General features: G+C 54.7%; 59 protein-coding genes, 1 rRNA gene, 1 other RNA gene, 1 pseudogene and 1 other annotated feature (1 of these 63 running past the window's edge). Of the genes and pseudogenes, 29 read left to right on the forward strand and 33 right to left on the reverse strand.

Features of this window, described 5'->3' with window-relative positions; translation table 11 throughout:
* From M8013_RS07855 to rluD, 4 genes are all read right to left on the reverse strand, one after another.
* Positions 1-603, reverse strand: a 16S ribosomal RNA gene (locus M8013_RS07855); the annotation flags it as partial.
* Between the two features lie 457 nt (positions 604-1,060).
* A complete protein-coding gene (gene clpB / locus M8013_RS07860) occupies positions 1,061-3,634 on the reverse strand; it encodes an ATP-dependent chaperone ClpB (RefSeq protein ID WP_271267241.1) in 2,574 nt (857 codons plus the stop codon).
* Between the two features lie 129 nt (positions 3,635-3,763).
* Positions 3,764-4,495 carry a purine nucleoside phosphorylase YfiH gene (yfiH, locus tag M8013_RS07865; protein WP_271267242.1) on the reverse strand — a complete coding sequence of 244 codons (732 nt, stop codon included), beginning with the start codon at positions 4,493-4,495 and terminating at the stop codon, positions 3,764-3,766.
* Positions 4,492-5,472, reverse strand: a complete 981-nt coding sequence (rluD, locus tag M8013_RS07870) for a 23S rRNA pseudouridine(1911/1915/1917) synthase RluD (RefSeq protein WP_271267243.1) — start codon at positions 5,470-5,472, stop codon at positions 4,492-4,494. The genes yfiH and rluD overlap by 4 nt, the downstream gene beginning before the upstream one ends.
* 130 nt (positions 5,473-5,602) lie before the next feature.
* Between rluD and bamD the strand changes: the two genes are divergently transcribed.
* From bamD to pheA, 4 genes are all read left to right on the forward strand, one after another.
* Entirely contained in the window at positions 5,603-6,340 is a 738-nt protein-coding gene (gene bamD / locus M8013_RS07875) for an outer membrane protein assembly factor BamD (RefSeq protein WP_271267244.1), read from the forward strand.
* A gap of 271 nt (positions 6,341-6,611) precedes the next feature.
* Entirely contained in the window at positions 6,612-6,953 is a 342-nt protein-coding gene (gene raiA / locus M8013_RS07880) for a ribosome-associated translation inhibitor RaiA (protein WP_271267245.1), read from the forward strand.
* Between the two features lie 103 nt (positions 6,954-7,056).
* Positions 7,057-7,182 (forward strand) — a sequence feature (Phe leader region).
* Entirely contained in the window at positions 7,058-7,105 is a 48-nt protein-coding gene (locus M8013_RS07885) for a hypothetical protein (RefSeq protein WP_193312005.1), read from the forward strand. (Overlaps the previous feature by 48 nt.)
* A 29-nt stretch (positions 7,183-7,211) precedes the next feature.
* Positions 7,212-8,372, forward strand: a complete 1,161-nt coding sequence (gene pheA / locus M8013_RS07890) for a bifunctional chorismate mutase/prephenate dehydratase (protein WP_271267246.1) — start codon at positions 7,212-7,214, stop codon at positions 8,370-8,372.
* On the opposite strand, the gene M8013_RS07895 is transcribed toward pheA, so the two are convergent.
* From M8013_RS07895 to aroF, 3 genes are read right to left on the reverse strand one after another with little or no spacing between them, the layout of a single operon-like run.
* A complete protein-coding gene (locus tag M8013_RS07895; protein ID WP_271267247.1) occupies positions 8,369-9,238 on the reverse strand; it encodes an SMP-30/gluconolactonase/LRE family protein in 870 nt (289 codons plus the stop codon). The two genes, pheA and M8013_RS07895, sit on opposite strands and share 4 nt — an antisense overlap.
* A gap of 60 nt (positions 9,239-9,298) precedes the next feature.
* Positions 9,299-10,420, reverse strand: coding sequence for a bifunctional chorismate mutase/prephenate dehydrogenase (gene tyrA, locus M8013_RS07900; protein ID WP_271267248.1), 1,122 nt, complete (start codon positions 10,418-10,420; stop codon positions 9,299-9,301).
* A 10-nt stretch (positions 10,421-10,430) separates the two neighbouring features.
* On the reverse strand, positions 10,431-11,501 hold the full coding sequence (gene aroF, locus M8013_RS07905) for a 3-deoxy-7-phosphoheptulonate synthase AroF (RefSeq protein WP_271267249.1): 1,071 nt from the start codon (positions 11,499-11,501) through the stop codon (positions 10,431-10,433).
* A gap of 216 nt (positions 11,502-11,717) precedes the next feature.
* Here aroF and M8013_RS07910 point away from each other — a divergent pair, with 216 nt between their 5' ends.
* Positions 11,718-12,092 carry a DUF2799 domain-containing protein gene (locus M8013_RS07910; protein WP_271267250.1) on the forward strand — a complete coding sequence of 125 codons (375 nt, stop codon included), beginning with the start codon at positions 11,718-11,720 and terminating at the stop codon, positions 12,090-12,092.
* Positions 12,093-12,154: 62 nt separating this feature from the next.
* Here the strand turns inward: M8013_RS07910 and M8013_RS07915 are convergent, their stop codons facing one another.
* The 7 genes from M8013_RS07915 to ffh all read right to left on the reverse strand — a co-directional run bounded on the left by M8013_RS07915 (position 12,155) and on the right by ffh (position 17,766).
* Entirely contained in the window at positions 12,155-13,522 is a 1,368-nt protein-coding gene (locus M8013_RS07915; protein WP_271267251.1) for a PepSY-associated TM helix domain-containing protein, read from the reverse strand.
* A gap of 51 nt (positions 13,523-13,573) precedes the next feature.
* Entirely contained in the window at positions 13,574-13,969 is a 396-nt protein-coding gene (locus M8013_RS07920) for a DUF2946 domain-containing protein (protein WP_271267252.1), read from the reverse strand.
* Positions 13,970-14,100: 131 nt separating this feature from the next.
* Positions 14,101-14,448, reverse strand: a complete 348-nt coding sequence (gene rplS / locus M8013_RS07925) for a 50S ribosomal protein L19 (protein ID WP_271267253.1) — start codon at positions 14,446-14,448, stop codon at positions 14,101-14,103.
* 41 nt (positions 14,449-14,489) lie between these two features.
* Positions 14,490-15,254: a tRNA (guanosine(37)-N1)-methyltransferase TrmD gene (trmD, locus tag M8013_RS07930; RefSeq protein WP_271267254.1), complete on the reverse strand. Its 765-nt coding sequence runs from the start codon at positions 15,252-15,254 to the stop codon at positions 14,490-14,492.
* A 30-nt stretch (positions 15,255-15,284) separates the two neighbouring features.
* Positions 15,285-15,821 (reverse strand): ribosome maturation factor RimM, encoded by a 537-nt coding sequence (gene rimM / locus M8013_RS07935; protein WP_418939528.1) that lies wholly within the window; start codon positions 15,819-15,821, stop codon positions 15,285-15,287.
* A 15-nt stretch (positions 15,822-15,836) separates the two neighbouring features.
* Positions 15,837-16,085, reverse strand: a complete 249-nt coding sequence (gene rpsP / locus M8013_RS07940; protein ID WP_059177789.1) for a 30S ribosomal protein S16 — start codon at positions 16,083-16,085, stop codon at positions 15,837-15,839.
* Between the two features lie 319 nt (positions 16,086-16,404).
* A complete protein-coding gene (gene ffh / locus M8013_RS07945) occupies positions 16,405-17,766 on the reverse strand; it encodes a signal recognition particle protein (RefSeq protein WP_271267255.1) in 1,362 nt (453 codons plus the stop codon).
* Between the two features lie 165 nt (positions 17,767-17,931).
* On the opposite strand from ffh, the gene M8013_RS07950 reads away from it, so the two are divergent.
* Both M8013_RS07950 and M8013_RS07955 read left to right on the forward strand, forming a co-directional pair.
* Entirely contained in the window at positions 17,932-18,723 is a 792-nt protein-coding gene (locus tag M8013_RS07950; protein ID WP_271267256.1) for a cytochrome C assembly family protein, read from the forward strand.
* An 18-nt stretch (positions 18,724-18,741) separates the two neighbouring features.
* A complete protein-coding gene (locus M8013_RS07955) occupies positions 18,742-20,028 on the forward strand; it encodes an HlyC/CorC family transporter (RefSeq protein ID WP_271267421.1) in 1,287 nt (428 codons plus the stop codon).
* A gap of 52 nt (positions 20,029-20,080) precedes the next feature.
* On the opposite strand, the gene grpE is transcribed toward M8013_RS07955, so the two are convergent.
* Positions 20,081-20,674: a nucleotide exchange factor GrpE gene (grpE, locus tag M8013_RS07960; protein WP_271267257.1), complete on the reverse strand. Its 594-nt coding sequence runs from the start codon at positions 20,672-20,674 to the stop codon at positions 20,081-20,083.
* Positions 20,675-20,795: 121 nt separating this feature from the next.
* Here grpE and nadK point away from each other — a divergent pair, with 121 nt between their 5' ends.
* From nadK to bamE, 3 genes are all read left to right on the forward strand, one after another.
* Positions 20,796-21,674, forward strand: coding sequence for an NAD(+) kinase (gene nadK / locus M8013_RS07965; protein ID WP_271267258.1), 879 nt, complete (start codon positions 20,796-20,798; stop codon positions 21,672-21,674).
* An 85-nt stretch (positions 21,675-21,759) separates the two neighbouring features.
* Complete coding sequence (gene recN, locus M8013_RS07970; RefSeq protein WP_271267259.1) at positions 21,760-23,421, forward strand: DNA repair protein RecN; 1,662 nt, start codon at positions 21,760-21,762, stop codon at positions 23,419-23,421.
* Between the two features lie 150 nt (positions 23,422-23,571).
* A complete protein-coding gene (gene bamE, locus M8013_RS07975) occupies positions 23,572-23,910 on the forward strand; it encodes an outer membrane protein assembly factor BamE (RefSeq protein ID WP_271267260.1) in 339 nt (112 codons plus the stop codon).
* Positions 23,911-23,982: 72 nt separating this feature from the next.
* Here bamE and M8013_RS07980 read toward each other — a convergent pair whose 3' ends face one another.
* Together M8013_RS07980 and M8013_RS07985 are read right to left on the reverse strand one after the other, a co-directional pair.
* Positions 23,983-24,270: an RnfH family protein gene (locus tag M8013_RS07980; RefSeq protein WP_271267261.1), complete on the reverse strand. Its 288-nt coding sequence runs from the start codon at positions 24,268-24,270 to the stop codon at positions 23,983-23,985.
* Entirely contained in the window at positions 24,260-24,697 is a 438-nt protein-coding gene (locus M8013_RS07985) for a type II toxin-antitoxin system RatA family toxin (protein WP_271267262.1), read from the reverse strand. Before M8013_RS07985 ends, M8013_RS07980 begins: the two co-directional genes overlap by 11 nt.
* Before the next feature lie 156 nt (positions 24,698-24,853).
* Between M8013_RS07985 and smpB the strand changes: the two genes are divergently transcribed.
* Positions 24,854-25,336, forward strand: a complete 483-nt coding sequence (gene smpB / locus M8013_RS07990; RefSeq protein ID WP_271267263.1) for an SsrA-binding protein SmpB — start codon at positions 24,854-24,856, stop codon at positions 25,334-25,336.
* Positions 25,337-25,423: 87 nt separating this feature from the next.
* Positions 25,424-25,786, forward strand: a transfer-messenger RNA (tmRNA) gene (ssrA, locus tag M8013_RS07995).
* Positions 25,787-26,148: 362 nt separating this feature from the next.
* On the opposite strand, the gene M8013_RS08000 is transcribed toward ssrA, so the two are convergent.
* The 10 genes and pseudogenes from M8013_RS08000 to M8013_RS08045 form a co-directional block, all read right to left on the reverse strand.
* Entirely contained in the window at positions 26,149-26,466 is a 318-nt protein-coding gene (locus tag M8013_RS08000) for a hypothetical protein (RefSeq protein ID WP_271267264.1), read from the reverse strand.
* Positions 26,466-26,705 (reverse strand): hypothetical protein, encoded by a 240-nt coding sequence (locus M8013_RS08005; RefSeq protein WP_271267265.1) that lies wholly within the window; start codon positions 26,703-26,705, stop codon positions 26,466-26,468. Before M8013_RS08005 ends, M8013_RS08000 begins: the two co-directional genes overlap by 1 nt.
* 64 nt (positions 26,706-26,769) lie before the next feature.
* Positions 26,770-27,099, reverse strand: a complete 330-nt coding sequence (locus M8013_RS08010; RefSeq protein ID WP_271267266.1) for a phage tail tube protein — start codon at positions 27,097-27,099, stop codon at positions 26,770-26,772.
* On the reverse strand, positions 27,099-28,595 hold the full coding sequence (locus tag M8013_RS08015) for a phage tail sheath subtilisin-like domain-containing protein (RefSeq protein WP_271267267.1): 1,497 nt from the start codon (positions 28,593-28,595) through the stop codon (positions 27,099-27,101). The genes M8013_RS08010 and M8013_RS08015 overlap by 1 nt, the downstream gene beginning before the upstream one ends.
* A complete protein-coding gene (locus tag M8013_RS08020; protein WP_271267268.1) occupies positions 28,592-28,774 on the reverse strand; it encodes a DUF2635 domain-containing protein in 183 nt (60 codons plus the stop codon). Before M8013_RS08020 ends, M8013_RS08015 begins: the two co-directional genes overlap by 4 nt.
* Before the next feature lie 8 nt (positions 28,775-28,782).
* Entirely contained in the window at positions 28,783-29,343 is a 561-nt protein-coding gene (locus M8013_RS08025) for a phage tail terminator protein (RefSeq protein ID WP_271267269.1), read from the reverse strand.
* On the reverse strand, positions 29,343-29,846 hold the full coding sequence (locus M8013_RS08030; RefSeq protein WP_271267270.1) for a hypothetical protein: 504 nt from the start codon (positions 29,844-29,846) through the stop codon (positions 29,343-29,345). The genes M8013_RS08025 and M8013_RS08030 overlap by 1 nt, the downstream gene beginning before the upstream one ends.
* Entirely contained in the window at positions 29,821-30,234 is a 414-nt protein-coding gene (locus tag M8013_RS08035) for a phage head closure protein (RefSeq protein ID WP_271267271.1), read from the reverse strand. The genes M8013_RS08030 and M8013_RS08035 overlap by 26 nt, the downstream gene beginning before the upstream one ends.
* Positions 30,231-30,554, reverse strand: coding sequence for a head-tail connector protein (locus M8013_RS08040; RefSeq protein ID WP_271267272.1), 324 nt, complete (start codon positions 30,552-30,554; stop codon positions 30,231-30,233). The genes M8013_RS08035 and M8013_RS08040 overlap by 4 nt, the downstream gene beginning before the upstream one ends.
* Before the next feature lie 73 nt (positions 30,555-30,627).
* A pseudogene (locus M8013_RS08045) lies at positions 30,628-31,194 on the reverse strand (phage major capsid protein); the annotation flags it as partial.
* A 21-nt stretch (positions 31,195-31,215) separates the two neighbouring features.
* On the opposite strand from M8013_RS08045, the gene M8013_RS08050 reads away from it, so the two are divergent.
* From M8013_RS08050 to M8013_RS08120, 15 genes are all read left to right on the forward strand, one after another.
* Entirely contained in the window at positions 31,216-31,695 is a 480-nt protein-coding gene (locus M8013_RS08050) for a hypothetical protein (protein ID WP_271267273.1), read from the forward strand.
* Entirely contained in the window at positions 31,692-31,922 is a 231-nt protein-coding gene (locus M8013_RS08055) for a hypothetical protein (RefSeq protein ID WP_271267274.1), read from the forward strand. Before M8013_RS08050 ends, M8013_RS08055 begins: the two co-directional genes overlap by 4 nt.
* 93 nt (positions 31,923-32,015) lie before the next feature.
* Complete coding sequence (locus M8013_RS08060) at positions 32,016-32,222, forward strand: excisionase (protein ID WP_126125747.1); 207 nt, start codon at positions 32,016-32,018, stop codon at positions 32,220-32,222.
* Complete coding sequence (locus M8013_RS08065) at positions 32,183-33,364, forward strand: site-specific integrase (protein ID WP_271267275.1); 1,182 nt, start codon at positions 32,183-32,185, stop codon at positions 33,362-33,364. Before M8013_RS08060 ends, M8013_RS08065 begins: the two co-directional genes overlap by 40 nt.
* Before the next feature lie 224 nt (positions 33,365-33,588).
* On the forward strand, positions 33,589-34,854 hold the full coding sequence (locus tag M8013_RS08070; protein ID WP_271267276.1) for an AAA family ATPase: 1,266 nt from the start codon (positions 33,589-33,591) through the stop codon (positions 34,852-34,854).
* Complete coding sequence (locus tag M8013_RS08075) at positions 34,854-35,543, forward strand: RloB family protein (protein WP_271267277.1); 690 nt, start codon at positions 34,854-34,856, stop codon at positions 35,541-35,543. The genes M8013_RS08070 and M8013_RS08075 overlap by 1 nt, the downstream gene beginning before the upstream one ends.
* A 354-nt stretch (positions 35,544-35,897) precedes the next feature.
* Positions 35,898-36,140 (forward strand): DinI family protein, encoded by a 243-nt coding sequence (locus M8013_RS08080; RefSeq protein WP_271267278.1) that lies wholly within the window; start codon positions 35,898-35,900, stop codon positions 36,138-36,140.
* Between the two features lie 246 nt (positions 36,141-36,386).
* Complete coding sequence (locus M8013_RS08085; RefSeq protein ID WP_271267279.1) at positions 36,387-38,531, forward strand: TonB-dependent receptor plug domain-containing protein; 2,145 nt, start codon at positions 36,387-36,389, stop codon at positions 38,529-38,531.
* A 2-nt stretch (positions 38,532-38,533) separates the two neighbouring features.
* Entirely contained in the window at positions 38,534-39,358 is an 825-nt protein-coding gene (locus M8013_RS08090) for a heme/hemin ABC transporter substrate-binding protein (protein ID WP_271267422.1), read from the forward strand.
* Positions 39,359-39,378: 20 nt separating this feature from the next.
* Positions 39,379-40,719, forward strand: coding sequence for a heme anaerobic degradation radical SAM methyltransferase ChuW/HutW (gene hutW / locus M8013_RS08095; RefSeq protein ID WP_271267423.1), 1,341 nt, complete (start codon positions 39,379-39,381; stop codon positions 40,717-40,719).
* A 12-nt stretch (positions 40,720-40,731) separates the two neighbouring features.
* Entirely contained in the window at positions 40,732-41,226 is a 495-nt protein-coding gene (gene hutX / locus M8013_RS08100) for a heme utilization cystosolic carrier protein HutX (RefSeq protein ID WP_271267280.1), read from the forward strand.
* Positions 41,226-41,849: an SDR family oxidoreductase gene (locus tag M8013_RS08105; protein WP_271267281.1), complete on the forward strand. Its 624-nt coding sequence runs from the start codon at positions 41,226-41,228 to the stop codon at positions 41,847-41,849. The genes hutX and M8013_RS08105 overlap by 1 nt, the downstream gene beginning before the upstream one ends.
* A gap of 52 nt (positions 41,850-41,901) precedes the next feature.
* Positions 41,902-42,894, forward strand: a complete 993-nt coding sequence (locus M8013_RS08110) for a FecCD family ABC transporter permease (RefSeq protein ID WP_271267282.1) — start codon at positions 41,902-41,904, stop codon at positions 42,892-42,894.
* Entirely contained in the window at positions 42,891-43,658 is a 768-nt protein-coding gene (locus M8013_RS08115; protein WP_271267283.1) for a heme ABC transporter ATP-binding protein, read from the forward strand. Before M8013_RS08110 ends, M8013_RS08115 begins: the two co-directional genes overlap by 4 nt.
* A gap of 91 nt (positions 43,659-43,749) precedes the next feature.
* Positions 43,750-44,604 (forward strand): PA4780 family RIO1-like protein kinase, encoded by an 855-nt coding sequence (locus M8013_RS08120; RefSeq protein ID WP_271267284.1) that lies wholly within the window; start codon positions 43,750-43,752, stop codon positions 44,602-44,604.
* 82 nt (positions 44,605-44,686) lie between these two features.
* Here the strand turns inward: M8013_RS08120 and nanQ are convergent, their stop codons facing one another.
* The 6 genes from nanQ to nanR form a co-directional block, all read right to left on the reverse strand.
* Entirely contained in the window at positions 44,687-45,157 is a 471-nt protein-coding gene (gene nanQ / locus M8013_RS08125; protein WP_271267285.1) for an N-acetylneuraminate anomerase, read from the reverse strand.
* Positions 45,154-46,029, reverse strand: coding sequence for an N-acetylmannosamine kinase (gene nanK, locus M8013_RS08130; RefSeq protein ID WP_271267286.1), 876 nt, complete (start codon positions 46,027-46,029; stop codon positions 45,154-45,156). The genes nanQ and nanK overlap by 4 nt, the downstream gene beginning before the upstream one ends.
* The gene (locus M8013_RS08135; protein ID WP_271267287.1) at positions 46,026-46,715 is read right to left on the reverse strand and encodes an N-acetylmannosamine-6-phosphate 2-epimerase; all 690 of its coding nucleotides are present in this window, start codon (positions 46,713-46,715) and stop codon (positions 46,026-46,028) included. The genes nanK and M8013_RS08135 overlap by 4 nt, the downstream gene beginning before the upstream one ends.
* 8 nt (positions 46,716-46,723) lie before the next feature.
* A complete protein-coding gene (locus M8013_RS08140; RefSeq protein WP_271267288.1) occupies positions 46,724-48,214 on the reverse strand; it encodes an MFS transporter in 1,491 nt (496 codons plus the stop codon).
* An 88-nt stretch (positions 48,215-48,302) separates the two neighbouring features.
* Positions 48,303-49,202, reverse strand: a complete 900-nt coding sequence (gene nanA / locus M8013_RS08145) for an N-acetylneuraminate lyase (protein ID WP_271267289.1) — start codon at positions 49,200-49,202, stop codon at positions 48,303-48,305.
* A 127-nt stretch (positions 49,203-49,329) separates the two neighbouring features.
* Positions 49,330-50,115, reverse strand: coding sequence for a transcriptional regulator NanR (gene nanR / locus M8013_RS08150; protein ID WP_271267290.1), 786 nt, complete (start codon positions 50,113-50,115; stop codon positions 49,330-49,332).
* A gap of 1,080 nt (positions 50,116-51,195) precedes the next feature.
* Here nanR and M8013_RS08155 point away from each other — a divergent pair.
* Both M8013_RS08155 and M8013_RS08160 read left to right on the forward strand, forming a co-directional pair.
* Positions 51,196-56,571 (forward strand): peroxidase family protein, encoded by a 5,376-nt coding sequence (locus tag M8013_RS08155; protein ID WP_271267291.1) that lies wholly within the window; start codon positions 51,196-51,198, stop codon positions 56,569-56,571.
* Positions 56,572-56,623: 52 nt separating this feature from the next.
* Positions 56,624-57,671, forward strand: the 5' portion of a protein-coding gene (locus M8013_RS08160; protein ID WP_271267292.1) for a type I secretion system permease/ATPase. Its footprint extends 707 nt past the window's final position; the window shows 1,048 of its 1,755 coding nt (coding positions 1-1,048); the start codon lies at positions 56,624-56,626; its stop codon lies off the right edge, out of view.

Consider the following 57,671-nt stretch of genomic DNA (forward strand, 5'->3'; position numbering starts at 1 on the left):
ATCCGACTTGACAGACCGCCTGCGTGCGCTTTACGCCCAGTAATTCCGATTAACGCTTGCACCCTCCGTATTACCGCGGCTGCTGGCACGGAGTTAGCCGGTGCTTCTTCTGCGAGTAACGTCAATCGCTGCGGTTATTAACCACAACGCCTTCCTCCTCGCTGAAAGTACTTTACAACCCGAAGGCCTTCTTCATACACGCGGCATGGCTGCATCAGGCTTGCGCCCATTGTGCAATATTCCCCACTGCTGCCTCCCGTAGGAGTCTGGACCGTGTCTCAGTTCCAGTGTGGCTGGTCATCCTCTCAGACCAGCTAGGGATCGTCGCCTAGGTGAGCCATTACCCCACCTACTAGCTAATCCCATCTGGGCACATCTGATGGCAAGAGGCCCGAAGGTCCCCCTCTTTGGTCTTGCGACGTTATGCGGTATTAGCTACCGTTTCCAGTAGTTATCCCCCTCCATCAGGCAGTTTCCCAGACATTACTCACCCGTCCGCCGCTCGTCACCCGGAGAGCAAGCTCTCCTGTGCTACCGCTCGACTTGCATGTGTTAGGCCTGCCGCCAGCGTTCAATCTGAGCCATGATCAAACTCTTCAATTTAAGTTTGATGCTCGTGAATTAAACTTCGTAATGAATTACGTATGTTCACTCAGAGACTTTGGTATTCATTTAGCGTCTTGCGACGTTTAGAATCCATGTCACTTTGAGTGCCCACACAGATTGTCTGATAAATTGTTAAAGAGCAGTGCAACGCGGCGTTAAGCTCACCGTTGCGAGGTGGCGTATATTACGCTTTCCTCTTTCAGAGTCAAGCGTTTATTTTCGCTTTTCTCTGTCGGCGTTCATCGCTGAACCCCTGCCAACCCGGCGGCTTGTTTGCCGTTGTTCCGTGTCAGTGGAGGCGCAGTATAGGTGATTCTTCTGAACTGACAAGCATAAAATGAAAATTACTTATCGTTCGCTCACTTTCCAGGCAATTACGTATCTGAACATCCATTTTCGCCTGGTTTTTAAACAAAAACGAGCCCCGTGAGGCTCGTTTTTGCCGTTCTGCGACTTACTGCACTGCAACAATGTGGTCGTCTTTCACCACCAGCTGTATCGTTTTGCCCGGAATGAGTGCCCCGGACAAGATTTGCTGGGCCAGCGGGTTTTCGATCTGTTGCTGGATGGCACGTTTTAATGGACGCGCCCCGTATACCGGATCGTAACCGTTCGCACTCAGCAGCTGCAGGGCCTCATCGGTAATCTGCGTTTCATATCCACGCTCTTCCAGACGCTGATACAAACGCTGCAGCTGAATACGAGCAATAGAAGCAATGTGTTTTTCACCCAAAGGATGGAAGACCACCACTTCGTCAATACGGTTAATGAACTCAGGGCGGAAGCTTTGGCTAACCACACCCAGCACCAGATCCTTCATATGCCCATAATCCAGCGCGCCAAACCGTTCCTGAATCAGATCAGAACCCAGGTTCGACGTCATAATGACGACCGTATTACGGAAATCGACCGTTCTTCCCTGCCCATCCGTCAGGCGACCATCGTCCAGCACCTGCAGAAGAATGTTGAACACATCCGGGTGTGCTTTTTCCACTTCATCCAGCAGGATGACGGAATAAGGGCGACGGCGTACTGCTTCGGTGAGATAACCACCTTCTTCATAGCCGACATATCCCGGAGGCGCCCCGACAAGACGCGACACCGAGTGTTTTTCCATAAACTCGGACATGTCGATTCGTACCATCGCATCGTCGCTATCGAACATGAAGTTGGCCAGCGCTTTACACAGCTCCGTTTTACCCACACCGGTCGGCCCGAGGAACAGGAACGAACCAATCGGACGGTTAGGATCGGATAAACCAGCACGGCTACGACGGATCGCATTCGATACCGCTTCGACCGCTTCGTTCTGGCCAATCACTCGATGGTGCAGGTCTTGCTCCATCCGCAGCAGTTTTTCACGCTCACCTTCCAGCATTCTGGCTACAGGGATCCCGGTCCAGCGAGCCAGTACCTCGGCAATTTCTGCATCCGTCACTTTATTACGTAACAGACGCATAGTTTTGCCTTCAGACTGGGTTGCCGCTGCCAGCTGTTTTTCCAGTTCCGGAATTTTGCCGTACTGCAGCTCAGACATTTGCGCCAGGTCGCCGACGCGACGCGCCTGCTCTATAGCAAGCTTCGCCTGCTCAAGTTCAGCTTTAATTGTCTGGGTGCCCGAGAGGGAGGCTTTTTCCGCTTTCCACTCTTCTTCTAAACCGGAATATTGACGCTCTTTGTCGTCCAGCTCTTCATTGAGCATATCCAGGCGTTTCTTACTGGCTTCATCTGACTCTTTCTTCAGCGCCTGCTGTTCAAGCTTGAGCTGAATAATGCGGCGATCGAGCCTGTCCAGCTCTTCCGGCTTCGAGTCTATCTGCATACGAATACTTGAGGCTGCCTCATCGATCAGGTCGATGGCCTTATCCGGCAATTGTCTGTCGGCAATATAACGATGCGACAACGTCGCCGCCGCCACGATAGCCGGGTCGGTTATCTGCACATGGTGATGCAGCTCATAACGCTCTTTCAGACCACGCAGAATAGCGATGGTATCTTCAACTGACGGCTCTGCGACAAACACTTTCTGGAAGCGACGTTCCAGCGCAGCGTCTTTTTCAATGTACTGACGATACTCATCAAGCGTCGTGGCACCTACGCAGTGCAGTTCACCTCGCGCCAGAGCCGGTTTCAGCATGTTCCCGGCATCCATGGCGCCGTCGGCCTTTCCGGCTCCAACCATGGTGTGCAGTTCATCAATAAACAGGATGACGTTGCCTTCCTGTTTAGACAGATCGTTGAGCACACCTTTTAAGCGCTCCTCGAACTCACCTCGGTATTTTGCACCCGCCACCAGCGCACCCATATCGAGCGCGAGTACCCGACGGCCTTTTAAGCCTTCCGGAACTTCGCCATTAACGATACGCTGCGCCAGGCCTTCAACAATGGCGGTTTTACCCACACCCGGCTCACCAATGAGAACAGGGTTATTTTTGGTACGCCGCTGCAGAACCTGGATGGTGCGGCGAATCTCTTCGTCACGGCCAATCACCGGATCCAGCTTGCCTTGTTCAGCACGCTCGGTCAGGTCGACGGTAAATTTCTTTAACGCCTGACGCTGGTCTTCGGCTCCCTGATCGTTCACGCTTTCACCTCCGCGCATCTGAGCAATCGCCTGAGTCACATTGGCCGTGGTTGCACCGGCAGTTTTCAGCAGGTCGGTCAACGTGCCACGTGATTCAAGCACCGCCAGAACAAACAGTTCTGACGAAATAAAGTTGTCCCCACGCTTTTGCGCCAGCTTGTCGCAAAGATTCAGGACACGCACCAGATCCTGAGACGGTTGAACATCACCACCGGTACCTTCTACCTGAGGTAAACGGCTCAACGCTTGATCGATAGCCGTGCGTAACTGGCCCGCATTTATACCGGCAGACGTAAGTAAAGGACGTACCGAACCCCCTTCCTGATTCAGCAAGGCGCTCATTAAATGAAGAGGTTCGATAAATTGGTTGTCGCGCCCCAGTGCGAGAGACTGGGCGTCAGCAAGTGCAAGCTGGAATTTATTGGTAAGACGATCCAGACGCATAACTCCTCCCATAACAGGTCAAAATTGCTACTGGAGATTAAATGAGGTCATCCCTCAATTATTCAAGGTGAATGACCTGAATTATGCGAAAAGAAAACGGCGCGTGCCGGATCGTCTTGATTCTTTAGGTTATATCAGCCAAATGAAACTTGCCATACGACCTGTCGTCTTATCGCGACGATAAGAGAAGAAATCACCCGTTTCGGTGAATGTACAGCGATCGCCGCCGTAGATTTGAGTCACACCCATGTTCAGCAGGCGTTGACGGGCAAGGAGATAGATATCGGCCATAAACTTATCCCCAGCCGGGTGGAACGCGCGCTCAGCCTGCGGATCTTTTTCTATAAATGCCGCGCGCACTTCCGGGCCTACTTCAAAAGCCTGCGGACCAATCGCCGGGCCAAGCCAGGCGATAATGTTATCTGCGCTGTCCGCAAAGCAGGCGACAGTTTCTTCCAGAACGCCTGCGCACAAGCCGCGCCAACCCGCATGGGCGGCGGCAACCTCGGTCCCGGCTTTGTTACAGAACAGCACCGGCAGACAGTCGGCGGTCATGACGGCACACACTGTGCCCGGAGTATTGCTATAAGACGCATCTGCACGCTTAGAGGCGTAAGGTTCACCAACGAGTTTCAGCACATCAGAACCATGTACCTGCTCAAGCCAGATCGGTTTTGACGGCAGTTGACCTGCCGCGAACATGCGCTGGCGATTCACCTCAACATGGTCGAGGTTATCGCCACAGTGAGCGCCCAGGTTTAATGATTCCCAGGCTCCCTTACTGACACCACCGATACGGGTGGAACTGCAGGCGGCCACGCCTTTCGGCATCGGCCACTCCGGGACAATCAGTGTGGTCATAGCCAATCCACGTTGTCTTTGTGCTCTTCAAAGTCAGCACGCAGCGCGTCGATCAGGTCCACCATGTCCTGAGGGATTGGCGCATGCCACTCCATCTCAATGCCGGTGATCGGATGATAAAGACGCAGCATAGTCGCATGCAGAGCCTGTCGGTCGAATTTACGCAGCATCGCAATAAATTCTTCGGATGCACCTTTTGGTGGACGCGGACGGCCGCCATACACCTGATCGCCAACCAGCGGATGGGTGATGTGGGACATATGCACACGGATCTGGTGCGTACGACCGGTTTCCAGACGCAGACGCAAACGCGTATGAATGCGGAAATGTTCCATGATGCGATAGTGCGTTACCGCCGGTTTGCCCATTGGATGGACAGACATATGAGTACGTTTCGTCGGATGACGACTAATTGGCTGCTCAACCGTACCGCCGGAGGTCATATGACCAATCGCAACCGCTTCGTACTCACGGGTGATTTCGCGCAGCTGCAAAGCTTCCACCAGATGCGTTTGCGCCGGAATGGTCTTCGCAACGACCATCAGGCCAGTGGTGTCTTTATCCAGACGGTGAACGATCCCCGCGCGCGGTACGTCAGCGATAGGCGGATAGTAGTGCAGCAGTGCATTCAGCACCGTGCCGTCCGGGTTGCCAGCACCAGGGTGCACGACAAAATCTCGCGGCTTGTTGATCACCAGAATGTCGTCATCTTCATAAACGATATTCAGCGGGATATCCTGGGCTTCGAAACGGACTTCTTCTGCGATATCAGCATTGATGGCAACAACTTCCCCACCCAACACTTTTTCTTTTGGCGTATCCCAAATCTTGCCGTTGACCAGCACGCGCTGGTCCAGAATCCATTCTTTTATGCGTGAACGCGAATAATCAGGGAACATTTCGGCCAAAGCCTGATCTAAGCGTTGTCCGAGCTGTTTTTCGGAGACTGTTGCGGTGAGTTCTACTCGTTGTGCCATAGACTGCTTCTTCGTTTAACGTTGGGTTTTACGGCTTTGCCGTATAATATAGTGTGCTATTGTAGCTGGTCTTAATCGGGAGCAGGAAAGAGATTCTCCCGGACAAACATTTGAGGAAAGTCAAAACGTCATGACGCGCATGAAATATCTGGTGGCAGCGGCCACGTTGAGCCTGGCTTTGGTGGGCTGCTCCGGTTCGAATGAACAGGTCCCTGACAATCCGCCGAATGAAATCTATGCGACTGCTCAGCAAAAGCTGCAGGACGGTAACTGGAAACAGGCGATAACGCAACTGGAAGCGCTGGATAATCGTTATCCATTTGGTCCTTACTCCCAGCAGGTACAGTTAGATCTGATCTACGCCTACTATAAAAATGCCGATCTGCCGCTGGCACAGGCAACGATTGATCGATTCATGCGTCTGAATCCGACCCATCCGAATATTGATTACGTCATGTATATGCGCGGCCTGACTAACATGGCGCTGGATGACAGTGCGTTGCAAGGTTTCTTTGGTGTGGATCGTTCAGACCGTGACCCTCAACACGCCCGCGACGCGTTCAACGACTTCTCCAAACTGGTGCGTGGCTATCCTAACAGCCAGTACGTTACGGATGCTGGCAAGCGGCTGGTGTTCCTGAAAGATCGTTTGGCTAAGTACGAATACTCTGTGGCGGATTATTATACCCGCCGTGGGGCATGGGTTGCCGTTGTGAACCGCGTTGAAGGCATGCTGCGTGATTACCCGGATACGCAAGCTACGCGTGATGGTCTGACGCTGATGGAAAACGCCTACCGCCAGATGCAGATGACTGCACAGGCAGAAAAAGTTGCGAAGATTATTGCCGCCAACAGCAGCAATTCCTGATCCTTCATCAACATGCAAAACGGCAGCCCACAGGCTGCCGTTTTTTTATTCATTTATCCGTCGGGCTGAACCGGTTTAGCTCACACGAATCCTATCAACTATGAACGCAGTTTGCCCCCTCATCAAGGTAAAAGTTACTTCTTCCTGTCCTGTCTCACAAAAAGAATCCGCTGACAAAAAGTGACATAAAAATGTGATTCAGATCACACATTTTGACATTAAGAACGGTATGCTGGGATCACCAAGACGGGAAAGACAAGAGGTAAAATTTATGACAATGAACATTACCAGTAAACAAATGGAAATTACTCCGGCAATACGCCAGCACGTCGCAGACCGTCTCGCCAAACTGGATAAATGGCAAACTCACCTAATTAAACCACATATCATTCTTTCTAAGGAGCCGCAGGGTTTCATCGCTGACGCAACTATCAATACTCCAAACGGCCATCTGGTCGCCAGCGCAAAACATGAAGATATGTACACCGCCATCAACGATTTGATTAACAAGCTGGAACGGCAGCTCAATAAAGTGCAACACAAAGGTGAAGCCCGTCGTGCAGCAACATCCGTGAAAGACGCAAGCTTCATAGAAGAAGTTGAAGAAGAGTAATCCTTTACATTGAGTCTATCGCCAACGCGCCTTCGGGCGCGTTTTTTATTGACAGGGTGAAAACAGTACGGGTACTTTAAGTCAGTCGACTGAAGAGATCATTTATGACCATCAAACCGTTTTTCTTCGCATTCTTTTTTACCTTCCCCTGATTGGGAGGCGTTTCGTCGTGTGATAAAGAATGCGAAGACGAACAACAAGGCCTCCCACACCGGGGGGCCTTTTTTATTGATAATGATAAAAGACAAAGGCAACGCTATGACACCGGAAAACCCTTTACTGGATCTGCGAGTTAAGATCAGCACGCTGGATGAAAAATTGCTTTCAATGCTGGCAGAACGCCGCGCACTTGCCGTCGAGGTTGGTAAGGCGAAACTGGCTTCGCATCGTCCGGTACGCGATATCGATCGCGAGCGTGATCTGCTGGAGCGCTTAATTACGCTCGGTAAAACACATCACCTGGACGCGCATTACATCACCCGTCTGTTCCAGCTGATTATTGAAGATTCGGTCCTGACGCAACAGGCGTTGCTGCAACAGCATCTGAATAAAACCAATCCGCACTCTGCGCGCGTTGCCTTTTTGGGACCAAAAGGATCGTATTCCCACCTTGCGGCTCGTCAGTATGCTGCTCGCCACTTTGAAGAGTTTATCGAGAGTGGCTGCGCGAAATTTGCCGATATTTTCAATCAGGTTGAAACCGGGCAAGCGGATTACGCCATCGTCCCGATCGAGAACACCAGTTCCGGTGCGATTAACGACGTTTATGATTTACTCCAGCACACCACCCTGTCGCTGGTTGGCGAGCTAACCATCCCTATCGACCACTGCGTGCTGGTGAGCGGCTCTACCGACCTGAGCAAAATCGAGACGGTGTACAGCCATCCTCAGCCGTTCCAGCAGTGCAGCCAGTTCCTTAACCGCTATCCAGGCTGGAAAATTGAGTATACCGAGAGCACTTCCGCCGCCATGGAAAAAGTGGCTCAGGCTAATACCCCTACCGTTGCTGCACTGGGCAATGAAGCGGGCGGTGCGTTATACGGGTTGCAGGTTCTCGAGCGTAATCTGGCGAACCAGACACAGAACATCACCCGTTTCGTCGTACTGGCGCGTAAAGCCATCGACGTTTCCGATCAGGTTCCGGCTAAAACGACTCTGCTGATGGCGACCGGGCAGCAGGCAGGTGCGCTGGTTGAGGCGCTGCTGGTGCTGCGTAACCACAATCTGATTATGACCAAACTGGAATCACGCCCTATTCACGGCAACCCGTGGGAAGAGATGTTTTATCTCGATATCCAGGCCAATCTGGAATCTGCATCCATGCAGAAGGCCCTGCGAGAGCTGGGTAAAATCACCCGGTCGATGAAGGTGCTGGGCTGCTATCCGAGCGAGAATGTCGTCCCGGTCGATCCGGCTTAACGCTGTATAAAGAGGCTTTTTTTCACCCCTGCCACGGCAACCGGCAGGGTGAAAATGGCCCCGGATAGCGGATGGGCCGCAATCTCCTGCGGCTCCATGTTTTCACGGGTGGTGGTGATAAAAAGCGTTTGCATATCGTCCCCCCCGAAGCAGACCATCGTTGGGCAGCGCACCGGCAGGCGGTACTCTTCCAGCTGCTCACCTTGCGGCGAAAAGCGAGCGATGCGCCAGCCATCGAATAATGCGCTCCAGTAACAGCCTTCCACATCCATCGCAGCACCGTCAGGGATCCCCTCTCCCGGCTGAAAGCGATGAAATAGCTCCCGCTTGCCCGGCTCGCCCTGCTCGTCCAACGGCGTGCGATAGATCACCGCGTTTGGCGTATCAGAGGTATACATCCAGCGCTTATCCTCGCTGAATGCCAGTCCATTATGACCGTGGATATCACACTGGATAACTTCCGGCGTCAGGTCATTATCGATCCGCATCAGCAGCGCACCATTATAGTCGCCAGGCCCCCAGAAAGTGCCCGCGTAGAAGCGGCCAAAATGATCCGTACCGCCGTCATTAAAGCGTGCCAGCTGCGGATTAGAGGGGTTATCGCAGACTTTACGTTGGAGCAGCCCCTGCTTGTCGGTCAGCCAGATAGCATTGCGCATAGCGACAATAAAACCACCGTGACGCTGAGCGAAGCACCCCACTTCTTCGTGGAAGGATAAAACGGTATGGTCCGTCGTCGGCAGGTGATATCGATGGATCTCGCCCTCCAGTATATCCGCCCAGTACAGGGCGTTTTCCGCTTCGCTCCAGGTCGGGCATTCCGGTAAATGCCCCGTATAATCAAACAGAACGCGTGGTTCAGCCATGACAAATCCCCAAAATGAAAAAAGCCAGCAGTGCTGGCTTTTAGTATATACATCATTAGATTACTGGCGACTGTCGTTGGCCTGTCGCAGTAAAATTCGACTCTCGTTCTGGAAGCGCTGGGCATAGTCGCCAAACCAGTGCTCGACCTTGCGGAAGCTGTTGATAAAGGCTTGTTTATCCCCCTGCTCAAGCAAAGTAATCGCCTCACCAAAACGCTGATAGTAACGTTTGATCAGCGCCAGATTGCTGCCCGAAGACATGATAATGTCAGCATACAACTGCGGATCCTGAGCAAAGAGTCGCCCAACCATCGCCAGTTCAAGGCGGTAAATCGGTGAAGACAACGAGAGCAGTTGCTCCAGCTGGACATTTTCTTCTGCCAGATGCAGGCCATACGCGAAGGTCGCGAAGTGACGCAGCGCCTGGATAAAGGCCATGTTCTGGTCATGCTCAACTGCGCTGATCCGGTGTAAACGCGCGCCCCACACCTGCATTTGTTCCAGGAACCATTGATAGGCTTCCGGCTGGCGACCATCGCAATACACAACAACCTGTTTTGCCAGGCTGCCGCTGTCCGGGCCAAACATCGGGTGTAACCCCAGAACCGGACCGTTATGTGCGGCCAGCATTGCCTGCAGCGGACCATTTTTAACCGAAGCCAGGTCGACCAAAATACAGTCTTCCGGCAGCGGGGGCAGTTTGGCAATAATCTCTTCAGTGACGTGGATTGGGACACTGACAATCACCATCCCTGCGTCTGCTACCGTCGCTTCTGCCTGCGCCCAGTCCTCTTTTTCAAGGATCCTTACCTGGTAGCCAGAAAGCGTCAGCATCTTCTCAAACAGACGCCCCATCTGCCCGCCACCGCCAACAATGACGACCGGGCGCAGCGTTGGACAAAGGGTTTTAAAGCCTTTGTCGTTTTCGCTGGAGTAAGATTCTCGCATCACGCGGCGCAGCACATCTTCAATCAGATCCGGCGAGACGCCAAGCGCCTGAGCTTCTTTGCGGCGGGATGCCAGCATAGACGCTTCGCGCTCCGGCACGTAAATCGGCAGGCCGTATTTACTTTTGACCTCACCCACTTCGGCGACCAGCGCCATCCGGCGCGCCAGAAGATCCAGCAGCGCCTTGTCAACCTCATCAATTTGATCGCGCAATGCGGTCAATTCAGCAACCATAACAAACCTCTTAAGCCAGACGCGTCGCCAGCTGGCCGTTCAAATCTTTGTGGATCTCACGCAGCAGCGCATCGGTGGCTTCCCAACTGATGCAGGCATCGGTCACGGATACACCGTGCTTCATGGCGCTGCGCGGCTGTTCAGATGACTGATTGCCTTCATGGATGTTGCTTTCAATCATCAGACCAATAATCGAACGGTTGCCATCTTTGATCTGTGCCACGACGGATTCTGCCACCGCAGGCTGACGACGGTAATCTTTATTCGAATTACCATGACTGCAATCTACCATCAGCGCCGGGCGCAGTCCCGCCTGTTCCATCTCTTTTTCGCACTGTGCAACGTCTGCCGGGCTGTAGTTTGGCGCTTTGCCGCCGCGCAGGATGACGTGACCATCCGGGTTACCCTGTGTCTGCAGCAGACAAACCTGACCGGCCTGGTTGATGCCAACGAAACGGTGCGGCATCGCCGCAGCACGCATGGCGTTGATCGCTGTCGCCAGGCTGCCGTCGGTACCATTTTTGAAACCAACCGGCATGGAGAGGCCAGAAGCCATCTCACGGTGGGTTTGCGACTCGGTGGTACGCGCACCGATGGCCGACCAGCTGAACAGATCGCCCAGGTATTGCGGGCTGTTGGGATCCAGCGCTTCTGTTGCCAGCGGCAGACCCATGTTCACCAGCTCCACCAGAAGATGACGCGCAATCTTCAGGCCAGCTTCGACATCAAACGAACCATCCATGTGCGGATCGTTAATCAACCCTTTCCAGCCCACGGTGGTACGTGGTTTTTCAAAATAGACGCGCATGACGAGATAGAGGCTATCGCTGACCTCCTCGGCAAGGGCTTTAAAACGTTGAGCATATTCGATAGCAGTTTCTGGATCGTGGATAGAGCACGGACCGCATACCACCAGCAAACGCGGATCGCGTCCGGCAATGATATTGGAAATGGTCTGACGGGAGTGCGCGATTTGCGCCTCTTGCTCAACGCTCAGCGGGAATTCCGCTTTCAGTTGGTCCGGGGTGATCAGAACGTGTTCGTCGGTAATATGTACGTTATTCAGCGCGTCTTTTTGCATGATGGCGATCCTGGAAGCTCGTTTGCGATAGTTGTTTTCCTCAGTGAGGAGACGCAACGATACCACAGTTAGTAAAGATTTCAATCCAAAATACGTAAACAATACTTTACATCATGCAATTTATGGCAAAAAACATTCGATTAATGTGTAACGTAAAAATTACAGCACGCATTATCCTCGCCAGGCTATGCTGAATGAAAAAAGGGAGAATACTTTATGCGCTTTATTGTTACCTCACTGCTGTGCCTGCTTTTAACCGCCTGTCAGATTGACCCTTACACGCATCAACCCACCTGGACAGGAACCGACTGGTTCGATGCCGGCAAAGAAGATGCCATGAACGGTGTCGCCGTTAAATCCAATCAATCACTGGCGGCTAACTTTAACGACCCAAAAGTGGATCGTTCTGAGTATCTCAGCGGGTACAAAGAGGGGCAGGAGAAAATATGTCAGGAGAACTTTGTTTATGCCTGGGGATTAGCGGGCCGGATCTTCCCGGCCAGCTGCGATACGGCGGATAACAATTCCAAACTGCGTGAAGCCTGGCAGCACGGCATGAAAGAGGGAACCCAGGCCAGCCGCTTAAATTAATATCGCGTCGTGATGTGCCAACAACGTCCGCCAGGCGACAGTTGTTGGCATTTTCTGGATGACTATTTTGTTGACTCAGCCACCGACAGTTTCGTCGCAGACCGCCAGCGCAGCCAGTCAGCCATCATGAACAGCACCAGACTGCAACCCATCACTGGCATTGCCAGCCCCAGCAGCACGCTGACGACTAACGATAGTACGCGTCCCCCTACCGGCAGCGTCAACCAGGTCTGGAACAGCGTCGAGGCGGGATCGGTTGCCGTCTGTTTCGGCCTGCGCATCCACCACATCCGATAGCCCCAAACAATCATCACACACAGTCCGATGCCAAACGCGATCAGCATCAGCTGATTCGGCAGGCCAAACAGCACGCCCATGTGGAGATCCACGCCCCAGCGGGTCAGTTTGGCCATCAGTGGATAATCAGCAAAGCGGGTATGGTCGAGGACAGTCAGAGAGCCGGGGTCAACCGCAACGGCGTCAACCTGGGTCGGCCAGCTGCGATCAATCTCGCTGACGGTCCACGCCTGCGTGCCACTCTTCGCCGGGCGGATCTCCAGCTTCGTGGCATCGATGCCCGCCGCATTGGCGGCGTGAAGCACCCCGTCAAACAGCGTCAGGTCGGGTTTCATCTCCGGCATCGGCATGGTCATATGATGGCCATGATGCTCGGCATGCGGGTCGGTCACCCCTGCCGGACCATGAAGCTGCGTGTTAACCTGCGGTGTCAGCCAGCCCATTTCTGCCCGCAGCTTATCCACATTGCCGCCCGCCCACTGGGACCAGGTCAGGCCGGTTGCAGAGAACAGCAGCATACCGGTCAGCAGGATCCAGCCGAGCGACACGTGCACACGGCGACGGTTCTGAAAGCCGTTATTGATGCGCCGTTTCGGCCGGGTAGAAAACCACAGCGCGATCCCCCCCAGCGCGGCAATCCACATCCAGGAAGCGGCCAGCTCGCTGTAAAGCCGACCCACATCACCCAGCAGCAAAGACTGATGCAGATAGTCGATAGTTTGCCGTAACGGCAGAATACCGCTGGTGCCATAGACCGTCATATCGCCACGCACTTCCAGGCTAACCGGATCGATAAATATCGCCCGGTTTTCCGATGCCTTCAGCGCCGGGTCAACGTACATCACGCGGGTGGTATCACCTGTCGTCAGCCCTGGACGCACCGCCTGCAAGCGTAGCTCGCCACCGGTGACCTGCTCCGCAACGGCGATTTGCTCGGCCAGCGGACGTGCCTGGCCCTGCACATCGCTGAACAGCGCATGATGATAGAGGCTGTTCTCGAGCTGCGGCGTCGCGACGTACAGCGTCCCGGACAACGCAGCAATAAAAATAAATGGCCCGACAAACAGACCAACATAGAAGTGAAGACGACGCAGCAGGTTGCCCCATGCTGCGCGCGAGGTGCAGGTAGTCATGCTTTCCCTTTTATGGAAAAAAGTTATCGATACGCGATGGCGTACATTTTTTTAAAGGAATGAAGCAGACGCCTGCGGCGGCGCGCGGGTATCAGGACAAAGCCAGGGGAAGAAGTGCCAGTGGTGAACGACGGGTCGCGGCGGGATCAGCCGCTGTCTGAGCACCCGCGCACTGAGCAGCATGACCAGCACCAGGAATACGCCCGGAACGTGCGTTAACAGCACGCAGTAACCACAGGCTTCGGCGTGGTCGACCGGTAGGCTCTCTGAGGGCATATGATGTTCCGACATCATACTCATATCATGATGCATCCCGGGCATCGCGCTCATGGGATCTTTTTGCAGTGCAACAGAGATCAGCGGCGCAACGACGATCAGCAGGATCGCGAACAGCGCGATATTTACCGCGATGCGTTGCCATGGTGCCTGCTGCTGATTAGTCGTCACATCCCCTCCGTTGAAGCAGGGGTATTGTAAACGATTTATGACGAATTGGTTAATGTGCTTAGCACACAGGGACAAAAAAAGGGCCAGCCTTGCGGCCAGCCCTTTTTATCAGGATGTTGCTTAAGCGGGTCTTAGCCAAGACGCTCTTTGATACGAGCAGACTTACCAGTACGCTCACGCAGGTAGTACAGTTTAGCTTTACGTACAGCACCACGACGTTTAACAGCAATGCTGTCAACTACAGGTGAGTGAGTCTGGAAGACACGCTCAACACCTTCGCCGTTGGAAATTTTACGAACAGTGAATGCAGAGTGCAGACCGCGGTTACGAATAGCGATAACCACGCCCTCGAATGCCTGCAGACGTTTTTTGGAACCTTCAACAACCCATACTTTCACTTCCACGGAATCACCCGGACGGAATGAAGGTACGTCCTGCTTCATCTGCTCTTGTTCAATTTGCTTAATAATGTTGCTCATAATTTAATCTCTTATCCTGGGTAAACTGATATTCGGGGGCCTCAGGCCATCCCATCATGTTTCTGTTGCTGCGCGTGTTCCTTTTTGAACTCGGCCAGCAACTTTGCTTGCTCTTCAGTCAGAGCCAGGTTTTCCAGAAGTTCAGGTCTTCTAAGCCAGGTACGGCCCAGCGACTGCTTCAGACGCCAGCGACGAATCTCGGCATGGTTTCCCGACAGCAAAACCGGCGGTACCTCCATCCCTTCTAACACTTCAGGACGGGTATAGTGTGGGCAGTCCAGCAATCCGTCGGCAAAAGAATCTTCTGTTGCCGAGGCTTCGTGACCCAGAACTCCCGGAATGAACCGGGAAACGGAGTCAATCAGCGTCATCGCCGGTAACTCACCACCGCTGAGAACGTAATCGCCGATAGACCATTCTTCGTCAATCTCGGTCTGAATTACGCGCTCATCTATTCCTTCGTAGCGACCGCACACCAGAATCAGCTTTTGATTCGTTGCCAGTTCGCTGACGCCCGCTTGATCAAGCTTGCGTCCCTGAGGTGACAGATAAATCACCTTTGCGCCTTCACCTGCCGCGGCTTTTGCTGCTGCGATGGCATCCCGTAAGGGTTGTACCATCATGAGCATCCCCGGTCCGCCGCCGTAAGGACGTTCGTCCACGGTACGGTGCCGGTCATGCGTGAAGTCACGTGGACTCCAGCTTTCGATGCTCAGCAGGCCATTTTTTACTGCCCGGCCAGTTACCCCGTAATCAGTAATCGCGCGGAACATTTCAGGAAACAGGCTAATTATGCCAATCCACATAGCGCCGTCTTTTACCGTTTTCAGGAGAATTTAAAAACCAGGATCCCAATCTACTTCAATCGTTTGAGTAGCGAGATCGACTTTCTTGATAACCTGTCCATCGAGGAACGGAACCAACCGCTCCTTGATACCAAACGCATCTTTCAGGTTTGCCTTAATGACGAGAACGTCATTGGATCCGGTTTCCATCATATCGATGACTTTACCCAGACCGTAGCCTTCTGTGGTGACTACCTGGCAACCAATAAGGTCTTTCCAGTAGTAGCCATCATCGAGCTGAGGCAACTGCGACGAATCCACGACAATTTCGCAATTAGTCAGTGCATTCGCGGCATCGCGATCGTCAACGCCTTTCAGCTTGATAACGATGTCCTGATTGTGGTGACGCCAGCTTTCCAGCTCGACCTCTTGCCACTGACCCGCCTTCTGGATAAACCAGGGCTGATAGTCAAAGATGCTATCGGCGTCTTCGGTGGAGGAAAACACTCTGAGCCAGCCACGGATACCGTAGCAAGAACCCATTTTGCCCAATACGATCGGTTCAACAGGTGCTTTTTTGCTCATCATGACCACCGTGACAGATTAAGCTGCTTTGTTTGCAGCTTTGATCAGCGCAGCAACGCGATCGGAAACAGTCGCGCCCAGGCCAACCCAGTGAGCGACACGATCCAGATCCAGACGAGTTTCTTCTTCTGCACCGCTAGCCAGCGGGTTGAAGAAACCAACGCGCTCGATGAAGCGACCGTTGCGTGCATTACGGCTGTCGGTGACAACAACCTGGTAGAACGGACGCTTTTTCGCGCCGTGACGTGCTAAACGAATAGTTACCATAACATCCTCTTGTGTGAATAAAACACCGGGCCCCATCGAGGGACGGAGCCCGGTGTTATATTAAAAGCCCGAAAATTTTACTGATTTCTGGAGAAAATGCAATCAGCATCTCTCAAACAAAGGATATAAGGCGTATATCGGTGCAGCCAGTTTAGTCACGGCGTGCGCGCAAAAAGCGGAGCGTACTCGTAGTACGTGAGCATTTACTCGCTCCGCTCGCCCTTCGGGCCGCCCTAAAGGGCGTTCAAAACACTATAGTGTTTTGTCGAGCACACCCCGAGGCTAAAATGGCAAACAAGATAGCCTTATGCCCTTGTTTTTAACGCCCAGGGAATCCTGGGGGCATCATACCTTTCATGCCGCGCATCATCTTCGCCATGCCGCCCTTCTTCATCTTCTTCATCATGCGCTGCATGTCGTCGAACTGCTTCAGAAGGCGGTTTACGTCCTGTACCTGCATCCCACAACCCGCCGCGATACGGCGTTTACGGGAGCCTTTGATAATTTCTGGCTTCGCACGCTCTTTCAGCGTCATGGAGTTGATAATCGCCTCCATACGCACCAGAACTTTGTCGTCCATCTGCGCTTTTACGTTATCCGGGATCTGGCCCATGCCCGGCAGTTTGCCCATCAGGCTCGCCATGCCGCCCATGTTTTTCATCTGACGCAGCTGTTCCAGGAAGTCGGTCAGATCGAACCCGTCGCCTTTTTTCAGCTTGCTCGCCAGCTTCTCGGCCTGCGCGCGGTCAACTTTGCTCTCGATATCTTCGATCAGCGACAGCACGTCGCCCATACCGAGGATACGAGATGCGATACGGTCCGGGTGGAACGGCTCCAGCGCTTCGGTCTTCTCGCCGACGCCGAGGAACTTAATCGGTTTGCCGGTGATATGACGAATAGAGAGCGCTGCACCGCCGCGGGCGTCGCCGTCCACTTTAGTCAGTACCACACCAGTCAGCGGCAGCGCTTCGTTAAAGGCTTTTGCCGTATTTGCCGCATCCTGGCCGGTCATCGCATCGACAACAAACAGGGTTTCTACCGGATTGATCGCGGCATGGACCTGTTTGATTTCGTCCATCATCGCTTCGTCAACGTGCAGACGACCGGCGGTATCCACCAGCAGCACATCGAAGAATTTCAGCTTCGCTTCTTTCAGCGCCGCATTAACGATGTCGATAGGTTTCTGCGCCACGTCGGACGGGAAGAACTCGACCTCAACCTGTTCAGCCAGCGTTTGCAGCTGTTTGATCGCCGCCGGGCGATAAACGTCGGCAGAAACGACCAGCACTTTTTTCTTGTGCTTCTCGCGCAGGAACTTACCCAGCTTCGCGACGCTGGTGGTTTTACCCGCGCCCTGCAGACCGGCCATCAGCACCACGGCGGGAGGTTGCGCGGCAAGGTTCAGGCTCTGGTTTTCTTCGCCCATCGCCGAAACCAGTTCGCTTCGCACGATTTTGACGAACTCCTGACCCGGGGTCAGGCTCTTATTAACTTCGTGACCAACCGCTTTCTCTTTTACGCGGCTGATAAAATCACGCACTACCGGCAACGCGACGTCTGCTTCAAGCAGCGCCATGCGCACTTCGCGCAGCGTCTCTTTAATGTTGTCTTCGGTAAGGCGTCCACGGCCGCTGATGTTGCGCAGCGAGCGCGACAAACGATCGGTTAAATTATCAAACATTGTCTCTCGCCTGAGGTAGAAACGTTAGGTCGCAGTAGCGACACGTACACAGAATTTTGCCGCAGTATAACATGAAGGCGCCTTTGTTGTTATGCAACGGTTGGAGCAGGCCTCCCGTAACGTTATACTGCCTTTCTTTCTCATTAAGACAACTGTCGACACTCTATGCCTGTTTTCGCACTGATCGCCCTTGTGGCGTACTCTGTCAGCCTCGCGCTGATCATCCCTGGCCTGCTGCAAAAAAACAGCGGCTGGCGGCGAATGGCTATTTTGTCGGCAGTAATCGCGTTGATAAGCCATGCCTTTGCGCTCGAAGCGCGCATTTTGCCGGGCGACGGCAGCGGGCAAAATCTGAGCCTGCTTAACGTCGGCTCCCTGGTCAGCCTGATGATCTGTACGGTGATGACGATCGTGGCCTCAAGAAACCGCGGCTGGCTGCTGCTGCCGATTGTTTATGCCTTTGCGCTGATTAACCTGGCTTTCGCCACCTTCATGCCGAACGAGTTCATCACCCATCTTGAGACCACGCCGGGCATGATGGTGCATATTGGCCTGTCACTTTTCTCATACGCTACCTTGATTATTGCCGCGCTGTACGCGCTGCAGCTGGCGTGGATTGACTACCAGTTGAAGAACAAAAAGCTGGCCTTCAGTACCGAAATGCCGCCGCTGATGAGCATCGAACGCAAGATGTTTCATATCACGCAAATCGGGGTGGTACTGCTGACCCTGACGCTGTGCACCGGCTTGTTTTATATGAAAAATCTTTTCAGCCTCGAGAACATCGACAAAGCCGTGCTCTCTATCATTGCGTGGTTTGTCTATATTGTCCTGTTGTGGGGCCACTATCATGAAGGCTGGCGCGGTCGTCGCGTCGTCTGGTTCAACGTTGCAGGTGCGGGCATTCTGACCCTGGCCTACTTTGGCAGCCGCGTCATCCAGCAAATCGCCAGCTAAGAAACAAAGGAGTTCCCCCTGGAACACATCTCCACTACCACGTTGATCGTTACCCTGATCGTCATGGTGGTTATCTCCGCCTATTTCTCCGGCTCAGAAACCGGCATGATGACGCTGAACCGCTACCGGTTACGCCATCGCGCCAAACAGGGTAATCGCGCCGCCCGCCGTGTCGAAAAACTGCTGCGTAAACCGGATCGCCTGATAAGCCTGGTGCTCATTGGCAATAACCTGGTCAATATTCTCGCCTCCGCGCTGGGCACCATTGTCGGCATGCGCCTGTACGGCAACGCCGGGGTCGCCATAGCCACCGGGGTGCTGACGTTTGTGGTGCTGGTCTTCGCCGAAGTGTTACCAAAAACCATCGCCGCGCTCTATCCCGAAAAGGTCGCCTATCCCAGCAGCGTGTTGCTGGCACCGTTACTGATTCTGATGATGCCGCTGGTGTGGCTACTGAACAGCGTAACGCGGTTGCTGATGCGCATCGTGGGGATCAAAGCCGATGTGGTGATCAGCAGCGCGCTGAGCAAAGACGAATTACGCACCATCGTTCATGAGTCGCGCTCGCAAATCTCGCGCCGCAACCAGGAGATGCTGCTGTCGGTGCTGGATCTCGAAAAGGTGAGCGTCGACGACATCATGGTGCCGCGCAACGAAATCGTCGGCATTGATATCAACGACGACTGGAAAGCCATCGTCCGTCAGCTGACTCACTCCCCGCACGGCCGGATCGTGCTGTACCGGGATTCACTGGACGATACCATCAGCATGCTGCGCGTGCGCGAAGCGTACCGCCTGATGACCGAGAAAAAAGAGTTCACCAAAGAGGTCATGCTGCGCGCAGCGGACGAGATTTATTACATCCCGGAAGGCACGCCGCTCAGCACTCAGTTGGTTAAATTCCAGCGCAATAAAAAGAAAGTCGGCCTGGTGGTCGACGAATACGGTGATATTCAGGGGCTGGTGACGGTAGAGGATATTCTGGAGGAGATAGTGGGCGACTTTACGACCTCGATGTCCCCTTCACTTGCTGAAGAAGTCACGCCGCAAAACGACGGCTCAGTACTTATCGACGGCAGCGCAAACGTACGTGAACTGAATAAAGCCTTTAACTGGCAGATGCCGGAAGACGAAGCCCGCACCATTAACGGCATGATTCTGGAAGCGCTGGAGGAGATCCCGGCGGCAGGCACTCGGGTGCGCATTGGCCAGTATGATATTGATATCCTGGACGTGCAGGACAATATGATTAAGCAGGTAAAAGTGTTGCCGGTAAAACCGCTTCGCGAAAGCGTTGCTGAGTAAGTTTTGTAGGCCGGGTAAGGCGAAGCCGCCACCCGGCGCTACAAGAAGCTAATTAGCCCTTCGCTTTCGCAACCGATACCATCGCTGCGCGAATAGTACGACCGTTCAGGGTATAGCCTTTCTGCATCACCATCAGCACGTTGCCCGCTGCAACATCTTCAGATTCCATCATGGCAATCGCCTGATGCACGTTCGGATCCATTGGCACGTTGGTGTCCGCCACCACTTCCACACCGAACTTCTTCACCACGTCGAGCATGGATTTCAGCGTCAGCTCAATCCCTTCAACCATTGGTGCCATGTCCGGGTTTGTTTTATCCGCCACTTCCAGCGCGCGATCCAGGCTATCGATGACCGGCAGCAGTTCGTTGACGAATTTCTCCAGCGCAAATTTATGCGCCTTTTCAACGTCCAGCTCGGTACGACGACGCAGGTTATCCATATCCGCTTTCACGCGCAGCAGGCTGTCGCGCTCGCGGGTCTGGACTTCGGCCAACTGAGCTTCCAGATTCGCAATTTTTTCATCGCGCGGATCCACCTGCTCAGCACCAGCCTCAGGCTCAACTGCCTCAACCTCTTCGTGCTGCTCCGTGATAATTTCTTCCGGGGCTTGCCCCTCAGGCGTTTTCTGTTCTTTACTACTCATGAATTTCTCCGCGTTTTTTCGCAATCATCTCGCTAACCTGGATTATTATGGGGATCTGTTTCCGGGTTTCAAGGGAGCAAGGCACATTGTCATCATTCATTCGTACAAGGACCTCCAGAATATGAACACGCATTTCAAGTGTATTGGGATTGTTGGACATCCACGTCACCCTACTGCGTTGACGACACATGAAATGCTGTACCGCTGGCTGTGCGCCAAAAAATACGACGTGATTGTCGAACAGCAGATTGCCCAGGAGCTGCAGCTCAAAAACGTGAAAACCGGCACCCTGGCAGAGATTGGTCAGCAGGCCGATCTGGCGGTGGTGGTCGGCGGCGACGGCAATATGCTCGGGGCCGCGCGCACCCTCGCCCGCTACGATATCAAAGTGATTGGCATCAACCGTGGCAACCTGGGTTTTTTAACCGACCTCGACCCGGACAACGCCCAGCAGCAGCTCGCCGACGTGCTGGAAGGCCACTACATCAGTGAGAAACGCTTTTTGCTGGAAGCACAGGTGTGCCAGCAGGATTGCCAGAAACGCATCAGCACCGCCATTAACGAAGTGGTTCTGCATCCGGGCAAAGTGGCGCACATGATTGAGTTTGAAGTCTATATCGATGAAATCTTTGCCTTCTCGCAGCGTTCCGATGGCCTGATTATCTCGACCCCTACCGGTTCGACGGCGTATTCGCTCTCTGCCGGTGGCCCTATCCTGACCCCATCTCTGGATGCCATCACCCTGGTGCCGATGTTCCCGCACACGCTCTCGGCCCGCCCGCTGGTCATTAACAGCAGCAGCAACATTCGCCTGCGCTTTTCGCATCGTCGCAACGATCTGGAGATCAGCTGCGACAGCCAGATCGCGCTGCCGATTCAGGAGGGGGAAGATGTGTTGATCCGCCGCTGTGATTACCATCTGAATTTAATCCATCCCAAAGACTACAGTTATTTCAACACCCTAAGCTCAAAGCTCGGCTGGTCGAAAAAATTGTTCTGAAATAGCATCCAGCACTTTACTGTATAAAAAACCAGTTTATACTGTACACAAACACAGTTATGGTTTTTCATACAGGGGAACAGCTATGCTGGCACAACTGACCATCAGCAACTTCGCTATCGTTCGTGAGCTCGAAATCGATTTTCACAGCGGCATGACGGCCATCACCGGGGAAACCGGTGCGGGTAAATCTATTGCCATTGATGCGCTCGGGCTGTGCCTTGGCGGTCGTGCCGATGGCAACACGGTCCGCGCCGGTGCCAGCCGGGCTGACCTGTGCGCTCGCTTTTCCCTGAAAGACACCCCCGCCGCTCAGCGCTGGCTTGAACAAAATCAGCTGGAAGATGGCCGTGAGTGCTTACTTCGCCGCGTCTTAAGCAGCGACGGGCGCTCACGTGGCTTTATCAACGGTACTTCTGTGCCGCTTTCTCAGCTGCGCGAACTCGGCCAGCTGTTAATCCAGATCCACGGCCAGCATGCCCATCAGCAACTGATTAAGCCCGAACAGCAAAAAGCGTTACTCGACGGCTATGCCGGTGAGTCTGCGCTGACGCAGCGGATGGCTGAACATTATCGTCAGTGGCATCAGAGCTGCCGCGAGCTGGCTCAGCATCAACAGCAGAGCAATGAGCGCACGGCACGCGCCGAGCTGCTGGCCTATCAGTTGAAAGAGCTAAACGAATTCAGCCCGCTGGCGGGTGAGTTTGAACAGATCGACGAAGAGTACAAACGCCTCGCCAACAGCGGCCAGCTGCTCTCGACCAGCCAGCAGGCGCTGAGCTTACTGGCAGACGGTGAAGACGTGAACCTGCAAAGCCAGCTGTATACCGTGCGTCAGCTGATTACCGAGCTGGCAGGCATGGACAGCAAGCTTTCCGGGGTCCTGGATATGCTGGAAGAGGCGGCCATTCAGGTCTCTGAAGCGAGCGATGAGCTGCGCCACTACTGCGAGCGGCTGGACCTGGATCCCAACCGCATGTTTGAACTTGAGCAGCGGATCTCGCGTCAGATCTCCCTGGCACGTAAACACCACGTTTCGCCTGAGGAGCTGCCAACATTCCATCAGGCGCTGCTCGACGAACAGCAGCAGCTGGACGATCAGGCTGACTCGCTGGAAACGCTCTCTCTGGCCGTTAACACCCATCATTGTCAGGCGCTGGAAACCGCAACTGAGCTGCACACTATCCGCCAGCACTATGCCGAGGAACTTAGCCAGCACATCACCGAGAGCATGCACATGCTGTCGATGCCGCACGGCGTATTCACTATTGATGTTAAGTTTGAAGAACATCACCTGACCGCAGAAGGCGCTAACCGCATTGAATTCCGCGTGACCACCAACCCAGGTCAGCCGCTGCAGGCGATCTCTAAAGTGGCCTCCGGCGGTGAACTGTCGCGTATCGCCCTGGCGATTCAGGTGATCACGGCGAAGAAAATGGAAACCCCGGCACTGATCTTCGATGAAGTAGACGTCGGTATCAGCGGCCCAACTGCGGCGGTGGTCGGTAAACTTCTGCGCCAGCTTGGGGAATCCACTCAGGTAATGTGCGTGACCCACTTACCGCAGGTGGCAGGCTGTGGCCATCATCACTTCTATGTCAGTAAAGAAACCGATGGCGAGATGACCGAAACGCACATGCAGCCGCTGGACAAACGTGCCCGTCTGCAGGAGCTGGCGCGCCTGCTGGGCGGCAGCGAAGTCACCCGCAATACGCTGGCAAATGCGAAAGAACTGCTGGCGGCATAAACTTTTTCGGTATCTCAGGGTCATACAGAACAATAAAAACGCCGACAGACCGAGCGCCAAAGGTTTTAATGTGGTGAAAGGTCTATTATCATCGGCATATTACATATGAGCCGTCGCGTCTTGCTCGGGCCGAAAAGGAATCAAATCACTATGCGCTGTAAAATGCTGACCGCTGCCGCAGCGGTTCTTCTGATGTTGACCGCAGGCTGCTCCACTCTGGAACGAGTGGTTTACCGCCCTGACATCAACCAGGGGAACTACCTTGCACCTAACGATGTGTCAAAAATCCGTATTGGCATGACGCAGCAACAGGTCGCATATGCCCTGGGAACACCGATGATGTCCGATCCGTTCGGCACCAACACCTGGTTCTACGTCTTCCGTCAGCAGCCAGGCCATGAAGGCGTGACTCAGCAGACCCTGACGCTGACCTTCAGTAGCAACGGTGCTCTGACCAATATCGACAACAAACCCGCGCTTACCAAGTAGTCAGGTTTGAGAAATGCAAAAAGGTGCTCAATGAGCACCTTTTTTGTTTTCTTCAGCAACGGGGTCAGCCAGCTATTTAGCCGATTTCTCCGCTCGCTGGCGACGCAGCTCTTTCGGATCGGCAATCAGCGGGCGATAGATTTCGACCCGATCGCCATCCTTAACCGTATCGGCCAACTTTACCGGACGGCTGTAAATGCCGACTTTGTTTTTAGCCAGATCGATATCGCTACGCAGCGTCAGCAGACCAGAAGCACGGATCGCCTCTTCAACGGTGGCACCCTCTTCCAGCTTAACGCGTTGCAGGTACTGCTTTTCCGGCAGCGCGTATGCCACTTCCACCACAATGTTAGCCGACACTGTAGACCTCTTTGGCGCGAACCGTGAACGCCTGAACCATATTCGAGGCCAGCTCTTTAAACACGCGGCCAAACGCCAGCTCAATCAGCGCATTGGTGAACTCGAAGTCGAGGTGGAACTCGATCCGGCAGGCATCGGCACTGAGTGGAACAAATTTCCAGCCACCCATCAGCTTCTTGAATGGGCCATCCACCAGATGCATCAAAATACTCTGATTATCGGTCAGGGTATTGCGGGTGGTGAACGTTTTGCTGATCCCGGCTTTAGAAACATCTACCGCCGCCGTCATTTGCGTCGGGCCTGCGTCCAGTACGCGGCTGCCGGTACATCCCGGAATAAACTGCGGATAAGACTGAACGTCGTTCACTAACTGGTACATTTGTTCCACACTGAAGGGGACAAGCGCTGTACGACTAATCTGAGGCATAGCATTTTCCATGATCAAACAACCTACAAATAATAACATTTATCCCTTGTTAAAAAAACGCTGAGCCTCATCTCGTGCTAATATAGCGCGTTAGACCTCACAGGACGCAATGAGGTGACTTTTTGACATCAGATTACCTACGGCTTCACGAAACTTATGACGAAGAAAAAAGCACATAAACCTGGCTCGGCAACCATTGCGCTCAACAAGCGTGCGCGCCATGAATATTTCATTGAAGAAGAATTCGAAGCTGGCCTTGCACTGCAGGGCTGGGAAGTTAAATCGCTGCGTGCGGGTAAAGCCAACATCGGTGATAGCTACGTGATCTTTAAAGACGGCGAAGCCTTTTTGTTTGGCGCGAACTTTACGCCACTGACGGTCGCCTCTTCTCATTACGTTTGCGATCCAACCCGCACCCGTAAGCTGCTGCTGAACAAGCGCGAGCTGGATTCCCTTTTCGGGCGTATGAACCGCGAAGGCTATACCGTACTCGCCTTGTCGCTGTACTGGAAAAACGCCTGGTGCAAAGTGAAAATCGGCGTCGCGAAAGGTAAGAAGCAGCACGACAAGCGTAACGACGCCAAAGATCGCGAATGGCAGGTCGATAAAGCGCGCATTATGAAGCACGCTGGCCGTTAATTCGGGCAACTATTGAGCGATTCAATAAGTTAACGTCCGGACTGGTATCCGGCATGCGAATGCTGGTATACTTGCTGTAACACTATTGGGGCTGATTCTGGATTCGACGGGATTTGCGAAACCCAAGGTGCATGCCGAGGGGCGGTTTGCCTCGTAAAAAGCCGCAAAAAAATAGTCGCAAACGACGAAAACTACGCTTTAGCAGCTTAATAACCTGCTAAGAGCCCTCTCTCCCTAGCTTCCGCTCTTAAGACGGGGATCAAGAGAGGTCAAACCCAAAAGAGATCGCATGGAAGTCCTGCCTGGGGCTGAAGTGCTAAAACTAATCAGGCTAGTTCGTTAGTGGCGTGTCTGTCCGCAGCTGGCGTGCGAATGTAAAGACTGACTAAGCATGTAGTACCGAGGATGTAGAAATTTCGGACGCGGGTTCAACTCCCGCCAGCTCCACCAATTTTAATTGGACAGTGCAAGGACAGCACCTTAGAAAACAGGAAGTTAGCCGTCACGGTAGGACACTGACCAGACAGTAACGTGACAAAAAAAGATACGTAAAGGAGCCGCGGCTCCTGCGCGATAAAAAGCCCGCATCAGCGGGCTTTTTTTATGGTCATATGATAGCTGCTGCTCGCTGATCCATATACCAGACCGGTAGCATTCTGAATATTCAATATCAGTTTGATATACAAGAATTTTTCGAGAATTTCAGCCCGGAATTTAGCAACAAATATCGTGCATTTAAGCCATTGATTTATTGATATTAATAAATAGTTTTGCAGAACATAAATTCTCTAAATTTGATGAATGTTCATGCGTCAGATAGTGGGTTTGTCATCATCATAAAATCTCGTGATGAAGAACGTCACTCGCCCGAACACTTCGACCTCCTCCAGCGCAGCACCCTCGATCGCTTCGCCATCATCGCATATCAGCGACTGTCCCATGAGCTTTGCAAACTGCGTGCGTCCGCCGGAGAGTATTAGCAGCGCATCACCCTGCTTCGGGTGCGTAGCCGGTACGATGATCGCATAGCCAGCTGACGTTTCCAGGATGCGGCTATCTGGCGTCATGCAGATACTGACTGGCGTAAGGCGCTGCTCGATATAGTCGGTAGCCGGTGAAGGGAAGCCCATTAATGCACCCTCCCCATGTTGCGGAGCATCCAGTACCTGTTCTCGCTGAAATCAGGCGTCTTGTCGGTGAAGTCGGGCTGGCAGCGCTCTATCCAGGAATTGGCATCGCTCAGGGTGAAATGCCAGTTCCTGGCGCGCAACTCCCTGATAAAGTCTGCGGTGTGCAGGCACTGATAGCCTTTAGGGTTTTTCTGTATAGCGGCCACAAAAGCGGCGCGAATTTCGTATGGGCGGGGCATGACAAGCACCTCAATTGCTGTTTTTATATACAGTAGTTTTAATGCTGCGGGAGATCAAGGGGGTTTACACAGCGGGCTGTTCTGGCCAGAGGATTTCAGCGGGGTTTGATACATCCACCGCCCACAAGGCATCCAGATAATCCACCCACAAATTATAACTCGTCAGATCGTCACCTTTCAGGCGCCCGATAACCTTATTGACCGGGAAGTCCTTAGGCACTTTAAATGTGCCCTTAACGTAAGGTGCGCGGTGAGTCTCCTTACGGTCGACATCACCAGCCATGCCAATGACGTCATCATTTATCTTGGTGTTCATAGGCACCTCGATACCGCCGGTCAGCGACAGTTGCTGACCGTCAATCTTGAAATAACAAGTACCAGCAATGCGCGACATTATGCGCTCTCCTCTGCATACTGAAGACGGAACTGGTTAAGCAGAGCGAAGACACGCAACTGGTTAACGTAATCAGGCGGGTACAGCACGTTGATGCGGGAAGGTTCATTCGCATCGCGTTCGACGATCAGGTGCGCTTTGAACAGGTCGTAGTTTTCAACAATGCCCTCTCGCTCCATCTGTCGGTATGTGGAAAGCAACTCCCCTTTGATAACCGCCGGGGTAACAATCGCCTGGCCTGGGCCGAAGCGGGTACCGTCGTTTGCCAGTTTATGACGTCCATACTTACTGGTAATAACCGTTTTCAGGCGGCGAAGAACGTACGCACTGGTATGCAGCGTTTCACTGTCCAGATAGCTGTTATCGGCCACGCCGTACGCGTTTTTCTTGTAGGTAGTGATGTCACGCTGGATGCGCAGCACACCGCCTTCGGTGTAGGCCGTTGCAATCCCGTGGGTTAACAGAGACTGCTGCTCTGTTTTGATGAAGCGCTTACCGTTAGGGGGTGGCAGCATGCCTACCAACTCGCCTGTCTGCGTCGGCCGCGCCGGATCGATACGCAAAAAGACAGCCGCGCGGGCGGTTCGGCTTGCCGCCAATTCATCAGCACACGACTGCACTGTTTTCTCGTATCCGGCAATCGTCAGGTGCGGATCGTTAAACATGTCCCCCACAGTAATGAGGTCACTCACCAGTGCAATTTTCGCCGTATACACATGGCCGTAAATCTGCCGCAACCAGCTCCATCGACCGCTGGTATCGTTCATCTCCAGGCTGATGGTATTGATTGACGCAGTATCGTTAAACGGATGACCGATGTAATCGAATGCCTCATCCCCCAATGCGGAGATTGTCCCGGTTAACACCGGAGATCCGGTACCCGATACACCGCTGGCGATCGCAATATTCACACCCGATGGAAGAGTCTCTCCCCCGCCAAAACCGTAGTAGTTCAGCGTAACCGGAATATCATTTGCCCAGGTGCCCTTATGGCGAGCTGTCAGCGTTACAACGCCTGCAGCAGCGGCGGCGGTAAACGGTGTTCGCCCATCAGCGGTAACAGCGCTGGCGATGGATGTAGCAATTGCTGCCACAGCATCACTTGCACTTACCGCAGCCTGAATACGACGATTACCGATATAAAGTGAGACCATGCCTGCAGCCAAGGCAGAGCCCGTCACTGTCAGGGTGAATGTCGCTGAGGTACCGGTTGGCTCTGGCACTGCAACAACCCACAGCTCACCAAACGGGTCAGTCTTACGGTACACTTCGACCATGCGCGCTAACTGACTGCCCGCACCTGCCACGCGGATCGCGTAATCGGCGGTCGGCATGAAAACCAGTTGGTTAGTGGCAATACTGGCGCCGGTATTTGCATGGCCAATCAGCAGCGACGGTGCACTGGTCTGCGCCGTGTTCGCGGCGCTGTTGTCCATCTCAGCATAGAACAGCGGAACGCGGAGATCAGACGGGATGGTATTCATGGACACGGTCATTTAGCGGTCACCTTTTTTTCCGGTTCGCCGACGTTCTCCGGCTGAACAATCTCGATATCCCCGTCAATTTCCCGACGGTACCAGTACTGGCTCTCTTCGACGTTTCGCCCTTCCTCAGGCAAAAGATCGCCGCGGGCAGGGTCAGGGACTGACCGCCCGTTTTTAGGTTTTACAAACATGGTATTCCTCAGGTGGGAAGATTTACTTTCAGGTGGTGTTCGATACTGCCGTCAGGCCCTTTACCGGAATCGATAAAGTCCACGTCAATCGAAAGCGTTTTGAAGTCGTCCAGATTGTTCAGGTCGTCTTGCTGCCGGGTGTCGTCTTCTGTGAGTTCCGTTACTACTGTGAAGTCGAACTGATAACTCAGTTCATGACGATTAACATCGAGCAGGACGCCGCCACCGTATGTAATGGGGTTGCCGCACTCTTCCGGATTCCAGCCGAGCAACGCCTTAAAGAGCATCTGCCTGATGTCATGCACCACATCGTATGAAGCGAACTGGCCACGCTCGTCGCGCTCGTTACTAACAAACACGATCACAGAAAAACTCTCGGTCAGATCCTGCCAGTAATCCGACTGGCTTTTCTGCTCTCCCGGAGAATCGTCACCGGGCACAACATAAGCAGCCGGCAGGCGCATCTTTCCGACATCGGGCAAGTCTTTAAACTGTGCAGCACCCGCCACCCGGCCCTGAAAATGAACACAGCGCGAACGTAATGCAGCAATAATGGGCGTGAGTTTCATCAGCTCCGTTTCTCCGGTTTAAGGGACAGCCGGAGCTCGCGCGCCAGGTAGTAGCGTGTCCATGGACTGTTTTTCTTCAGCGTTTCGACCATAAAGTTATTGCGCGGCGCCATGCGCCAGCCACTGCCTCCGGAGGCACCCCGGTGATGGCTTCGGCGGCGTTTAGCACCACCACGCACGCCATAGAATAAATATGCCGGGTAGAAATCACCGTAGATGAGCCGGTGCCCCTGCCCGTTGCGCTGGTTAGGGGCGATACGCGCCATAAAGCCAGGGCGGCTCTTACTGGCGCGTGGCACAAGGTACCCAATTGATTTAGCCAGGCGACCCGTCTGATAACCGGGGTTTGCGCCAGGCTCCGAACGACCACGAAGCATTACCAGACGGCGCGCATCTCGCATGTGACGCTGGCCGATATGGATGAATGCCCTCCGGACACGCGCCCGGTTGAAGCGCATCTCTTTCGGCTGCTGAAAATCAACGTGAAAAAAGGGACTTCCCATTACTGTTCCCTCCGGTTGTAGCTGGCTGAAAACCCAGCTCAGTACATTCGAGCAGCAAATACCGGCGCTCACCGTTCAGATCGCGCGCCCGCTTAACGCGGTACACCTCGTCACCCTCCACCACTTCGAAATCACTGGTGATCCCGCGGCGCCACCGGATGGTGATGTAGTGCGTGATTACGTTGTCGGTCTGCGCCGTTTCCTGATACGTAGTCGCGCTGGTTTGTATAACCTTTGCCCACGCCCTGAATGACACTGGGTACTCAGGTTCGGTACCGAAATCAGCGGTGGGTTCATCGACTCGCTTGCGTAGCAATATCCGTTTGTCCAGCTCACCCGGATCGGGCAGCAGGTAGGTCGCGCTGGTTTGCGCCTGTCGGAGTTTCATAGGGGTATGAACCGGTATGGCCCGACCAGCCAGGTGAATGACTGCGGCATATCTGTTTTATCAACTTCGGTAACAGACGAGCGATTTTCATAGAAGTGGGTGGACAGCAGCAGCATCCCCAGCCGGATATCATCCGTCATAACCAGCCCATCCGGATCGTTAGCCGGCACCCCTGAATTGGCTGCATAAAGAGTGCGATTCAGAAAGCTCACCGTTCTGGCCTGAACAGCACTACCTATTAACGTCAGCAGCTCATCCTCTTCGGTGTAATCATCCTCTAGCCGAAGCTGAAGCTTAATTTCACTCAGTGTAAGCAGCATATGGATCCCCATGCCCGCCAGATGACGGGCATAAAAAAACCGCTTACGCGGCATCGATTCACAATGGTCTGTATTACGGTGCTTTACCCACCAGCGCCTTGATGGCAGCGGTATCTTCCAGCACGCAGTCGAAACGGTGGAAGGCGAGGAACGCTGTCTGATCATATTCCGCGTAGCGTTCAACCAGGCGCTTAAGGGTCATGTAAGAAACGCGACGCACGATGAAGCGGTTAAAGTCACCGAGGAACATGAATTTTTTACTGGCCGCAATAGAGTCGATCGCCTGGTCAATTACATACGGGATACCCAGCACTGTTGCCGGCGAGCCGCCAACCACATCAGGCAGCCAAAGCGGGCGTTTCTGATCGTCAACCATTTCCTCAACAAACTGCAGTGTTGTGTCGTTGAAAGCCCAGCGGAAATTCGGCCCGCCGCGGTAAGCAGGATCAATCGCATGCTTCAGGTTGTTCATTTCCTGCCATGCAAAAGAGGTGGCGTTACCGGTGGGCACCGTACCGGTGACGGATGTCACCAGGCCTTTAGGCTGCTGCGGCGTGCCAGCACCAGTACCCTGCACGAGATATTTTGCCTCACCGCGACCGATTCGTTGCGCGATTCGGGAAGCCAGATAAGCTTCGATAACCTGGCTCACATTGGTGCGATGAATACTGTGCGAAGCTCAACCACCACGATCGATAAATTGGCCGCAGAGAATGCGTATCTGCTAAACGGCGCAGCACGAGAGCTCAGCACCTCTTGGATGCTTCACAAAACCATGCTTGGCGCTCAGGCTGCATTGGTCTGTGTTGCTCAGGGAGATATCAGAGCGACTCGTGATTGGTTGGAAGGTACAACAGACGAAGCTGGCGCTGAAATTCCTGACGAAATCACCGTTCCGGAGGTTCAGGCATGGTTCGACAGCCAGATGATCAGCAATGACGGCAAAAGTGGATTCCTGACACGCCAGCAGGCAGAAGATTCCATCCGTGCTGAATGCCCAGCTACTGATGCTTTCTTGGCTGATGTGCGTGCACAGGGTGTGGAAGTAGCTATTGCGCATATCGAGCAAACTATATGCCCAAATCATGAAACCATCCTCCGTGAGTTCGCCGCCCAACTTCGCAATGAGGCAGGCCAATGAGCAAAGTCAAAACCCATACCGGCACCATTATCACCAGAGACGGCGAGAAGACCGTGAAACTGCATGAGACCCCGACTACCTGGTGTGTCGGTCAACGTGAAACCTATCGCAAAGAAGACGGACGTCGCAGCGGTGCGCCACTGACAGCTCGTAGGCTTAAGCTGTCAACCATTAAGCCAATCGTCGTAGAAGCACCTCAGCAGGAGGATTCGCAGCCAAAAAAGTAAACCCATGTGGTAATTGTTGTGACTGGGCCCGCAATGGCTGCGGACCTGTATTTTTAAAGAGTGACCGGGTGCAGCCGGTAAAGTGGAGGAATTATGCTGAACCTCGATTGTGTCCCTATCTCGACTTATTGCAGTGAAACTGGCGAGACTCTCGATGCCATCAATAAACGCGTTCAACGTGGTGTGTGGCGGGAAGGAGTTCAGGTTCTAAAAGTGGAAGGCGTTAAGGAGAGATGGATTGATCTAAGTGAGGTAGCTAAATGGGCAAGACAGAGTCGCCTAAACTCCCGCGCGGCGTGACCATCAGAAAACACAGCCAGGGTGAAACCATAAATATCACGTTCACTTTTAAAGGGGTGAAATGTAGAGAGCCCCTTTCCAATTTAGAAGTGAGCAGCAAGAACTTGAAATACGCCGAGCGGACCCTCGGCGAAATTCATAACCAAATTGAGCGTGGAACATTCGTTTATGCTGAATATTTCCCGCGTTCCGCACGGTTAAAATTATTTGGCAATGCGGCCGCAGGTAAGACAATAAAAATGTACTTGGACGAATACATCAACATCTGTGAAACACGAAAACTTTCGCCCTCCACTATTGGCGGTTATAAAAAATGTCGTAGCGCGTTGGTAGCCCTTCATTCACTGCCTGCAAGCGAGCTTACACCGGCGGCAATGAAAGCATGGATCCAAAGCCGAACCACCACGCTAAAGACAATTCGCAACCAGCTTTCTTTCTTGCGTTCAGCGCTTGATGAGGCTGTTACAGATGGTGTGCTACAACTCAACCCGGTATCTCTGGTAACAGCATCCCGTTATCAAAGCGACAAATCGACTGCTGACAGCAACTATATTGTCGATCCGCTTTCACCAGCAGAAGTAGATGCCCTCCTTTTATCTGCCGCTAATAAGCAGTGGGGAAACCTGTTTATGTTCGCTATCCAGACAGGTTTACGCAGCTCGGAATTATGTGCGCTGCGCTGGTGCGATATCGATTTCATCGGGAAGACTGCGCACGTTCAGAACGCGAGTGTAGTAGGGGTTATTAAGGGAACAAAAACAAAGGCTGGTACTCGGAAAATAGAACTTAACGATACGGCAATGGCGGTGTTGGCGAATCAGAAAACTTTTACCTTTTTAAAAGATGCAACGATATTCGAAGATCCGAAAACCAATAAGCCATGGGCCAGCGCAGACGCGATCCGAAAAAAAGCTTGGGTTCCGACTTTACGCAAAGCGGGGATCAGATACCGCAACCCATACCAAACTAGGCATACTTTCGCGACGCGCCACATCAGCCAAGGCACCAACCTTTTCTGGCTAGCTGGTCAGATGGGTCATAAAGGGCCGGAGATGTTGTTCCGGCATTATGGTTCTTACCTCGCTGAATATGATGGTCATACAACGCGGATCACAAAAACAGCGGAAAGTCATAAAAGTTAAAAAAATCTTTTATTTTAATATGTTACGCGAAAACATATCACCCTTGCGTTGGTTTTTTTCCGAAAAATGCTTGTTACTTGCAAGAAGGTTAGCATGATGATAAGGATAGTGTACAATGGTTCATAGATGCTTTAATTGCGATTTTTTGACAGATTTTGTCATTTTTAAGTGTGAAATCAGACTTCAATGCGGTTTTATTTGATGGGGAATTAAGGGAATACAATATGTTAATTGAGTTTTCCGTACAAAATTACAAGTCCATTTCAGAAAGGCAAACTCTGAGTTTAGTTGCGTCTAAGCAAAACGATCTAGTTAATAATATTTTTAATATTGAAGAACCTAAATCTTTAGAGTTGCTAAAAAGTGCGGTAATTTATGGACCGAATGCTGCAGGCAAATCAAATATCATTAAAGCTATTACAACGATTTCAGAACTTATTGTAAGATCTGCTACAGGTTATAAAAGTGGTGATAAGCTTAACATCGCTCCTTTCAGATTAAACTCCGAAAAGATTAATCAACCTTCGGAATTTGAAATCAACTTTATTTCTGAGGGCGTTCGTTATCAATATGGTTTCTCTGCAACAGCAGATTTTATTCATGATGAATGGTTATATGCCTTTCCTAAAGGTAGATCTCAAAAATGGTTTTTACGCCTTTGGAATGATGAGAAACAGACACATGAATGGGATTTGGGTACATCCTTAACAGGAGAAAAACAAACTTGGATGAAATCAACAAGACCTAATGCTCTTTTTCTATCTACTGCAGTTCAACTAAACAGCACACAATTAAAACCTGTTTATGATTGGTTTTATCATAAAGTTAAATTCACAGAACTTACTGGGTGGGACCATGAATATAGTGCACAGCAATGCTTGAATGAGAAAAAAAATGATATTCTTAATTTCTTGAAGGCGGCAGATGTTGGAATTGATGACATTCATGTTACTAAAGAAAAATTCAATCCTAATGATGTACCTGCTGATATGCCTCCCGCAATTAGAGATCTTGTGATCAAAAACATGCAAGGCAAGGATGAGTATGTTGTTAAAACGCTACATAAAAATGAAAGTGGCGATTCAGTTCCATTTGATTTAGAGGATGAATCACAAGGTACACGAAAAATCTTTAGCTTCGCAGGCCCATTATCACATTCCTTGGAAACAGGTAATATCTTATTTATTGATGAGCTAAATGACAATTTACACCCGAAATTAGTTGAATTTATTGTTGGGCTTTTCCATGATCCAGAAATCAACAAGAACGGGGCACAATTAATCTTTACAACTCATGAGACATCCATTTTAAATCAAGATGTTTTCCGACGTGACCAAGTTTGGTTTGTCGAAAAAGATAATGCAAAGTGTACAAATTTATATCCTTTAGCTGATTTTAGCCCACGAAAAGGCAGGGAGAATTTAGAGACATCTTATCTTGATGGTCGATATGGCGCTTTACCTATGATTGGTAGATGGGAGAAAGCCTGATGGGTAGCGAAGATTTATTCAAAAAAAGAAAAGCTAGACGCAACGACGAGTTCAAGCGGGTTAGTAAAGCCAGGACTCAAATGAAAAAAATTTTAATCGTATGTGAGGGAGAAAAAACTGAGCCTGCATACTTTGCGGATTTTGTAAAACACTGCCGCATTAGTACTGCGAGCATTGTAGAAATCTCAGGAGAATGTGGTTCTAGCCCTACAAGCGTTGTTTCTTTCGCAAAGGAAAAATACGCAGCCGAGAAGAGAAGAAGTGACCCTTACGATAAAGTCTATTGTGTTTTTGATAGGGATGCACACTCGGGATATGAAAGTGCTATCTCGCAAATTAAATCATTGCATCCTAAAGATGTTTTTGTAGCTATCACATCTGTACCATGTTTCGAGTATTGGTTAGTTCTTCACTTTGGATACAACAGAAAAGCTTTTTCACCGCAAAAAGGTAGAAGTGAAGGAGCCCAAATGCTATCTGAGCTAAAAAAATACGTACCTGATTATGAGAAAAAGGCGAGTGGTATCTTCGCTAAGTTATTCAATCGCTTAGAAACAGCAATAAGTAATTCCGAAAGGGCGCAAACCGAAGCAACAAGGGATTGTTCTGTAAACCCTACAACGAAAGTGGGAACTTTAGTAACAGACCTTATTAATATTCGTAATGAATATCAAAAACCAAAAACATGACCTCATAGTTTGCTATCTTTTTCAAACATATTAGCTTTGATGATGAGACAGAGTCAGAACGTCAAAGTGCTCGTAAAGTATCCGCGATTAGTTTTCATGATAAAAAATGCTTATTTATCAAAGTGATATTAAAACCTAGACGCGGGTTCAACTCCCGCCAGCTCCACCAAAATTCTTTGTTGATGGTCACCAGAGCCTGATATGAAGTCCTGAAAGCCCGCACGGCGCAAGCCTGCGGGTTTTTTTGTGCCCTAAATCTCTCCAACATACTCCGCCTCTCACCTTCCCCCTTGACGCTGGATAAAAACACAGTATAACTACACTCCTACCCATCACACTTAGGATCACAAACCCATGTTCGTCGAGCTGGTATATGACAAGCGCAACTTTGAAGGACTGCCTGGCGCGCGCGAGCGCATCCTGAACGAACTGAGCAAGCGGGTGCAGCGCATCTTCCCGGATGCCGAGGTGCGCGTTAAACCAATGATGACCCTCCCGGCCATCAACACCGATGCCAGCAAGCATGAGAAAGAACAAATCAGCCGTGCCGTTCAGGAAATGTTTGAAGAAGCCGAGATGTGGCTGGCTGACGAGTAATCGCTTTGCATGACTCCCCTCTCCCGGATAACCACATCCGGGAATGCCCCCGATTAACCCCTTAATTAACCTGACAATTAAGGTGATCCTCATCTCTCTGCACCGCTCTCTCCCTGTAGTAAATTGACACAGATCAAAGATGTATTTCATTTACACCTTTCATGCTAGACGGCAAATCCCCTAACCTGTAGATCTAATTGATATTCATTCTTATTATCATTCAAACTATCAATTATAGGGTTACCGATGCTGCACACCATTACCCGAGGGTCGTTTGTACTCTCCGCCCTGCCGTTATTTATTGCAGGTGCCGTTTCAGCCGCTCCGGCTTCCACAGCACAGAATAAAACCAGCAAAGAAGACATGCTTGTCGTGACGGCGAACCGTTCCGAAAGCAGCCTCTGGGAGAGTCCGGCGACCATTCAGGTGATCGATCAGCAGACGTTAAAAAACTCCACCAGCACCTCGATTGCCGACGATCTGCAGGATATTCCCGGCGTGGAGGTCACCGACAACGCGCTGGCCGGACGCAAGCAGATACGCATTCGTGGCGAAGCCTCCTCGCGCGTGCTGATCCTGATCGACGGCCAGGAAGTCACCTACCAGCGCGCCGGGCAGAACTACGGCGGCGGATTGCTGATCGATGAATCCTCGCTCGAGCGCATCGAAGTGGTGAAAGGCCCCTACTCGGTGCTGTACGGTTCGCAGGCCATCGGTGGGGTGGTGAACTTTATCACCAAAAAAAGCGGCGTTAAGCCGATCGCCGGAACGGTCAAAGCGGTCTACAACTCCGCCACCGCAGGCTGGGAAGAGTCGGCCGCCGCGTGGGGCAGCGTCGGTCAGTTTGATTATCGGATTAACGGCAGCTACTCGGATCAAGGGGATCGCGACACGCCGGACGGTCGTCTGCCGAACACTCATTTTCGCAACAACGGTCAGGGCCTCTGGCTGGGCTACAACTTCGGTAATCAGCACATAGGACTGTCGCTGGATCGCTACGAGCTGGCGACACAAACCTACTTTGACGACCCCGACAGCCAGTACGATGCCTTTAGCGTCAGGATCCCGAACCTGACCCGCGAGAAGGTCGGCCTGTTCTACGATATCGACGTGGACGGGGATTACCTGAAAAAAATCCATCTCGATGCCTACGAGCAAACCATTGATCGTCAATTCGAAAACCAGGTCGCGACCACGCAGCCGATCCCGTTCCCTATCCGCTCGCTCACGGTGCGTAACCAGACAAACACCCACGACAAGCAGTACACCCAGGGCGTGACGTTACAGAGCAACTTCACCCTGCCCGCCAACAACGCGCTGGTGCTGGGCACGCAGTACAAGCGGGACAAGGTCTCTCAGACCTCCGACGGCTTCACCAGCCAAAAATCGCTGACCGGGATCGTCAACACCGAGACCCGAACCAACGCTTATAACGAGTCCGAACAGAGCAACACCTCGCTGTTCGCGCAGAATGACTGGGGTTTTGCTGACAACTGGACCTGGACGGTCGGCGCACGCCAGTACTGGCTGTCGTCGAAGCTGACGCGCGGCGATGCGCAGTCGACATCGCGCGGGATCACTACCGACACCTCGCTGCCAGAGCAGTCCGCCCATGATAACGAGCTGGTCACCTCCACCAGCCTGCGCTACGCCGGTTTTGACAACGTTGAGCTGCGCGCCGCCTTTGCCCAGGGCTACGTCTTCCCGACCCTCAGCCAGCTGTTTATGCAAACCGCGGCGGGCGGCGGCACCACCTACGGAAACCCGGATCTGCAGGCCGAGCACTCCAACAACTACGAGCTGGGCGCACGTTATAACGGCAACCTGTGGATGGTGGACGGTGCGGTCTACTATTCAGAAGCGAAGGACTATATCGCCAGCCTCGCCTGCACCGGCCAGGCGCAGTGCAACGGCAACACCACCTCCTCACGTGGCGGTTACTACTATTACAACAACATCGACCGGGCCAAAACCTGGGGCATGGAACTCAGCGCGGAATATAACGGCTGGGCGGTCTCACCGTACCTCAGCGGCAACCTGATCCGCCGCCAGTACGAAGGCCCAACGCTGAAAACCACCAACACCGGCGAACCCTCTGCCACCGGTCGCGTCGGGGTCAAACACACCCTGATGCTAAACGTCGCTAACGTCACTTCCGACGTCTATATCCGCGCCGCCTCCAGCGCGAAAGACGACACCGGAAGCAAAGAGATCCGCACCCCCGGCTGGGCGACGCTGAACCTGGCGGTCAATACCGAATTCGGTGCCAATGACCAGTATCAGGTCAATCTGGCCCTCAACAACCTGACCGACAAACGCTACCGCACGGCGCATGAATCCATTCCTGCCGCCGGTCTCAACGCCGCGGTCGGCTTTGCCTGGAACTTCTGATGATGAAAAAACTCGCCATCGGATTACTGGCCCTGGCCTGCGCGTTCAGCGCGCAGGCGGCGGAGCGCATCGTGGTTGCGGGCGGCTCGATTACCGAACTGATTTATGCGATGGGCGCAGGCGAACGCGTGGTGGGAGTGGATGAAACCACCTCCTGGCCGCCGGAAACCCACGCCCTGCCGCATCTCGGCTACTGGAAGCAGCTCAGCAGCGAAGGCATTTTATCCCTGCGCCCGGACAGCTTTATCACCTGGCAGGACGCCGGACCTGCGCTGGTGTTGGATCAGCTTCGTGCCCAGAAGGTGGACGTGCTCACCCTGCCGCGCGTCCCGGCAACCGTGGATCAGATGTACGCCAACATCCATACCCTCGCCAAAAGCCTGAACGCCGAGGCGCAAGGCAACGCCCTGGTGAACACCCTTCGCCAGCGTCTGGATGAGGTGGCGCAACGTAACGCCCGTAAACCGACGCCGGTAAAAGCGCTGTTTATCCTAAGCCCAGGCGGCAATGCGCCGCAGGTGGCGGGGCAAGGCAGCGTGGCTGATGCCATCATGACCCTCGCGGGCGCACAGAATGTTGCCCACCACCCGCAGTACCGCAGCTATAGCGCGGAAGCGCTGATTGCCGCCAACCCGGAGGTGATTATCGTCACCTCGCAAATGGTCAATGGCGATCTCAATCGCCTGAGCACCATCGCCGGGATCACCCACACCGACGCGTGGAAAAACAAGCGCATCGTCACCCTCGATCAGGCGCTGATCCTCGGCATGGGGCCGCGCGTCGCTGATGCCGTTGAAACCTTGCACCGCCAGCTGTGGCCAGACTAAAGGATGCTGACATTCTCGTGATACCGACTCCCCCACACGACCTGGATTTAACCCGTCACTTTGCGCTGGAGGGCGGCCAGCCCTTCAAGGATCGCCGGGCCACCATGCCCTGGCGCGGGGCGATCCCGATTGCCAAAGACCAGCTGGCAGACACCTGGCAGGACGTGCTCAGCCACGCCACGCCGCCGCGCAAGCGGCTGCTGTATTTGCATATTCCGTTCTGCGCGACCCACTGCACCTTCTGCGGTTTTTACCAGAATCGCTATGAAGAGGATCACTGCGCACGCTACACCAACGCCCTGCTGCGCGAGATTGCGATGGAAGCCGATAGCGTGCTGCACCAGTCCGCGCCCATCCACGCGGTGTACTTCGGCGGCGGTACGCCGTCGGCGCTCTCCGCACGCGATCTGGCGCGCATTATTACCGCCCTGCGCGAGCGTCTGCCGCTGGCACCGGACTGCGAAATCACCATCGAAGGCCGGGTGCTGAATTTTGACGATGCGCGTATCGACGCCTGCCTCGATGCCGGGGCCAACCGCTTCTCGATCGGCATTCAGTCGTTTAACAGCAAAATCCGTAAAAAGATGGCCCGCACCTCCGATGGCCCCACCGCGATCGCCTTTATGGAAAGGCTGGTGCGCCGTGACCGCGCCGCCGTCGTCTGCGATCTGCTGTTTGGCCTGCCGGGTCAGGACGCCACCCTCTGGGGCGCGGATCTGGCAATCGCGCGCGATATCGGGATGGACGGGGTCGATCTGTACGCCCTTAACCTGCTGCCGAATACGCCGCTCGGCAAAGCCGTCGAAAACGGCCGCACCGCCGTGCCGCAGCCCGCAGAGCGTCGGGATCTGTATCTGCAGGGCTGCGATTTTATGGACAAGGCAGGCTGGCGCTGCATCAGCAACAGCCACTGGGCGCGCACCACCCGCGAGCGCAACCTCTACAATTTACTGATTAAACAGGGCGCCGACTGTCTGGCGCTGGGTTCCGGCGCGGGCGGTTCCGTTAACGGCTATTCGTGGATGGTGGATCGCAACCTGAACAGCTGGCATGAGGCGATCGCCGCCGGGCAAAAACCGCTGATGATGATGATGCGTACCGCCGACCAGGGCTTTCGGTGGCGTCACGTTCTGCAGGCCGGGGTCGAAACCGCCCGCGTCCCGCTGGATACGCTCACGCCGCACGCGGCAAAACTCGCCCCGCTGCTGGCCCAGTGGCATCAGGCGGGATTAACCCAGGATGACTCCACCTGCCTGCGTCTGACCAACGAAGGCCGCTTCTGGGCCAGCAACATTTTACAGTCTCTTGATGATCTGATTCAGGAGCTTAACGCGCCGCGCATTGCGGTAGAAACCCCGTAACTGGAGTGAATGATGAGCCACGTTTCTTTGCAGGATTTTTTAAAAACCGAGCCGGATGGCACCCTCGAAGCGATCGCCGGGCAGTACAACACCACGCTGCTGGAGGTGGTTAAGCATGTGCCAACCCACACGCTGGTGGCGGGCGACAAATTTGATATCGTCTGGGACACCGTCTGCGAATGGGGCAACGTCACCACGCTGGTCCACACCGCCGACGTGATTCTGGAATTTTCTGGCGAACTGCCATCCGGTTTTCACCGCCACGGCTACTTCAACCTGCGCGGTAAAAAAGGCATGACCGGGCACATCAAAGCGGCAAACTGCACCCATATCGCGCTGGTGGAGCGCAAGTTTATGGCGATGGACACTGCCTCGATCCTGTTCTTTAACGCCGCCGGCAGCGCAATGTTTAAAATCTTCCTCGGGCGTGACGATCACCGTCAGCTCCTGGCCGATCAGGTTGATGCCTTCCGCACCCTGGCCGCCGCCCTGAAAGGGGACGCCTGATGAACCCGTGGCTGATTTTTGGCGCGGGCGGCAAGGGCGTCGGTGCCCTCACCCTTGAACTGGCGCTGGCCGAAAACCGTCCGCTGTTCGCCGTGGTGCGTAACCCGGACGCCGCCGCGCGCCTGGCGGCTCGGGGCGTGACGGTCTTCACCGGTGATGCCTGCGACGCGCAGTGCGTGGCGCAGGCCTGCCACGCCGCAGGCCCCGCAGCCACGGTGATATCAACCATGGGCGGCGCGCACGATTATCTGGCCCACCGCACCCTTATTGATGAAGCAGAGAAAGCCGCTATCGGCCGCATGATCCTTGTTACCTCGCTGGGCTGCGGCGACAGCTGGCCGTTCCTCTCGGCGCGGGCGAAAGCGGCGTTTGGCCAGGCGGTCCGAGAGAAATCGCTGGCAGAAAGCTGGCTGCAAACCAGCAGCCTGGACTACGCCATTGTGCGCCCCGGCGGGTTACTCAGCAGCGAGGCCACCGGCAACGCCCGGCTCCTCCAGCAGCAGGAAGTGCATGGTTTTGTGCAGCGCGCCGACGTGGCCGCGCATGTTCAGGCGTTAGCCCGCGCTACGGCGCTCAACCGGCAGGTCTACAGCCTGGTTGAGCCTGAAATCAAACCGGCCTGATCCCCGCGCGGCGCTTGCTGACAGCGCCGCAACCCTCGGTATGGAGACACGCGTGTTCAAGGATTCCCTCTCTTCCTTCAGCGTTTTTATCGGCCTGCTGCTGATGCTGGCCACCCTCGTGCTGGTGGGCGCCAGTCAGGGTGCGCTTAACATCACGCTCGCTTCCCTGCAGGACGCGCAGTATCGCGATATCTGGCTCAACATCCGTCTGCCACGGGTGCTGCTGGCAGTGCTGGTCGGCGGCGCGCTGGCGACCGCAGGGGTGATCATGCAGGGGCTGTTTCGTAACCCGATGGCCGACCCCGGCCTGCTCGGGGTCAGCAGCGGTTCAGCCCTGATGGTGGGGGTGGCGATTATCTTTCCCGTCTCGCTGCCAGCGGTGTTTTTGCTGTACGAACAGATGATCTTTGCCGTCGCCGGGAGCCTGGTGGTGTGCGCGGTGATCTTCCTGATCAGCCTGCGCCACAGCCACGGCGGCATGATGCAGCTCCTGCTGGCGGGCATCGCCATCAATGCCCTGTGCGGCGCGGCGATAGGCGTATTGAGCTACGTCGGGGATGAACAACAGCTGCGCCAGCTGACGCTGTGGATGATGGGCAGCCTGGGGCAAGCCCAGTGGCCAACGCTGCTGGTTGCCGCCTCGTTTGCGGTTCCCGGCATGGCGCTCACCGGCTGGCTGGCTACCACCCTCAACCTGCTGCAGCTGGGCGACGAAGAGGCGCACTATCTTGGCGTTAACGTAAAACGCAAACGCCAGCAGTTACTGCTCCTCAGCTCGCTGCTGGTGGGGGCGGCGGTGTCCGTCAGCGGCGTCATCGGCTTTATTGGCCTGGTGATCCCCCACCTAATCCGCATGACCCTCGGGGCCGATCACCGCTGGCTGCTACCCTGCTCGACGCTTGCCGGGGCCTGCCTGCTGCTGGTGGCCGATACCCTGGCGCGCACGCTGGTTCAACCCGCCGAAATGCCGGTCGGGCTGTTAACCAGCCTGCTTGGCGGCCCCTACTTTTTATGGCTGATCCTGCGTACCCGGAGAGCACTATGATTGACGCCCACAACCTGACCTTCAGCATCAACGGACGTCGCCTGACCCACAACGTGTCGCTGACCCTGCCCGGCGGCGAAATTGTGGCGATCCTCGGGCCGAACGGGGCGGGTAAATCAACGCTGCTGCGCCAGCTGACCGGCTATCTCCAGCCGGATAGCGGGCACTGCACCCTGTTCGGGCGGCCGCTATCAGCATGGCCCACCGCTGAGCTTGCCAAAACGCGCGCGGTGATGCGCCAGAACTGCCACATGGCTTTTCCGTTCAGCGTACAGGAAGTGGTGCGGATGGGTCGCCATCCCCATCGCAGCCGCAACCCGCGCGATGAGACCGAACACATTATGGCGCTGTGCGGCTGTAGCGAGCTGGCTTCACGCGACTATCGCCACCTTTCCGGCGGCGAGCAGCAGCGCGTGCAGCTGGCGCGGCTGCTGGTCCAGCTGTGGGAGCCCGAGCCGTCGCCCAAATGGTTATTTCTCGATGAACCCACTTCGGCGCTGGATATTCACCACCAGCAGCACCTCTTCCGCCTGCTGCGCCAGCTGGTACAGACGCGCCAGTTTAACGTCTGCTGCGTGCTGCACGATCTCAACCTGGCAGCGCGCTACGCTGACCGTATCATCCTGCTGGAACAGGGCCAGGTGGTGGATAATGGCACGCCGCAGGCGGTGCTGACGGAACCGGCGCTGAGGCACCTTTATCAGGCGGATATCAGCGTCGCGCGCGCGCCGGATAATGCGCCTTATATCATGCTGGAGCGATGAATCCTGTCATCATCTTTACGGAATAAAAGGGATGCATTAAATTTGCGTGTTAGTGATACGAAAAGGGGCGCAAATAAGGTATAAAAGCCGCATGAAAATCCCAAACAGACTCCAACCCCTGGTCGATGACGGCCTGATAGACGCCGTGCTTCAACGCCTGAAAAGCGGCAAAGAAGCCGACGTTTACACCGTGTTGTGCGGTGACAATATTCAGTGTGCCAAAGTGTACAAGGAAGCGTCACAGCGCAGCTTCAAGCAGGCCGTGCAGTATCAGGAAGGGCGCAAAGTCCGCAATACGCGTAATGCGCGCGCGATGCAAAAAGGCTCGAAGTTCGGCCGTAAACAGCAGGAAGAGGTCTGGCACACGGCCGAGGTCGATGCGTTATACCGCCTGGCGAACGCTGGCGTGCGCGTCCCTCAGCCCCATATGTGTCTGGACGGCGTGCTGCTGATGGAGCTGGTCACCGATGCCGAAGGCGCGGTTGCCCCTCGTCTGAGCGACGTCACCCTGAGCGAAGAGAACGCGCTGGCGGACTTCGATGCGATGATCCGCAATATCGTGCGCATGCTGTGCGCCGGTATTGTGCACGGCGATCTGTCCGAGTTTAACGTGCTGCTGGATGCCAAGGGGCCGGTGATTATCGACCTGCCGCAGGCGGTGGATGCTGCCGCCAACAACCATGCGGAATCCATGTTTGAACGCGATGTGAATAACATCACCGCCTATTACGGCCAGTTCGCCCCGCAGCTGCTGCAAACGCGCTATGCGAAAGAGATCTGGATGCTGTACGAAGACGGGAAGTTAACGCCAGACACCCCACTCACCGGGTTGTTTGTCGAAGAAATTCACGATGTGGATATGGATTCATTGATGGATGAAATCATTACCGCAGAAGATGAGTATTACGAACGCCAGCGAGCGGCGAAAGAACGCGACGACGAATAATTTCTGTCGGGTGGCGCTGCGCTTACCCAGCCTACAAAAATGTTGGGTGTTTGTAGGCCCGTGCAAGCGAAGCGCCGCCGGGCTATTCCCGCAGAGCGCGCGTTGCCAGCAACTTAATCACCGCCTTTTTTAGCCTCCCCGGCTGGGCAGAATAGCAACCAGGTTTATGCGGCTCGCCAGGCATAAAAATGGCAAACATGCCGGGTGTCATCGTCAGGGCCTGTTGATTTTCGATGCGCTCACACAGCTGATAATCCTCCTGCTCGTGCCATTCATCGCACTCCCGCGCGCTGCCGGTCAGGCCGTAATAAATCAACTCTTCACCTTCCAGCACAATCTGGATATCGATGTAGCGGCGGTGCAACTCCGCACGTTTGTCTTCTGCGCGCTGGGTGTCGAACTGCATCACGTTGACGAACAGCGTCTCTCCCTCAAGGGGGTAGCTTCCCGGCTCTTTATCCGCGATCCCTTCACGCAACGCCTGCTCGATCGCCTGACAAAATACCGCTGACAGCCCTGCAGCCGGCAGCGGGTTGAGATGACCCACAATCATTGCATTGCTCCTTGTGCCCATAAAGCCGCGCCCAGCAAACCCGCATCGCTGCGGTGGCTGGCAGAAAAAAGTTCAACCTGGTAAACCGCCGGTTCCTGCGCCAGATACTGCTGCACCTGCGCAAGATAACCTTCAGCGAGCCCAATGCTGCCGCCCACTACCACCCGCTGACAGTCGGTCAGGGCTTTCAGATCGGCAATTAAGCGCGCCAGCGTCCGGGCTGAGCGGTCCACCAACGCCAGCGCCTGGGATTGCCCCTGCGCGGCGTGGGCAAAAATGGCCCTCGCATCCAGCCCCGCTAACTCGCCCTCTGCGGCGGCAGCAATCCCCCGCCCGGAGGCGATGGCCTCCACGCAGCCGATCCGCCCGCAGCCGCAGCGCGGCCCGTTGGGATCCGCGAGGGTGTGGCCGCAGTGTCCGCTCAGGCCACCCGAACCGATGACCAGTTTGCCATTCTGAATGACGCCCCCACCCACCCCGGTCGACACGGTGATAAAGACCATATCGCGGATTGTGGCGTGCACCTGTTGATACTCCGCCAGCGCCGCGGCCTGGGCATCATTCAACGCCACGCAGGGTAGCCCGGTCAGGGCAGACAAGTATTCCACAAGGGGAAAATGGCAAAGCCCTCCGAGGTTGGACGGATTAATCGCGGTTAATACCCCATCCTGAATAATCCCGGTCGAGGCGATGGCAACGTGCTGCGCCTCGGAATACAGGGGCGTCACCAGCACCCGCAGCGCATGCTGGAGCGCATCCGCTGTTTGGCTGGCGGGCGTCGGGATTTCTCTGCGGGCAAGGATTTGCAACCTGCTGTCTATCAGCGCCGCAGCAAGCTTGGTGCCGCCGATATCAATGGCCAGGGTAATCATGCGTTAACGCCCTGGATCGCATCCCGATACCATTGACAGATGTGCTCCAGCCGGGTGATCGCCGAGCCCACCGTCACCGTCCATGCGCCATGCTGGATGGCCTGCGCCGCCAGCTCCGGCGAGTTGTAACGCCCTTCGGCGACCACCCGACAACCGGCGTTACTCAGCGAAGAGACCAGCGCCAGGTCCGGCTCAGTCGGTATGACCGCAGAGGTATAACCCGACAGCGTGGTGCCGATCAGCTGCGCACCTTGTTGGTGGCACGCCAGGCCCTCTTGCAGGGTAGAGCAATCGGCCATCGCAATCAGCTGATGTTGCCGGATACGCGCCAGCAAAGCATCCACCGCAACCGGGCGCGGGCGCTGGGTGCCATCAAACGCAATAATGCTGGCACCGGCCTGCGCCAGCGCATCGACATCGTCCAGCCAGGGCGTAATACGCACCGGGGTGTCGGGTAAGTCGCGTTTTACAATGCCGATAATCGGTACTGTCACCACGGCCCGTACCGCCCGCACGTTTTCAACGCCTTCTATGCGCAGCGCCACCGCCCCCGCCTGCTCTGCCGCCAGCGCCATTGCGGCAATAATGTCGGGTTTATCCAGCGGGCTTTGTGGCACTGGCTGACAGGAGACAATCAGCCCGCCCTGGGCTTTGACTTTTGCATCCAACGCATCAAGAAATGACATATTCCCTCCTATATTTTCGTTTTGACCAGCTGGCGTGCGCTTTTGGCCGCCGCCATGGCGCCGCTAAAAGGTTTACCGTCGATGGCATCGTGAGTACGCAGCGCTTCCGGGTGCAGCCAGCGCTGAACGCGGGACGGCATATCAAAACCAATCAGCAGGATGACCACAAACGTCAGGCTAAACGACAGGGAACACAGGGCGGTGCCCAGATCGAGGCGCTGGGCAATAAATGCCCCCAGTATCGGAGCTAACGCGCCCCCTAATGCGCCGACGTTGTAGGTAAATCCGAGCCCGGCCGCACGCTGCTCGGTATCAAAATAGCCCCCGATCAGTTTAGGCAGGACCCCGGAGATCCCCTGACCGAGCATCTGCTGGAAGAACAGCAGCAGGCCCAGCACCCAGACGCTGCTTGCGCCAATCGCGAATACCGGAATGATCAACAGTTGAGAGGCCAACAGGCTATACACGTAGGCTTTACGCGTGCCGATCCAGTCGCCGAGGAAACCGCCGACGCAGCAGCCCGCTGCGGCACCAAATCCACTGAAGAACAGCACCTGCGCGACGGTGGCCGGATCGTAAGCCAAATCCGTTTTCAGATACGTGGGCAACAGGGCCTGGATAGGCCAGGAGTATAAGAAAGCAAACAGTACGACGACCATCAGCGTCACGCCGGTCGGCCAGCGTTTACCGTTACTCTGCACCGCAAAGCTGACAAAAATCCCGGCGCACAGCAGGCCAAGCACCGCCACAATCGCCGCATTGTTTAACTGTCCTGCGAAGCAGAACCACAGCGCAATACCGGCCACCAGGGTCATGATGATATTGATGACCCGATGTTCGCCGCGATACAGAATATCCACCATCGTTTTAACCGGCGCGTTGCCCTGATGCTTTTCTTTCCAGTCTTCGGCTTCAGGAATGTTTTTGCGCAGCCAGAGCGCAAAAATAATCGGCAGAATGCCAATGAAGAACAGGGCCCGCCAGCCCCACTCCGGGACCACCAGGCTATACACCTGCGCGGCCACTACCGCGCCAACGGAGAACCCCGAAATCAAAAAGCCGCTGGCTTTATTGCGTAGGTGTTTCGGCCAGCTTTCAATGACATAGGTCGCACTGGAACCATACTCACCCGCCATCCCCATGCCGATCACCAGCCGGGCAATAAACATGGTGGTATAACCCTGGGCCAGGCCACAGGCCAGCGTGCCCACGGAAAACAGCACAATACTGCTGACCATCGCCAGACGACGACCGTAGCGATCGCCCATCGCGCCCAGGATCAGACCGCCGAACCAGCGGGAAATAAAGGCCGCAGAAATCAGACTGGCGGCGTGGAGGGTTGTCAGACCAAATTCGGTCTTGATATCGGTTAATACGAGGGCAATCAGGACAAAATCGAAACCATCCAGAACATAACCGACCCAGGCGGCAGAAAATGCCCGCCACTGCTGACGGTTAAGGCAACGATACCACGGGACATTTTGCGTCATTGTATTCATATCAGTCTCCGCAATGGGTAAACCCATACGCTGTTTTTGTAGGATACAGGTACAGTGATGCCGGTCAGGCCCGGCATCTTTTTTTGTTTTAGTGTTGGTCTTTTTCTTGCTGGAGCTGCTGCGCTAAAGTGCGCAGTTCTGGCAGATACTTCTCATCCACCGGTGCAAAAGGTTTACGGCACAGCGGCACATCAATGACATCCATGTAATGCAGCACGGTTTTCAGGCCACGGAACACGCCGACCTTGATCAGCTGATCAATCACCGTGTTGCATTGCGCCTGGATTGCCTGCGCGCGGGCGTTATCCCCTTCCTTCAGCGCTTTGACGATCGCCTGGTAACGCCAGCCCATGATGTTATAGGTACTGCCGATCCCGCCGTCCGCGCCCGCCAGCAGGCCAGAGGCAAAGATCTCGTCGTAACCGTTGTACAGCACCAGATCCGGGTGCGCCCGGCGGATCTGCTCCATCTGATACAGATCCCCGGAGGTCTGTTTCAGCGCGCCGACGCCCGGTAAGGTCACCAGCGTGTTGATCTGATCCAGAGACAGCTTGACCCCGCTCAGCGCCGGGATGTTGTACACCACCATGGGCAACCCATCCGCAGAATCAATAATTCCACGATAGTGATCGCAATGCTCTTCAAAACTGAAGGGATAGTAAAACGGCGTCACGGCAGAGACAGCGTGGTAGCCCGCGCGGCTGGCGGCTTTCGCCAACTGCTGGCTTTCATGGGTGCTGACCGTCCCCACATGGGCAATCAGCGTGATTTTCCCTTTTGCTTCTTCAGCAACAATTTCAAGCACTTCCTGGCGTTGAGCGATGTTCTGCACGAAGGCTTCGCCGGTTGATCCCCCCACGTACAGGCCATCGATACCCTGCGCAATATTGAACTGCACCAGCTGGCGCAGGCTTTTGGTATCCAGCTGCTGCTGGCTGTTGAACGGTGTAAGCAGTGCGGGCATAACCCCTTTAAGCGTAACTGACATATGGACCTCGATAATGTTGTGATGATGTTATGACTGTAGACCTTTATACCTGTTATACCAGACAGGGAAAAATCAGCGCGGACGAAATGCGCGGAACGCGCTCCAGTTCACTAAATGATCGAGGGCGTTACTTGCGACGCTTTTTGCTTTGATCGAAGGCGTGCCAGGTGGCGAAAACACTGTTGAGGTGGGCTTGCAACGCACGTTCAGCCGCATCCGGATCCTGGCTACGAATAGCGTTGAAGATCCCAATATGCTGTTGATAGCTGGTGTTATTGTGCTCGCGCAATGCCTCTTCAGGTACCGCGGGACGGGCGGCGATCAGCCAGTCGATCAACGCGACGTGGATGGCCATAAAAATAGGGTTATTGGGGATTTCTGCCAGTACGCGGTGAAATTCGACGTCAGAACGGATAAACAGCGCGTTGTCATCCAGAGACTGGCTGTTAAGTTCCAGCGCTTTTTCAAGCAGCGCAATCTGTGCCGCGCTCGCATGCTGTGCGGCATGGCGTACCAGGCTCGATTCAAAGAACAGGCGTAATTGCTCGAAATGCGCAATCCCTCCCGGATGGGCAAGGAAATCTTTCGCCATGCCAGAGAGCTCACTGATGATGGTATCCGCAGACGGGCGTGAAATACGGGCACGCTCACCGTTTTGGATCTGCACCAGGCCTTTACGTTTTAACGCGGCCAGCGCTTCACGTACCGATGGCCGACCCACATTGAAAAACGCCATCAGCTCACGTTCAGAGGGAAGCTGCTCCCCCTCCGCAAACTCACGGCGACGGATCATCTGCTCCAGCTCTTCTTCTACCATCTCAGACAATTTTTTGCGCGCCAGCGGACGACGGCGCAACGCACGCCCAATGGTGTCAGAAGGGGTTTGTGCCTGTTTTTCGCTGGACTGGGTCATAAACGCTTTAAGCTAATAAGTTGAGATGAAGAGTGTTTTATCATAAAACCGCTAAAACCAACAGACCAATGGTCTGATGAGAAGCCCTCGCCAAACCTGCCGTGACTTATGAAAGTCTGCCAGGACAACACAGTAATCTTATTAATTAATCTCACACCCAATAAATGCCCGCTATTAGGTTTATGCTTCAGACGTAGAAAAACCGTCAGCCATTATTTTGACCAACCGTTCAAAATTATCGCGCTTCAATCCCGACATGTTTATCTCACCCCATTCTGAAGTGAGGATTTAATTAAAAAAAAGAAAACTATGTGGTCGACCTATGTCTTCCAGAAAAATAAGCAATAAAAAACGATAAATGTACAACGCGCTTTAATCCGTACAGAATTTCAAAAATAAATACCACCGCCAACGTAATCACTCACCACCCTATTAACACATTGAACATCCCGCTAAGCATAGCGGGTTTGTTACAGAAAAAAGACAGCCAGAACGGTTTTTTTCTCAGTCATGCGCGCCTGGCGCCATCAGGCCACAGCCTGCGCCACCTCTGGCCTGTACATTTAACGAACAACATAACCGTTGTTTTACATCAGCCTGTCAGCGTTTTTAATTAGCACGAAAATCATTATTCTCACCCGCGCTTTAACGTAATGCGTAAATATATCTCTGGCTCATAAAAAAGTATGATTGTGGGAAGATAAAGACCCTCCATAGTTATCTTCATAGCCCACCCGTAACATGTGATAACAATTCCAAACACAAATTAAGCATTGCTAAACAATTGTCATTACCAATAACCCTACCGCTTTGAGGGCGCCCTGCCGTTCAAAGCACCGAGTCGATTAGTGATTTTATTTATCTCGCCTGATGACGGGATAAATAAACTTACCCAATTTCCTGTCCCACAACCCGAAATATAACGGGCAAAAGGGTATTGCCGTTAATGACTTAACAGGGAGCCTATTAATGCAAGCATAACCTGACCTTTTACTCAGCATGACCCGGTGCATTCTTTTCTGGCGCCCATTCGGCGACCAAAAAGAAAGATGATAGCAAATCAAGAAAAGGTAATGACTCATGGCCGAACAATATGATTTTACTGTCACACTCCACGACCTCGACTTTATTCTGAAGCAGATCAAGCTCTCTGAATCGGCAACCACCGCCGAGGGTGGAATCGATGGCGATAAGCTTCGTGATGGCGTGGGTGACCCGCTGCTCCCCTACGGTATCCGCACCGTAGACGGCTCCTGGAACAACCTGCTACCCGGTCAGGAGCTATACGGCTCTGCCGACCAGACCATGCCAAGACTGGTTCCGCTGGATCTGGACGCCATTCGCAACAACCCTGAGCTGGCAAAATACCTCAGCGCCTCCGGGCCGAACAGCATGGTGACGGACACCGATCCGCGCTTGATCAGTAACATCATCTCGGACCAAAGCACCAATAACCCGGCGGCGATAGAGGCGGCGAACGATCTCAAGGACGCCCCCGGCGGCGGTGGCAGTGTCAACGGCAGCCTGAACATTCCCAACCTGTCGCCGGACGTGGGCCTGTCCCCGGGCTTTAACGGCTGGATGACCTTCTTTGGCCAGTTCTTTGACCACGGACTGGATCTGATCCCGAAAGAAGGCAACGGGATCGTGTTTATTCCGTTACTGCCTGACGACCCGCTGTATGTGCCCGGTTCACCGACCAACTTCATGCTCCTGACCCGCGCCAAAGTGGATCCCACGCTCAATACCGTGAACACCACCACCCCGTGGATCGATCAGAACCAGACCTACACCTCGCATCCGTCGCATCAGATATTCCTGCGCGAATACAGCATGATTGATGGCAAACCCGAGCCCACCGGCCTGCTGCTCGACGGCGCGCACGGGATCGCCACCTGGGGTGAGGTCAAAGCCCATGCGCTGGAGTTCCTCGGCATCAAGCTGACCGATGCGGATATTTTCAACGTTCCGCTGCTGGCCACCGACCGTTACGGCAACCTGATGTTAAGTGCCGACGGTAAAGTGCAGATTGTCACCGCCCATGGCCTGGTTTCAGCTAACGGCGATTTCTTACCAGCCGACACGCTGCGCACCGGTCATGCCTTCCTCGATGACATCGCCCACACAGCCGTGCCGAAATTTATTACCCTCGCGGACGGCAGCAACGTGCTGGCACCCGACGCCGATAGCGCCATCAACGGCACGACGGAAGCAGGCACCTACGATAACGAACTGCTCGACCGGCACTTCATCACCGGCGACGGTCGCGGCAACGAGAACATCGGCCTGACCGCCGTCCACTCGGTGTTCCACGACGAACATAACCGGCTGGTGGAGCAGTATAAAACCACCCTGCTGGCGTCAAACGATGTCGCGGTGATCAACCAGTGGCTGATGCCGAATCACCAGATCACCGAGATCCCCGCTGACACCAGCACTCTTGTGTGGAACGGGGAATACCTGTTCCAGGCCGGCCGCTTTACCACCGAAATGGAATACCAGCACCTGGTGTTTGAAGAGTTTGCCCGCGCCGTGCAGCCGGCGGTGGATCCGTTTGTGTTCTCGAATACCGCCGACATCAACCCGGCGATCTTCGCGGAGTTCGCGCACGTGGTGTACCGCTTCGGCCACTCGATGCTGACCGAAACCGTCGCCCGTACCGACAGCGACATGCTGAGTGATGACCTGGGTCTGATTCAGGCGTTCCTCAACCCGCTGGCTTTCGACAACAACGGCGCAATGAGTAACGAACAGGCCATTGGCGCCATCGTGCGCGGGATGACCCGGCAGATCGGTAACGAAATTGACGAGTTTATTACCGGGGCGCTGCGCAATAACCTGGTCGGTCTGCCGCTGGATTTGGGCGCACTTAACATCGCCCGCGGCCGCGAAACCTTTATGCCGTCCCTCAACGAAGCCCGCGCGCAGTTCTTTGAAATCACGGGTAACAGTGAACTCAAACCCTACACCAGCTGGTCGGATTTTGCCTATTACCTGAAAAATACCGCCTCGATCATCAACTTTATGGCCGCCTACGGTCAGCATAAGTTGATCACCGATGCCACCACCATCGCCGGTAAACGTGCGGCAGTGGAATTCCTGCTGTTTGGTCCGGCCAACGACGCCACCCGCGCCGATGCGTTTGACTTCTTCAACAGCACCGGCGCATGGGCGGCGAAAGAGACTGGCCTGAACATGGTCGACTTCTGGATTGGCGGGCTGGCGGAGCGTAAAAACGAGTTCGGCGGGATGCTCGGCTCGACCTTCAACTTCGTCTTTGAAACCCAGATGGAGATGCTGCAGGACGGGGACCGCTTCTACTACCTGAGCCGCACTCAGGGGCTGAACATGCTCAACCAGCTGGAGGCCAACTCGTTTGCCGCACTGGTGATGCGTAACAGCGACCTGGGCGAGGTCGGTTCTTCTCACGTCCACGCCAAACTGTTTATGACCCCGGACCACACCCTGGAAGTGAACACCCGGGTGCAGACCGAAGTCGATCCGACCTGGGGTAATACGCTCAAGGATCTGCTCACCCCGCTGGTGGTGCGCAAAGCCGCCGGGGCGGATGTCGACGGCGATGGCAAGGCCGACGGTGCTTATCTCAAATACTCTGGCGACGGTCACGTGGTGCTGGGCGGCTCGGAAGGTAACGACACCTTAATCGGTGGCAAAGGTATCGACAGTCTGTGGGGCGACGGCGGTAACGACCGGCTCGACGGCGGCGATGAAGCCGATACCGTGCACGGCGGCGACGGGGACGACATCATCACCGACACCGGTACGCCGGTGGGCGGGGCGGACTTCCTGCACGGCGATGCCGGGAACGACGTCATCTTCTCCGGCAACGGCAACGACCTGAGCTTCGGCGGCAGCGGCCAGGACTTTATTGTCGTCGGCGAAGATGCCCAGGAAGTGTTTGGCGGGCTGGATAACGACTTTATCCTTGGCGGCTCCGGTGCCGACGCGCTGTTAGGCAACGAAGGCGACGACTGGATTGAAGGCGGCGACGGCTTTGACTCCCTGACCGGCGAAAACTCCGAACTGTTCTTCAACAGCACCATCATTGGCCACGACGTCCTGAACGGTCAGGGTAACGACACCGACTACGACGGCGAAGCGGGCGATGACATTATGGTCCAGGGGGCGGGCATCCAGCGTAACAACGGGATGGCCGGTTTCGACTGGGCGATCCACAAGGGCGACACCACCGGTGCCAATTCGGACCTGGGCATTCCAATTTTCGTCAACCAGCAGGAGTTTATCCTGCGCGACCGCTTCGACCTGGTCGAAGGTCTGTCGGGCTGGAAATTTGACGACGTGCTCACCGGCACCGATCAGCCGCTCGGCACCGCGCCGGTGCAGGGCACGCCGCTGTCCAACAACCTCACCCTCGAAGGCGTGGCGCGGATCGCCGGGCTGGATAAGGTGGTCGGCAGCACCCTGATGAACGGCGCAGTCAATGGTGTGGTGCTTAACCCGGACAACGGGGCCGACATTCTCCTCGGCGGCGGCGGCAGCGACCGCATCATGGGTAAAGCGGGCAATGACATCATCGATGGCGATGCCTGGCTGAACGTGCGGATCGAAGTCAGAGATGCGCAGGGCGTGGCGATTAAGAGCGTCGACAGCATGAACGAAATCAAATTCGACATGCTGAATGGCGTCATTAATCCCGGCCAGCTGCACATTGTGCGCGAGATCCTCACCGACGGTAACAAAGGCGAAACGGACATCGCGCTGTACCGGGATGTCAGCAGCAACTATCTGTTCAGCCGTAATGCCGACGGTAGCCTGACGGTCAACCACGCCACACCGGATGCCGCCCTGCCGAACAACGACGGGATCGACCGCCTGCTGAATATCGAAAAACTGGAGTTTGGCGATCAATCACAGCTGTGGGTCACGGCGCAAAAAGCCACTGGCAACGTCAATATCAGTAGCCAGGCACCGTCAGCCGGGGATCTGCTGCGCGTCAGCACCTCCAACCTGCAGGATGGCAACGGCCTCGCGAACAACCTGCCGATCACCTACACCTGGCAGGCGCTGATCGGCGGCGAATGGCGCAACCAGGCAACCGGGGTGGAGTTCCGGGTGCCGAATAACCTGGCCGGCTCTCAGCTGCGGGTCACCGCCAGCTTTACCGACCGGATGGGCGATGCGGAATCGCTGGTCTCGGCCTTTACCAGCCCGGTCGGGCCACGCGATCAGCCGACCACCGGCGCGCCAACCATCAGCGACCAGACGCCAACCCGCACCATGGCGCTGACCGCAGTGGTGTCGGGCATTGCCGATGCCGATGGCCTGACGGGGGGTAACTTCCGCTTCCAGTGGCAGATGAGCACCCTGCTCGGCTTCGTCAACATCGCGGGAGCCACGGCGGCGACCTACACCCCAACCCAGGGCGTGGTGGATCGCGCTCTGCGGGTGGTGGTCACCGTCACCGATGATGAAGGCAACCCGTCGGTGGTACTGACCTCCGCCGCCACGCAGACGGTCGGGGATCTGATTGTCGGCAATAACGGCGGGAATGCGATTATCGGGACCGCCGGCAGCGATTACCTCGACGGCGGGGCGGGCAACGACACCCTGACCGGCCTCGGCGGGGATGATTTCATGCTCGGCGGCACGGGGAATGACACGCTGAACGGCGGCGACGGCAACGATGAACTGCACGGCAATGACGGCAACGACACCGTGAATGGCGGCAACGGCAACGACCTGCTGTACGGCGAAGCCGGAAACGACACCCTCGATGGCGGCGCGGGAGCCGATACGATGTTTGGCGGTGCCGGCGACGATATCTATGTTGTCGACAACGTGGGCGACATCGTGGTGGAGAACGCCAACGGCGGCAATGACACCATCCGCACCAGCCTCAGCAGCTACGACCTGACCGCCAACGTCGAAGTCCTGACCTACACCGGGCTGGGCAACTTCATCGGCACCGGTAACGCCCTGAACAACATCATCACCGGCGGCATCGGTAATGACCAGCTGTTCGGCATGGACGGTAACGACCAGCTGGTCGGCGGCCTCGGCAACGACTATCTGGAAGGCGGAACCGGCAACGATAACCTGCAGGGCGACGCCGGGAATGACACCCTGGCGGGCGGGGTTGGCGTCGATACCCTTAACGGCGGGACCGGGAATGACATCCTGATCGGCGACGCGGGGAATGACACCCTCACCGGCGGCAACGGCAGCGACAACTTCGTCTTCGGGGTCGGTTTCGGGCGCGACACCATCACCGACTTCGACAGTAACCCGACGGGCGGCCAGGACTTTATCGACCTGCAAACCCGGGGGATTACCACCGCAACGTTCGCCAGCAGCGTCTCGATCACCGGCAATAACAACACCACTACCCTGACCCTCAGCGGCGGCGACGTCATTATCTTAACGGGGACCGCAGCCAACTCCGTGACGATTAATGATTTCCACCTGCTGAGCTAAGGGTAAGTCGGGAATAAGCACATAACTTCATTGATGTCATAAGGAGCACACCATGCCGCGCCAGTATAAGTCGACAGAACTGAAAAAAGCCCTAAAGGGAACCAGGCCTGCTTTTATTATGCTGCTGTTTTTTAGCAGCGTGATAAATCTGCTTATGCTGGCGCCGGCAATCTATATGTTGCAGGTGTACGACCGGGTTCTGGCCAGCCAGAACACCACCACCCTGCTGATGTTAACGCTACTGATCGTCGGGATATACGTCGTTATCGGGATGATTGAATTTGCCCGCGCCAGCGTCATGACGCGGCTCGGCAATCGTCTGGATGTGAAATTAAATCAACTGGTTTTCAGCGCCGCCTTTAAGCGTAAAACAGCAACGGGGGATAATAACCCGGCGCAGGCGCTGAACGAACTGGGACAAATACGCCAGGTGCTTTCCGGCAACAGCTTATTTGCCCTGCTCGATATTCCCTGGACGCCATTCTATTTACTGATTGCGTTCCTGGTGCATCCACTGCTGGGGTATTTATCGCTGGGGGGGATCATTGTGCTCTTTTTCCTGACCCTGATAACGGAATTCGCCACCAAATCCCCCATTCAGCAGGCGCATGAATTAAGCGTGCACAACACCACCCGGCTGAACAAGCAATTGCAGAACGCCGACACCATCGAAGCGATGGGGATGCTCGGCACCCTGAAGCAGCACTGGCTGGAGCAGCACAGCAAAGTAATGGTGCTGCAAACCCAGATTGCGGATAAAACCTCGGTGCTCAGCAGCCTGAGCCGCTTTGTGCGAGTGCTGCTGCAGTCCGTGGCGCTGGGTGCGGGCGCGTTGCTGGTTATCGCCGGGCAGATCACCCCCGGGCTGATGATTGCCTCCTCCATTATTCTGGGTCGGGTACTGAGCCCGGTGGAACAGGTGATCGGCAGCTGGAAGCAGTTCGTCCAGTTCCGCAGCGCCTGGCACCAGTTGACCAAACTGCTGCAGGAGTATCCGGGCACTCAGGACGTCCTGACCCTGCCGACCCCGAAAGGCAACATCAGCGTCGAAGGGATCTTCGCCGCCCCTCCGGGCCAGAAAGCCGCCACGCTGCGCAATA

The sequence above is a fragment of the Silvania confinis genome, assembly GCF_025564085.1.
GTDB lineage: Bacteria > Pseudomonadota > Gammaproteobacteria > Enterobacterales > Enterobacteriaceae > Enterobacter > Enterobacter confinis.

Coding starts and splice junctions, on each gene's coding strand:
- clpB (WP_271267241.1), bottom strand. CDS start 3,634: ATGCGTCTGGATCGTCTTACCAATAAATTCCAGCTTGCACTTGCTGAC.
- yfiH (WP_271267242.1), bottom strand. CDS start 4,495: ATGACCACACTGATTGTCCCGGAGTGGCCGATGCCGAAAGGCGTGGCC.
- rluD (WP_271267243.1), bottom strand. CDS start 5,472: ATGGCACAACGAGTAGAACTCACCGCAACAGTCTCCGAAAAACAGCTC.
- bamD (WP_271267244.1), top strand. CDS start 5,603: ATGACGCGCATGAAATATCTGGTGGCAGCGGCCACGTTGAGCCTGGCT.
- raiA (WP_271267245.1), top strand. CDS start 6,612: ATGACAATGAACATTACCAGTAAACAAATGGAAATTACTCCGGCAATA.
- pheA (WP_271267246.1), top strand. CDS start 7,212: ATGACACCGGAAAACCCTTTACTGGATCTGCGAGTTAAGATCAGCACG.
- M8013_RS07895 (WP_271267247.1), bottom strand. CDS start 9,238: ATGGCTGAACCACGCGTTCTGTTTGATTATACGGGGCATTTACCGGAA.
- tyrA (WP_271267248.1), bottom strand. CDS start 10,420: ATGGTTGCTGAATTGACCGCATTGCGCGATCAAATTGATGAGGTTGAC.
- aroF (WP_271267249.1), bottom strand. CDS start 11,501: ATGCAAAAAGACGCGCTGAATAACGTACATATTACCGACGAACACGTT.
- M8013_RS07910 (WP_271267250.1), top strand. CDS start 11,718: ATGCGCTTTATTGTTACCTCACTGCTGTGCCTGCTTTTAACCGCCTGT.
- M8013_RS07915 (WP_271267251.1), bottom strand. CDS start 13,522: ATGACTACCTGCACCTCGCGCGCAGCATGGGGCAACCTGCTGCGTCGT.
- rplS (WP_271267253.1), bottom strand. CDS start 14,448: ATGAGCAACATTATTAAGCAAATTGAACAAGAGCAGATGAAGCAGGAC.
- trmD (WP_271267254.1), bottom strand. CDS start 15,254: ATGTGGATTGGCATAATTAGCCTGTTTCCTGAAATGTTCCGCGCGATT.
- rimM (WP_418939528.1), bottom strand. CDS start 15,821: ATGATGAGCAAAAAAGCACCTGTTGAACCGATCGTATTGGGCAAAATG.
- rpsP (WP_059177789.1), bottom strand. CDS start 16,085: ATGGTAACTATTCGTTTAGCACGTCACGGCGCGAAAAAGCGTCCGTTC.
- ffh (WP_271267255.1), bottom strand. CDS start 17,766: ATGTTTGATAATTTAACCGATCGTTTGTCGCGCTCGCTGCGCAACATC.
- M8013_RS07950 (WP_271267256.1), top strand. CDS start 17,932: ATGCCTGTTTTCGCACTGATCGCCCTTGTGGCGTACTCTGTCAGCCTC.
- grpE (WP_271267257.1), bottom strand. CDS start 20,674: ATGAGTAGTAAAGAACAGAAAACGCCTGAGGGGCAAGCCCCGGAAGAA.
- nadK (WP_271267258.1), top strand. CDS start 20,796: ATGAACACGCATTTCAAGTGTATTGGGATTGTTGGACATCCACGTCAC.
- recN (WP_271267259.1), top strand. CDS start 21,760: ATGCTGGCACAACTGACCATCAGCAACTTCGCTATCGTTCGTGAGCTC.
- bamE (WP_271267260.1), top strand. CDS start 23,572: ATGCGCTGTAAAATGCTGACCGCTGCCGCAGCGGTTCTTCTGATGTTG.
- M8013_RS07985 (WP_271267262.1), bottom strand. CDS start 24,697: ATGCCTCAGATTAGTCGTACAGCGCTTGTCCCCTTCAGTGTGGAACAA.
- smpB (WP_271267263.1), top strand. CDS start 24,854: ATGACGAAGAAAAAAGCACATAAACCTGGCTCGGCAACCATTGCGCTC.
- M8013_RS08000 (WP_271267264.1), bottom strand. CDS start 26,466: ATGGGCTTCCCTTCACCGGCTACCGACTATATCGAGCAGCGCCTTACG.
- M8013_RS08005 (WP_271267265.1), bottom strand. CDS start 26,705: ATGCCCCGCCCATACGAAATTCGCGCCGCTTTTGTGGCCGCTATACAG.
- M8013_RS08010 (WP_271267266.1), bottom strand. CDS start 27,099: ATGTCGCGCATTGCTGGTACTTGTTATTTCAAGATTGACGGTCAGCAA.
- M8013_RS08015 (WP_271267267.1), bottom strand. CDS start 28,595: ATGACCGTGTCCATGAATACCATCCCGTCTGATCTCCGCGTTCCGCTG.
- M8013_RS08020 (WP_271267268.1), bottom strand. CDS start 28,774: ATGTTTGTAAAACCTAAAAACGGGCGGTCAGTCCCTGACCCTGCCCGC.
- M8013_RS08025 (WP_271267269.1), bottom strand. CDS start 29,343: ATGAAACTCACGCCCATTATTGCTGCATTACGTTCGCGCTGTGTTCAT.
- M8013_RS08030 (WP_271267270.1), bottom strand. CDS start 29,846: ATGGGAAGTCCCTTTTTTCACGTTGATTTTCAGCAGCCGAAAGAGATG.
- M8013_RS08035 (WP_271267271.1), bottom strand. CDS start 30,234: ATGAAACTCCGACAGGCGCAAACCAGCGCGACCTACCTGCTGCCCGAT.
- M8013_RS08040 (WP_271267272.1), bottom strand. CDS start 30,554: ATGCTGCTTACACTGAGTGAAATTAAGCTTCAGCTTCGGCTAGAGGAT.
- M8013_RS08050 (WP_271267273.1), top strand. CDS start 31,216: ATGAATACTGTGCGAAGCTCAACCACCACGATCGATAAATTGGCCGCA.
- M8013_RS08055 (WP_271267274.1), top strand. CDS start 31,692: ATGAGCAAAGTCAAAACCCATACCGGCACCATTATCACCAGAGACGGC.
- M8013_RS08060 (WP_126125747.1), top strand. CDS start 32,016: ATGCTGAACCTCGATTGTGTCCCTATCTCGACTTATTGCAGTGAAACT.
- M8013_RS08065 (WP_271267275.1), top strand. CDS start 32,183: ATGGGCAAGACAGAGTCGCCTAAACTCCCGCGCGGCGTGACCATCAGA.
- M8013_RS08070 (WP_271267276.1), top strand. CDS start 33,589: ATGTTAATTGAGTTTTCCGTACAAAATTACAAGTCCATTTCAGAAAGG.
- M8013_RS08075 (WP_271267277.1), top strand. CDS start 34,854: ATGGGTAGCGAAGATTTATTCAAAAAAAGAAAAGCTAGACGCAACGAC.
- M8013_RS08080 (WP_271267278.1), top strand. CDS start 35,898: ATGTTCGTCGAGCTGGTATATGACAAGCGCAACTTTGAAGGACTGCCT.
- M8013_RS08085 (WP_271267279.1), top strand. CDS start 36,387: ATGCTGCACACCATTACCCGAGGGTCGTTTGTACTCTCCGCCCTGCCG.
- M8013_RS08090 (WP_271267422.1), top strand. CDS start 38,534: ATGAAAAAACTCGCCATCGGATTACTGGCCCTGGCCTGCGCGTTCAGC.
- hutX (WP_271267280.1), top strand. CDS start 40,732: ATGAGCCACGTTTCTTTGCAGGATTTTTTAAAAACCGAGCCGGATGGC.
- M8013_RS08105 (WP_271267281.1), top strand. CDS start 41,226: ATGAACCCGTGGCTGATTTTTGGCGCGGGCGGCAAGGGCGTCGGTGCC.
- M8013_RS08115 (WP_271267283.1), top strand. CDS start 42,891: ATGATTGACGCCCACAACCTGACCTTCAGCATCAACGGACGTCGCCTG.
- M8013_RS08120 (WP_271267284.1), top strand. CDS start 43,750: ATGAAAATCCCAAACAGACTCCAACCCCTGGTCGATGACGGCCTGATA.
- nanQ (WP_271267285.1), bottom strand. CDS start 45,157: ATGATTGTGGGTCATCTCAACCCGCTGCCGGCTGCAGGGCTGTCAGCG.
- nanK (WP_271267286.1), bottom strand. CDS start 46,029: ATGATTACCCTGGCCATTGATATCGGCGGCACCAAGCTTGCTGCGGCG.
- M8013_RS08135 (WP_271267287.1), bottom strand. CDS start 46,715: ATGTCATTTCTTGATGCGTTGGATGCAAAAGTCAAAGCCCAGGGCGGG.
- M8013_RS08140 (WP_271267288.1), bottom strand. CDS start 48,214: ATGAATACAATGACGCAAAATGTCCCGTGGTATCGTTGCCTTAACCGT.
- nanA (WP_271267289.1), bottom strand. CDS start 49,202: ATGTCAGTTACGCTTAAAGGGGTTATGCCCGCACTGCTTACACCGTTC.
- nanR (WP_271267290.1), bottom strand. CDS start 50,115: ATGACCCAGTCCAGCGAAAAACAGGCACAAACCCCTTCTGACACCATT.
- M8013_RS08155 (WP_271267291.1), top strand. CDS start 51,196: ATGGCCGAACAATATGATTTTACTGTCACACTCCACGACCTCGACTTT.